Origin of the sequence: Microbacterium sp. gxy059 (assembly GCF_050958665.1) — a bacterium.
Classification (GTDB): domain Bacteria; phylum Actinomycetota; class Actinomycetes; order Actinomycetales; family Microbacteriaceae; genus Microbacterium.
Window position 1 is genome coordinate 1 of record NZ_JAMXWT010000021.1, and the last position, 55581, is coordinate 55581.

A 55581-nucleotide genomic window follows, 5' to 3' on the forward strand; every position below is an offset into this window, starting at 1 on the left:
CTACGCAGGTCCGCGCCGCGCACCAACTCCTCGCCCCCGCCGGGCGTGTCGGCCCTCCGGCGCCGCAGTGTGGATTCTGGGGTTAGGTGTGGCTAACCTTCTCTCGTGACCTCTCGCACCTCCTCCCCCGGCTGGGCTCTGCGCGCCACCGAGCTCTCCGTGTCCTTCGGACGCACCGCCGTCGTGCGCGACGCCTCCCTCGCCCTCGAGCCGGGTCGCGTGACCGCGCTCGTCGGTCCCAACGGCTCCGGCAAGTCCACGACGCTCCGCGCCCTGTGCCGTCTCGTCCGCGCCAGCGGGGGATCCGTCTCGCTCCCGGACGTGGAGGACACCCGTGCCCTCTCCCCTCGGGAGTTCGCCCAGCGGATCACCCTGCTCGCGCAGCAGCGCCCCACCCCCGTGGGGATCACCGTCTCGGACATCGTGGGCTTCGGCCGGCACGCCCACCGCAGCGGGTGGAGGGGCCGCGATCCCGAGGGCGCCGCCGCCATCGCGCGGGCTCTGACGCTCACCGGCCTCGACGACCTGCGCGATGCGCCCCTCGAGACCCTGTCCGGCGGGCAGCTCCAGCGAGCCTGGTTCGCGAGCGCCCTCGCCCAGGACACCGCCGTGCTCCTCCTGGACGAGCCCACGAACCACCTCGACCTGCGCTACCAGGTCGAGATCCTCGACCTCATGCGCGAGCTCTCCGACGAGCACGACGTCGCGGTCGGCGTCGTGCTGCACGACCTGGGGCACGCGGCGGACGTCGCCGACCGCATCCTCGTCCTCAGCGAGGGCCGCATCGTCGCCGACGGGGCTCCGCTCGAAGCTCTCGATCCCGCGCTCCTCAGCGACGTGTACGGCATCCCCGTGCAGGTGGCAGAGGACCCTCGGACCGGTGCGATCGACGTCCGCGTGCGTCGCGCCCGCCGAGGACGCCCCTCGGCCGCCGCCTGACCGACCTCCGCCCCACCCCTCCGCGGCGCAGCCGCGCACCGAAAGGATCTTCCATGTCCCCCACCCGCACCGCCGCGCTCTCGCTCGGCTCCCTCGCGATCGTCGCGCTCCTCGCCGGCTGCGGCACGACCAGCGACGCCGCCGACGCCCCCGCGGACGACGCGGCGCCCGCCGACGCCATCACGCTGCAGGACGCGGAGGGCGAGGACGTCGTCCTCGAGAACGGACCCGCCGAGAAGGTCGTCGCCCTCGAATGGGCGCAGGCCGAGATCGTGCAGTCGCTCGGCATCGAGCTCACCGGCATCGCCGACGCGAGCGGCTACGAGAGCTGGGTCGGCGACGCCGTGCCGACGCTCGGCGACCCCGCCGATGTGGGCGTGCGCAACGAGCCGAGCGTCGAGGCCATCGCCGAGCTCGAGCCCGACCTCATCGTCGGCGTCCCCGGATCCGTGCCCGACGAGGTGCGGGAGCAGCTGGAGCGCGTCGCCCCGATCCTGCTGCTCGAGCCCGCGAACGCCGCCGATCCGCTGGGCGCCGTGCAGGAGGCCGTGACCACCCTCGCCTCCGCCACCGGACGCGAGGACGAGGGAGAGGCCCTGAACGCCGAGCTCGACGCGAAGCTCGAGGAGAACGCGGAGCGCATCGCCGACGTCGGCCTCGACGGCACCCCCGTCGTATTCACCTCGCCCTACGCCGACGGCGGCAACGTGACGATCCGCATGCACGGACCGGGCTCCGCACCGCAGGCCGTGCTCACCGCCATGGGCCTCGAGCCCGCCTGGACCGACGAAGGCGACGCGGCGTACGCGCTCTCGTCCTCCGACATCGAGGGCCTCACGGCGCTGCCCGACGACGCCTGGTTCCTCTACTGGGCCAACGCCGACAGCGAGGATCCCGTCGAGACGTACCTCGGAGACAACGCCGTGTGGAAGAGCCTCCCCCTCGTCGAGGCCGGCCGGGTGGCCGGAGCCGCCGACGGCATCTGGGTCTACGGCGGACCCGACTCGCTCATGGCGTTCAGCGACGACGTCGCCGGCATCCTCGGCGCCGAATGACCGCACCCTCCGCCCCGCGGTCCTCGTCCCCCGCGCGTCCGGCGCGGCGGACGGGGGCCGCTCTCGTGGCGATCGCGACCGTCCTCTGGCTCGTCGTCGCCGCAGCCGTGCATCTCACGCAGGGCACCGCCGACATCGGCCTCGCCACGCTGTGGTCCGCGCTCTCCGGCGGCGACGTGCCGCAGGCGAGCGCCGTGCTCATCGAGTCGCGCCTGCCCCGCCTCGCCGCCGCCCTCGTCGTCGGAGCCGCTCTCGGCATCTCCGGCGCCATCATGCAGTCGGTCTCGCGCAACCCCCTCGCGTCCCCGGAGACCACCGGAGTCGGAGCGGGCGCGCACTTCGCCGTGACCCTCGCGGCGGCGCTCGGCGTCGGGCTCCCTCCCCTCCCAGCGCTCGTCGTCGCCTTCGCCGGCGGCATCGGAGCGGCCGCGGCCGTCATCGGCCTGTCCTCGGGAGCCGGGCTGTCGCCCATCCGGCTCGTGCTGGCGGGGTCCGTGCTGACCCTCGGCCTGTCCGCGGTGACGAGCGTGCTGCTCCTGCTGTTCCCGTGGGAGACCCAGGGGCTGTTCGCCTGGGGGGCGGGCTCCCTCTCCCAGAACGGATCAGACGCGATCCTCGCCGTGGCGCCCGTGCTCCTCGTCGCCGTCGTCGCGGCCCTCCTCCTCGGCAGACGCCTCGACCTGCTGCAGCTCGGCGATGACGCCGCGACCGCCTTCGGCGTGCCCGTCGCTTCGACCCGCATCTGGGCCATCCTCTGCGCGGTCGCCCTCGCCGCGGGAGCGGTGACGATCGCCGGGCCCATCGGATTCGTGGGCCTCTGCGCCCCCGCTCTCATGCGTCTCGCGGCGCGGCGGATCCCGGCCCTGCGCCGGCAGCGCGCCTTCCTCGCCCTGAGCGGCGTCGCGGGCATCGCGCTCGTGCTCACCGCCGACGTCGCGCTGAGGATGCTCTTCGGTCCCGTCTCCGGGGTGACGATCCCGACCGGCGTCGTCACGAGCCTCCTCGGCGCGCTGTTCCTCATCGCGCTCGCCCAGCGCCTGCCGTCCGGCTCCGGCGACGGGGAGTCGCTCGTGACTCTGCGCGCCGGCACGCGCATCGGCCGCCGCCGCCCCTGGCTCGTCATCGGCGGCGCGGGCGCGCTGCTCGCCGCCGCCCTCGTCGCCGCCGTGCTGCTCGGAGACAGCCTCGTGCTGCTCGGAGACGTGTGGAACTGGATCCGCCAGGCCGCCGTCGTGCGCATCGAGATCATCCTCGACTCCCGCACCCCGCGCGTCGCCGGGGCCCTGCTCGCCGGCGCGTGCCTGGGCATCGCGGGCCTCATGGTGCAGGGCGTCACCCGCAACCCGCTCGCCGACCCCGGCATCCTCGGCATCTCCGCGAGCGCCGGGCTCGGGGCGATCATCGTCATCACCACCGTCCCCGCGCCGTCGGACGGCCTCGTGCTCATCGCCGCGCTCCTCGCGGCCGCTGTCGCGGCCGTGCTGCTCACCTGGCTCGGGCGCGCCGACCAGCTGCGGCTCGTGCTCGTCGGCATCGGCGTGGGCGCCGGCGCGAGCGCCCTGACCACGCTGCTCATCGTCGGCACGGATCCCTGGAACCAGTCGAAGGCGATCACCTGGATGGGCGGATCCACGTACGGAGCGTCTCTCCCTCAGCTCGCGCCCATGGCTCTGCTGCTCGCGGCGACGGCCGTGCTGCTCACCCGCACGCACCGCGACCTCGACGTGCTGCAGTTCGACGAGACGTCGCCTCGGGTCTGGGGCGCCGACGTCGGACGATCGCGCCTCCTGCACATCGGCCTCGCCGTAGCGCTCACGGCCGCCGCGACCGCGTCGATCGGGGTGATCTCGTTCGTCGGCCTCGTCGCTCCCCACGCCGCCCGCATGATCGTCGGGAAACGCCACGCGGCCCTGTGGCCGCTCACGGGGCTGCTCGGGGCGCTGCTCGTCGTCGTGAGCGATGTCGTGGGGCGCGCGGCGATCGCCCCCGCCCAGCTGCCCGCGGGCCTCGTCGTCGCGCTCGTCGGCACGCCCTACTTCCTCTGGCTGCTGCAGCGCATGCGCCAGGCCTGAATCAGGGGCGCGGGCGGCCTCAGCGGACGGGGCGGTTGAGCGCCGCGTTGGCGAGGCCCGCCGCGCACACGACGCCCGCCGCGACGAGAGGCAGCCACAGCGCGACCGCCGTGCCGGCGCCCTCGGCGACCTCGCCCGCGACCGCCGCGCCGAGCGACTGCCCGACGATGAGGCTCGATCCGAGCATCGTCATCACCGTCGTCGACCGACCCGCGGGGCTGTGCGCGGCTCCGAAGCTGTACTGCGTGACGAGCGTCGGGCCCACCCCGATGCCCACGAGACCCAGGGCGATCGCCATCGACGCGAGATCGTGGGCGAGGCCGACGAGCACGCTGCCCCCGACCATCACGGCGCCGAACGCGATCCACCGCGCACGCGGCGTGAAGCGAGCGGGGAGCGCAGACACCGCCAGCGCGAGGATGGCGGATCCGATGCCCATGATCCCGTACATCACACCCGCGCTCTCGCCGTCGCCGAGGTCGGTCATGAACGAGGTGAGCGACGTGAGCGACGTGCCGAAGAACGCTCCGACGCCCGCCATGCCGACCACGATGACGAGGATCCGCGCCCGGAACAGGTCGCGGACGGGAGAGGCCGGGCGGCCGTCGTGCGTGCGCCCCGCATCGACGCGGCGCCCCGACGGGTGCAGCGCGAACGCGCCGACGAAGCCCACCGTCAGCACAGCGGCGCCGACGAGCGGCGCCCACGGCGCGATCGCGGAGGCGAGGATGCCGACGACGAACGGCCCGAGGACGAACACGGTCTCGTCGGCGGCCGACTCGTAGGCCATCGTCGACGACACCGTGCGCGACCGACGATCCGGCGCGATCCGGTCGGCGATGACGCCGACGAGCCGCGCCCGCGACATCGGGGCGACCTGGGGGGCCGTCGACCCGATGCCGAACGCGACGGCCAGCACGACCCCGATCGGCAGATCGCTGTAGACGACGGCCGCGAACACGACCATGAGGGCGGCGTTCGCCCCCGCGATGAGCAGCAGGACGAGCCGCTGCCCGAATCGATCGGCCGCGGCGCCGAGGAGCGCCCCGAAGCACGCCGTGCCGATGCCGACGGCGGCCGACGCGAGGCCGCCGTACGAGATGGATCCGCGGCCGGACGACACGAGCGTCAGCACGCCGACGACCATCATGGCGTAGGGCACGCGCGCGACGAACGCGATGATGAAGTACCAGGGACCGACGGTCCCCAGGAGCGAGACGGGGCGCTGCTCGGCGACAGCGCGCGCATCGGACGGGGTCATGGACGCCTCCACGGCGAGCGGTGGGTGCCGCCGCTGTCCGCCGGGTTCGGCGGCCGGTAGATGCACAGCCTTCTTCGTCGGCGGCTCACGCCGCCGAGCCCGAGTGTAGCGAGCCGCCCTGGACGGCGGATCCCCGATCCGGGTCGTCCGCGCACGCCGCTCTCCGCAGATTTCCCGCATGCGGCAGAGCTTCTCCGCAGAACAGGGGGCACGTGAACCGGCGGACGCATTCGCGAGCGGACGCTGTCAGGGCGCAACCGCGCCACAGGCGAAAGGATCCCCATGCCCCCTCACGCGCTGTCCCTCGACCCCGACTCGCTGGACGTGCTCGCCGCCGCGAACTCCCCCGCCATCTGGGTGTCCGCCATCGGGGTGTTCCTCATCATCGGCGTCCAGACCCTCATCTACTACCGCGCCGTGCGCCGCACCGCCCCGGCGGTCGGGATGTCCGCCGACGACGTGAAGCGGTCGTACCGCACCGGCATCACCGCGTCCCTCGACCCCTCCCTCGCCATCTGCCTCATCGCCATCACCCTCATCAGCGTCTTCGGCACCCCCGGCGTGCTGATCCGCATCGGCCTCGTCGGATCCGCGCCGTACGAGGTCGCCGCCTCGGGCGCCGTCGCCGGCACCCTCGGCACCTCCCTGGGCGGCGCCGGATTCACCCAGGAGGTGTTCGCGACCGTCCTGCTGTCCATCGGCAACGCGGGCGCGATGTGGATGGTCGTGACCCTCATCGCCACCCCGCTGCTCAAGCGCGGAGGGGCGAGGCTCGAGGGCGGCAGGGGCGCCGCGACGATGGCGATCATCTCGACCGCCGCCCTCCTCGGCGCCTTCATCACCTTCGGCCCGCAGGAGATCTCCCACGGCCTCCTCCCGACCCTCGCCATCCTCAGCGGCGCGCTCGTGATGGGCGCGCGCCTGCTCATCAGCCGCCTCACGGGCCGCGTCTGGCTCAAGCAGTGGGGCCTCGGCATCGCGATCGTCGTCGGCATCGCGTTCATCCACGTCCTCACGACCCTCGGCCTCGCCTGAGCCCGCACACCCGGAGAGCATCACGACCGCATCGCACCCTTCCGTCGAGACCCCCGCCGCCGCGGCCGCGTGGAGCTCCTTCGACCGGACGACCTCCCGCTGGGGCCGTCTCACCATGCTCGGCGCGCTCCTCGTCATGCTCGGCGGCCCCACGGTGCTGGCCGTCCAGCTCGGCGTCGACCCGGGCGCCGTGCTCGTCGGCGTGCTCGCCGTCGGCGCGATCTTCGGCGTCGTGTGGTTCGTCGAGCCGCTCGCCTACTTCCCGATCCTGGGAGCCGCGAGCATGTACCAGGCGTTCCTCATCGGCAACAACTCGAACAAGCTCATCCCCTCGGCGATCGCCGCGCAGTCGACCATCGGCGCGAAGGGCACCACCCGCCGCGGCCAGCTCGCCGCGGTGCTCGCGATCTGCGGCGCCGCCACGACCCACCTCGTCTGCCTGCTCGTCATCGTGGGCGTGTTCGGCGGGGCGCTCGTGCGGCTGCTCCCGCCCGAGCTCATCACGACCGTGCAGACGTACATCCTGCCGGTGATCCTCGGCGCGGCCATCGTGCAGATGATCTCCGACGACCCCAACTACCGGATCCTCGCCATCGCGGGCGTCGTCGGCGCGCTCATCGTCTTCGTGCTCACTCCCCTCGTGCCGGGGGCGGCGTTCTTCACCGTCGCGATCGCGGTGATCGCCACGATCCTCGGCGCCCTGTTCCTCCCGGGGCGCCCGGACCGCGCCGATGCGGCCTGAGACCCACTCAGGCCGAGGGCCGGACCCGGCCGTCCTCGTCGAGCGGGCGCCCCATGAGCGACGCGATCCGCAGCACCACGGACCGATCCGCGATCCGCGCCCCGGGCAGGGCGCGCTCGAGGGCGATCTCGAAGCGGTTGACGTCGGACAGGCGCCTCAACCACACCGCGAGCACGAGGTTGTAGCGGCTCGAGGTCGTGACGGCGAGCCGCACCTCCGGCACCCCCGCGATGGTCGTGCGCGCCGCCTCGACGGTGCGGGCGGGCGCCTCGACGAAGTACCAGGTGTAGACGGGCCACCCCGTCGCCCCGCGCGCGAGGTCGGTGCGCATCATCAGCTCGCCGCGCTGGCGCATCGTCGCGATCGCGTCGGACACCCGCTGCGGGGCGACGTCATGGCGGCGCGCGATCTCCGCGACGGTCGCGCGGCCGTCGCGCCAGAGCTCGGTCTCCACCGCACGGCGGACCTCGTCGGGGATCCGACGCGCCGCCCGCGGACGGGGAGCCGCGGGCGCGGGAACCCGAGCCGCCTCGTCCTTCGCGAGGGCGCGCAGCCGCCAGCTCGACCCCTCGACGAGCACCTCGCCCACGATGTGCGTGCGCGCGGAGCGCACGCCGGGGAGGTCGCCGATGCGCGGGATCACGTAGGCCGAGAGCGACGGGAGGTCGCGCGCGAAGACCGTGACGAGCAGATCCCTCGATCCCGACGTGAGATCGAGCACCCACACCTGCGGGTCGTGCTCGAGCGAGGCCATGACCGCCGACAGCCTCGACGGCTCGCACTCCAGCTCGACGAGCGCGAGCTGACCGTGCCGCGGATGGCCCGTGATCCACGCGTCGCCTCGGCGCCGGAGCGCCTCCCAGTGGCGCGCCAGGGTGCCGGCGTCCGCGCCGACGACCGGAGCGAGGTCGATCCAGCTCGCCCGCGGCTCGATCTGCAAGGCGTGCAGAAGGCGCGCATCCAGCTCCGACAGCCGGTTTTCCTGCACTTCTCATTCCCTCCGCGCAGATCAGCGGCGCGGATCCCGGACCGCGCGTCTCGTTCGCGCAGACTATCGCTCGCGGTCCGCCACAAGCACCACCGCCCAGAAGAAAGGCACGCACCATGACGACCTCCCCTTCCCCTGAAGCCCTCAAGGAGCGCGTCGGCGCGCGGACCCGCGCCGAGCGCGACGGGCTCGTCGCCCTGAGCCACCGCATCCACGCCGATCCCGAGCTCTCCTGGGAGGAGCACCGCGCCGCCGCGGCCGTCGCGGAGACGCTCCGCGACGCGGGGTTCGACCCCGAGGTCGGCGCGTACGGCGTCGACACGGCGGTGGAGGCGGTGCGCGGCGACGGCGACATGACCGTGACGATCTGCGCCGAGTACGACGCGCTGCCCCGCGTCGGGCACGCCTGCGGGCACAACGTGATCGCCGCGATCGGCGTCGGCGCCGCGATCGCCCTCGCAGACGTCGCGGAAGAGGCGGGGCTGCGCGTGAAGCTCCTCGGCACCCCCGCCGAGGAGCACGGCGGGGGCAAGGTGTCGCTCCTCGCGGCCGGCGCGTTCGAGGACGCCACCTGCTCGCTCATGGTGCACGGCGGAACCGGCGACGACGTGCAGGCCGCGAAGGTCGCGCTCACGGCCGTCGAGCGCTTCGAGGTGGTCTTCACCGGGCGCGCGGCCCACGCGGCGGCCGCACCCGACAGGGCGATCAACGCCGGAGCCGCCGCCACCCTCGCCCTCACGGCGATCGGGCTCCTCCGCCAGCAGCTCCCCGGAGGGACCAACGTCAACGCGTTCGTCTCCGACGGCGGCCAGGCGACCAACGTCATCGCCGAGCGCGCCGTGGTGCAGGTGGAGGTGCGCGCCGACGACCTCGACACGTGGCGCGACCTCAAGCGCCGCATCCTCGCCTGCTTCGAGGGGGCCGCCCTCGCGATGGGATGCGCGTGGAGCCACGAGCGCACGGAGCACCCCTACGCGCCGCTCGTGCAGGATCCCGACTTCTCCGCCTTCTGGGACGCGAACCTCGAGCGCCTCGGCCGCACCCCCGTGCCGCCCGCGGGCGGGGGCGGCGGCTCGAGCGACATGGGCAACGTCACGCAGGTCGTGCCCGGCCTGCACCCGATGATCTCGGTGCTCGGGGCGACCGCGGTGCCCCACCACCCCGACTTCGCCGCCGGCGCCGCGACGCCCGCGGCGCACGACGCGATCGTCGACGGCGCGACCGCCCTCGCGTGGACGGTGCTCGACGCCGCCCTGACTCCGAAGGTGCGCGCCGACCTCCTCGCACGCCAGGCCGCGCGGCCGGACGGCGCCACCCGCGTGACGCTGGAGAGCTGATCGCATGAGCGGCGTGTACGTCTCCGCCCTGGAGCTGTTCTCCATCGGCATCGGGCCGTCGAGCTCTCACACGGTCGGCCCCATGCGCGCGGCCGCCGCCTTCCGCGAGGCGGTCGCCGCCCTGCCGAGGCGCGCGGAGGTGCGGCGGGTGCGCGTGCGCCTGCACGGATCCCTCGGCGCCACCGGCATCGGCCACGGCACACCCGGAGCCGTCATCGCCGGGCTGGGCGGGGCGGATCCGACCACCTGCGACCCCGCGGAGGCGCCGCGGCTCTGGGAGAAGCTGGGCGACGAGGGCGCGCTCGACATCGACGGCGTGCGCCTCGACCGGGCGGACGTGGTCTTCGAGCCGTTCGCCCGCGACTACGCCCACCCCAACGCGCTGACCCTCGAAGCGCACGGCGACGACGGCGAGGAGCTGCTCGCGCAGACGTACCTCTCGGTGGGCGGCGGGTTCATCCGCCGCGCCGACGAGGAGCCCGGCACCGCCGTGCCCCGCGCGACGAGGGCCTACGGCACCATGGCCGAGCTGCTGGAGCTCTGCGGCGAGCGCGGGATCGCGGAGATCGCCTGGGAGGACGAGATCGCGATCCACGGGAGCGAGGACGCCGTACAGCGCGGCCTCGACGCGATCTGGGCGGCGATGAGCGCGTGCATCGACCGGGGGATCGCGACCGACGGCACCCTGCCGGGCGGCCTCGGGGTGTCCCGTCGCGCCGCGGCCGCCTGGCGCCACCTCTCCGCGCGGCCGCGCGAGCAGGTGACGAGCGGCGAGCGGGTCGCCGTCTACGCGATGGCCGTCAACGAGGAGAACGCCGCGGGAGGGCGCGTCGTCACCGCGCCGACGAACGGCGCGGCCGGCGTGATCCCCGCCGTGCTGCGCTACGCGGTGGACGAGGGGGCCGACGCCGACGCCGTGCGCCGCTTCCTGCTCACCGCCAGCGCCATCGGATCCCTCATCAAGGCGAACGCGTCGATCTCCGGAGCCGAGGCCGGGTGCCAGGGCGAGGTCGGCAGCGCATGCGCGATGGCGGCCGCCGCCGTGTGCGCGACGTGGGGCGGCACGCCCGCCCAGATCGAGAACGCCGCCGAGATCGCGATGGAGCACCACCTCGGGCTCACGTGCGACCCCGTCGGCGGGCTCGTGCAGGTGCCCTGCATCGAGCGCAACGCGGTCGCCGCATCGACGGCGCTCACCGCCGCGCGGATCGCGCTGCTCGGCGACGGCACCCACGTCGTGAGCCTCGACGTCGCGATCGAGACGATGCGGCAGACGGGCGAGGACATGTCGTCGCGCTACAAGGAGACCGCGACGGGCGGGCTCGCGGTCAACGTGCCGTACTGCTGAGCGGCGCGGCTCAGCCGAGCTCGGCGCAGGCGCCGCGGGAGGAGCCCCCGACGGAGCTGCCGCCGCCGTCGGCGCGCGGCGCATCGCACGAGAGGTCGCCGTCGATCGTCGTCTCGGCGACGACCACGGCCCGCCCCGCGTCGACGCGGGCGTCCCCCGCGACCGACGTGAGCTTCACGACGGCCCGGCGGCCGGCGGCTCTCCCTCTCGCCTCGTGCACGACGACGCCGATCCGCGCCGAGACCCCCACCTGACACGCACCCACCCCACGCCCGGCCCCGAAATGGCGTCGTCATGCACCGGGAGGGGCGGTGGCAGGAAGGGAGCAGATCCCGGACGAACGAACGACCGAGAACGACGCTGCCGCACGGCCGACGGCTCTCGCTCGGGCAGGACGACGCCAATCCGCGCCGAGACCGCCCCCCTGACACGCGCCAGCCCCGGGCCCGACCCCGAAATGGCGTCGTCATGCACCGGGAGATCTGACCGGAGGAGCGCAGCGACGGAAGCGCCGATGCAGCAGCACCCGATCCACGCGGGGCGATGACGACACCAGACGGCCACGGGCCCGACGCTGCCGACCCAACGGTCGAACACAGCGCCCGCCGATGCAGGACGACGCCGCACCTCGCTGAAACCCCCACCTGACACGCGCCAGCCCCGACCACAGCCGAAGAACGGCGTCGTCGTGCAGGCGAGCGGGATCGGAGACAGCACACAGCAGAACTCGAGCGCCGCTGGCGAGGCGCCAGGCGAGGCGGGTCGCCGGGCGCGTCAGATGGCGGCGCGGCCGAGGCGCCAGTATCCCGAGAAGGTCACCTGGCCCTTGGGCAGTCCGGCCTCGCGCACGAGGTGGCGGCGGGCGCCCGTCGCGAGCGCCTGCTCCCCGACGCAGAACGCGACCGTCGCGGGGTCGACCTCCCCCAGCTCGCGCAGGGCCGGAAGAGCGAGGGATCCGGGCGCCTCCCCTTCGCCGCGCACGAGCCAGGTCACCTCGACGCCGTCCGGCGCCCCGGTCGGCTGCTCGTCGCGGGCGTCGAAGAGCTCGATGAGCGCGCGGCCCCGCGCGGTGCGGGGCAGGTCCCGGAGGATGCCCGCGACGGCGGGCAGGCCGCTCTCGTCGGCGACGAGGAGCACGCGGCCGGCCACCGGATCGGTCCAGCCGCACCCCTGGTCGATGAGCGCGACGCGATCGCCGGGCTGCGCGCGCGCCGCCCAGGGACCCGCCACGCCGGCGTCGCCGTGCACGACGAAGTCGACGTCGATCTCCGGCGGATCCGACCGCGCGTCGCGCACCGTGTAGTTGCGGATCACGGGGCGGGCGCCCTTCGGCATCATGAGCCAGCGCAGGCTGCCTCCGAGGCCGAACTTCTGCGGCAGGCGGCGCAGCTCGCCGCCGCCCGCGACGGGGAGCGCGAGGCGGAACCACTGGTCGAAGCCCTGGAACGCGAACCGGCCGACGTCGGGTCCGCCCAGGGTGATGCGCATCATGTGCGGCGTGACGCGCTCGGCGCGGATCACCTCGGCCTCGATCAGCCCGCTCTCGGCATGCGTGACGGCGATGTTGCTCATGAGCACTCAGCTTAGGTGAGCCTCACCTCAAGAGGAATGGCCTCGGGGGATCCGTCGAGCGCGTCTCGCGCCGCCCTACACTGACCGCATGCCCCCGCTCTCCCCCTCCCCGGTCGTCGGGGCGGCGAGGGACGTGCGCGTCGCCGGCATCCCCCTCTCCCCCGGGTCGGCGCGCGCGTACTTCGCGCTGCAGGCCGCGGCGGGTGCCGCCTGGTGGATCCTCGTGTTCACGACGCCGCCCGTGCGCGAGGCGACGCTCGGCCCGCTGGATCCCGTCATCGTCGCCGCGCTCGACCTCCCGCTGTTCGTCGCCGCGTCGGCCGTCGCGGCCTGCGGCGTGCGGGCCGCCGTCTGGGCCGCGACCGTGTGGACGGCGATCGTCGCCGCGGGCATGGCGCTCCTCGCCACCGCGACGGGCGAGGCGGGCTGGGGCGCGCTCGCGATGGCGCTCGCGGCGGTCGGCTCCGCGCCGTGCGCGGCGATCATCCTGCGCGGCCGCGCGCCGATCGAGTGGATGTTCGTCGGTCCGTTCGCCTTCCGGGTCGCCCCTCCGGCGGAGCGGACCGCGCACGTGCGGCGGACGGGGATCCAGCTCGCCGTGTTCTGGGGCCTGTTCCTCGGGGTCATCCCCGTCGCGATGTCGCTCGTCGAGCGCCGCTGGGGCCTCGCCGTCGAGGCGCCGCTGACGGTGCGGATCGCCGGCGGCGCGGTCTTCGCCGCGGCGAGCGCGCTCGGCCTGTGGTCGGCCGCGGCGATGTCGACGCGCGGCGAGGGCACGCCGCTGCCGTCCGCGACGGCCAGGAGGCTCGTGATCGCCGGCCCCTACCGCATCGTGCGCAATCCCATGGCCGTGGCCGGGATCACCCAGGGCGTCGCGGTCGGGCTGATGCTCGGATCGTGGCTCGTGGTCGCCTGGGCGCTGTGCGGATCCCTCGTCTGGAACGCGCTGATCCGCCCCTCGGAGGAGCACGACCTCGAGGAGCGCTTCGGCGACCCCTATCGCGCGTATCGCGACCGCGTGAGCTGCTGGATCCCCCGCCGCATCTGGCGGGACTGACGCCGCGGACGGCGAGAGCGCCGGCCCGCCGGATGACGGGACGGCGCTCTCGGGGATGGCGTCAGCGCAGCGCGCGCCGGCGCAGGATCAGCAGGGTCGCGCCGCCCGCGAGCAGCAGCGCCACGATGCCGGCGATCGGGAGGACCACGTCGCCGCCCGTCGCCTGGAGGGATCCGTCGCGTCCGGCGTCGGTGCCCGTCTGGTCGGCGCTGTCGGCGCCGCCTTCGGAACCGGCGTCACCCGCGTCGGCGTCCGTCGCGTCCTCCGAGCCCGACTCGCCCGCGTCGACGCCGGCGTCCTCGGATCCGGCCTCGGCGGCCGCGTCCTCAGCGCCCTGGTCATCCGCATCGGCGCCAGCCTCGGCATCGTCGGCGTTCTCGGCGCCCGCCTCGCCGGCGTCGTCGGAACCCGACTCGACCGCGTCGGCGTCCGCGTCCTCAGCCCCGGCCTCGGCGCCCTGGTCGCCCGCGTCCTCCGTGCCGGACTCGACCGCGTCGGCGTCGGCCTCCGCGTCCTCGGCGCCCGCCTCGCCGGCGCTCTCGGCGTCGTCACCCGGCTCCGCGGCCGGCTCGACGACCGTCACGGTGCGGTCGGCCGTCGCGACGTTGCCGCGGGCGTCCGCGACCGTGTACGTCAGCGTGTAGGCGCCCAGGGCGGTCGTGTCGACCTCGCCCGCGACCTCGATCGCGTCGGTCAGGTCGCCGTCGACGTCGTCGATCGCCGTGACGCCCTCGAGGGGATCGAAGGCGGCGTCCTGCTCGACCTCGACGTCGCCCGGCGTCGTCAGCTCGGGGGCCGCGCTGCGGCTGAGGACGACCTCGTCGACGACGCTGTTCACGGGATCTTCGTCGCCGTTCGCCTCGCTGCGCAGGGTGCGCAGCGTGAACGCGTCGTCGGTCACCTCGACCGCCGAGTAGTTGCGCACCCGCTCCTGGTTGATGACCGACGCGAACCACGCGTCGGGCGCCTTCGTGTCGTAGTACTTGGACCCGCTCGCCGAGTTGGCGGTGAGGTAGAGCACCTCTCCGTCCTTCTTCTCGACCCGCTCCTGGCCCGCGAGCTCCGTCGGGTCGGCGAGCTCGCCGTCCTGCACGAGGTAGCTGCGCGTGTAGTTGTGGTCGTGGCCCATGAGCACGACGTCGATGCCGAGCTCCGAGATCTTCTCGGGCATCGTGCTGCGGCGGTCGAGGATGTCGCCGTCGTCGGTGTGCGAGGCGACGGAGTAGATCGAGTGGTGGAACGCGAGCACGGTCCACTTCGCCTCGTCGCCGTGCTCGGCGACGACCTTCTCCATGAACGCGTTGTGCGAGTCGTAATCGCGGCTGTTCGAGTTGATGTTGAGGAACAGCACGTCCTTGTAGAGGAACCAGTAGTCGCCGCCCGACGACGTCGCCGTGCCGGCGCCCGCCGAGAGATCCTCGTTCGGGAGGTTGAAGTGCTGCTCGTACGCCTTGGATCCCACGTCGTGGTTGCCGTTCGTCGCGACGAGCGGCACGCTGCGCAGCTGCTCGGGGGCGAGGAACGCGTCGTACTGGTCCTCGTTGTTCGCGTGCTCGACCTGGTCGCCGGCGGAGAACAGCAGCTCGGCGTCGGGGTAGGTCTCCGTTGCGACGTCCACGGTGTCGACCCAGCCGGCCTCGTCGTGCGCGAGGTCGCCGGAGGCGCCCACCTGCGGGTCGCCGAAGAAGAGGAACGAGAAGTCGCCCGAGAAGTCCTGCGTGCGGAAGGTGTGCACGTCGGACCAGCCGGTGCTCTCGCTGCCCACGCGGTAGGCGTACTCGGTGTTCTCCTCGAGACCCGAGAACGTCGCGTCGCGGAAGAACTCGCCGCTCGTCGTCGCGCCGGTCGCGGTCGTCTCGGCCGTGACGGCCGAGGCGGGGAACGTCTCGCCGTCGACCTCGTCGGCCGGCGCGATCTGCGCGACCTGCGGCACGTCCATGTCCGAGTACCAGGCGACGTTGCGGTCGGCCTCCGTGGCGCCGACGCCGAGCACGATGTCGGAGATCGTCGGCTCGGTCGGGTAGTCGAACGGCACGAGGGAGGCGAGGTCGAAGAAGATGTCGCTGCTCGTCTCGCGATCCTGGTAGAGGGCGACGGCGATCGTGTTCTCGCCCTCGACGAGCGCCTCCGCCGGCACCGTGAAGGTGCTCGTCTGCGGGTTGCCCTTGCTGCTGCCCGCGTAGGTGAGGTTGGGGTTCTCGGCCTCGTCGACGCGCTCGTCCTCGAAGCCGGCGACCTGCTCGCCGTTGACGTAGATGCGCACGGCGTCGTCGTACACGACCGTGCCCTCCAGCGCGTCGAACTCCGCGAGCTGCTCGGCGGTGAGGTCGAGGTCGGTGCGGAGGTGGTAGGTCGGCACCGTGTTCTCGGATCCGGGCAGCGTGTACGCGAGGAGCGTCTCGGCGACGAATCCCCCGCCGAGATCGGCCTCGCCGCGCTTGGAGCCGAACGGGCCGACGCCCTCCGCCCAGCCCGCGTCGTCGAAGTCGGCCGTCGTCCACGACAGCGAGCCGTCGCCGGACGGGTCGGTGCCGTCGTCGGAGAAGCGCCAGACGTCGCCGGTGCCGAGGAGCGGCTCGTCCGCCGCCGCGGGGAGGGCCGCCGCGCCGACGGCGCCGGCGGTCAGGGCGACGAGGATCGCTCCGGCCAGGCCGCGCCGCATGCGCGGGTGCCGCGTCAGTGTCTCTTCGTTTGGGAGCACGTGTCACACGCCAATCTCGAGAGGTTCGGGGGATGCGGGCGCGGTGGGGCGCCCGACGAGCCACCCTCCTCCCCCGGAGTGACCGGCTCCCGCCGTCCCGGTGAACGACAGGTGACGCGAAGATGTCGGATCGGATCCCCCGCGTCAGTCGTCGAGGTCCAGGACGATCCCCGTCTCGCCCGCGCGGATGCTCGCGATGCCCGCCGCGAGGGCGTCCGCTCCGCGCGCGGGCGTCGCCGACGCCGGATCGAGGTCGCCGTCCGCGGAGGCGGCGGATCCGCGCGAGGTCGCGCCCTCCCAGATCACGGCCGTGACGTTCGCGGTGGGCTCGGCGAGCTGCGCGCCGAGGAGGAGGAAGTCCCGGTCGAGGCGCTGCGCGGTCTCGAACGAGAAGGCGTCGACGACGCCCTCGCCCACCCCCACCACGAGGTCGGGATCCGCGCCGATCGCGGCGGCGAGCGCCCCGTCGGGGTCGTCTCCCGCCGGGATCTCCGACAGCTCCGCTCCCGCGCCCTCCGCGACGCCCCGTGCGCCGTCGACCAGGTCGGCGGCGTCGCCGACCACGACGATCCGCCAGCCCGCGAGGTCGAGGGGCTCCCCGGGCGGCGTCACGGGGATCGTGCGGCCGGGCTCCGGGGCGACTTCGCGCGCCGGAGACGCCGCCGGCGCGTCCGCGGGGCCGCAAGCGGCGAGGCATGCCGCGACGAGCGCGAGGAGGCCGAGCGCGGGGATCCGGAGGTGCGTCACGGCGTCAGCGAAGCCGACGAGGGTGATCGGACGGTGACGTGTCGGTGTCCGGGAGGTGTCTCGGCAGGCAGGCAGGCGGCGCTCTTCGCGCGTCTCGGGGCGGATCCCCGTCTCCGCGCCGACCGGGGATTCCCGCTACCATCACAGGATCGTCCCTGCTCCCCACGTGTCACGAGGAACTCGCATGTCCCACCCCCGCTCGCGCGGCCTCGCGGTCGCCGGCCTCGGCGCCGCCGCCCTGCTCGCCCTCTCCGCCTGCTCCTCCTCGGGCGACGACGCCCCCGCCGACGGCGACGGAGGCGGCACGGAGGCGAAGATCGGCGTGCTGCAGTTCGTGCAGCACCCCGCCCTCGACGCCGCGACGGAGGGCTTCAAGGAGGCCATCGCCGACGCCGGCATCGAGGCGACCTACGACGACCAGAACGCGCAGGGCGAGGTGCCCAACACGAACACCATCGCGACGACCTTCGCCTCCGGCGGGCTCGACCTCGTCTTCACGGTCGCCACCCCCGCCGCGCAGGCCGCCGCCCAGGCGATCGTCGACGTGCCCGTGCTGTTCACGGCCGTCACCGACGCCGAGGAGGCCGGGCTCGTCGCCTCCGACGACGCCCCCGGCGCGAACGTGACCGGCACGAGCGACCTCAACCCGGTCGCCGACCAGCTCGCGCTGCTCGCCGAGATCGCCCCCGACGCCGAGTCGGTCGGCGTCGTCTACAGCTCGGGCGAGGTCAACTCGGCCGTTCAGGTGGAGCTGGCGAAGGAGGCCGCCGCCGAGCTCGGCCTCACGATCGAGGAGGCGACCGTCTCCAACTCCGCCGAGGTGCAGCAGGCCGCCCAGTCGCTCGGCGACGTCGACGCGATCTACGTGCCCACCGACAACACCGTCGTCTCGGGCATCGCGGCGCTCATCCAGGTCGCCGAGCAGAACGAGATCCCCGTCGTGAGCGGCGACAGCGGCCCGGTCGAGAGCGGCGCCATCGCGACGATCGGCATCGACTACACGAAGCTCGGCTACCAGACGGGCGAGATGGCCGCGAAGATCCTGCTCGAGAGCGCGGATCCGGCCGAGATGGCGGTCGAGACGTCGAACGACGTCGAGCTGATCATCAACCCGAGCGCGGCCGAGCGCATGGGCGTGGAGCTGCCGGGGTCGGTCGTCGACCGCGCCGACCGCGTGATCGAGTAGCGCCCCGTGTTCGGAGCGATCGAGCTCGGCCTCATCTACGGGGTCATGGCGCTCGGCGTCTACCTGACGTTCCGGGTGCTGAACTTCCCCGACCTCACCGTCGACGGCAGCTTCACGATGGGCGCCGCCGTCGCCGCCGCGATGATCACGAGCGGGCAGAACCCCGTGCTCGCGACGCTCGCGGGCGGCGCGGCCGGGCTCGTCGCGGGGCTCGTCACGGGCCTGCTCCACACGAAGGGCCGCATCGACGGGCTGCTCGCGGGGATCCTCACGATGATCGCGCTGTGGTCGGTGAACCTGCGGATCATGGGCGGCGCCAACGTGCCCCTGCTGCGGGAGGAGACGGTCATGACGCCGCTGCGCGACGCGGGGCTCCTGGGCCGCACGTGGATCGGCGTGCTCGTGCTCCTCGCCGCCGTGCTCGTGCTCAAGCTCGCCGTCGACTGGTTCCTGTCGACCGACCTGGGGCTCGCGATCCAGGCGACCGGCGACAACAGGCAGATGATCGGCAGCCTCGGCGCGAACACCGACGGCACGACGATCCTCACCCTGTCGCTCTCGAACGGGCTCGTCGGCCTCTGCGGGGCCCTCGTCGCCCAGTACCAGGGGTTCGCCGACATCAGCATGGGCATCGGCCTCATCCTCGTCGGGCTCGCCTCGGTGATCCTCGGCCAGGCGGTGCTCGGCCAGCGGGTCATCTTCCTCGCGAGCCTCGCCGTGGTCGTCGGCGCCGTGATCTACCGGATCATCATCTTCGCGGCGCTGCAGGTCGGCCTGAACCCCAACGACATGAAGGCCATCACGGCGGCGCTCGTCGTGGTCGCGCTGCTGCTGCCGCGCTGGGGCGTCCTGAAGCGCCTGCCGTCGTGGCGGGACCTGCGCGGCGGACGACGCCCCGCGCCGGCCTCGGCCGAGAAGGAGGCGGTGTGAGCATGCTCGCCATCGACGGCATCAGCAAGACGTTCTTCCCGGGCTCCGTGAACGAGCGCCGCGCTCTCCGCGATCTCAGCCTGCGGCTCGAGGAGCGCGACTTCGTCACCGTCATCGGCTCCAACGGCGCGGGGAAGTCGACGCTGCTGAACGCGATCGCCGGGCGGATGCCCGTCGACGCCGGCCGCATCGAGATCGACGGCACGACCGTGAACCGCCTCACGGAGCACCGGCGGGCGAAGTACGTCGGTCGCGTGTTCCAGGATCCGATGGCCGGCACGGCGCCCGACCTCACGATCGAGCAGAACCTCTCGCTCGCCCTGCTGCGCGGGAAGGGCCGCGGCCTGCACCGCGGCGTGACGAGGAAGCGGCGCGAGCGCTTCGTCGAGGAGCTGCGCTCGCTCGAGCTCGGCCTCGAGGATCGCCTGAAGGCGAAGGTCGGGCTGCTCTCCGGCGGTCAGCGCCAGGCGCTCTCGCTGCTCATGGCCGGCTTCACGCACCCGCGGATCCTGCTGCTCGACGAGCACACGGCGGCGCTGGATCCGCAGCGCGCGGCGCTCGTCACCCGGCTCACGGCGCGCATCGTGGAGCAGGGCGGGCTCACGACGCTCATGGTCACCCACAACATGCAGCAGGCGCTCGAGCTCGGCAACCGGCTCATCATGATGCACGAGGGCCGCATCGTCTTCGAGGCCGACGAGGAGACGAAGCGCGGCCTCACGGTCGACGCGCTCCTCGAGGAGTTCGGGAAGATCAAGGGCGCCGCCTTCGACGATCGGGCGATGCTCGACTGACGACCGCGCCGCGCGCCTCGGGGGCCGGCCAGACTCCTCGCCCGGCTCCGAGGATCCGCGGATCCTCGCGATCCCGAGGCGCGCGCCGCGCGTCAGGAGCGGACGAGGCGGGCGATCGCGGCGCTGGCCTCCTCGATCTTCGCGGCGGCCTCCTCGTCGTCGCGCTTCGCGGCGTCGAGGACGCAGTGCCGGAGGTGATCGTCGAGCAGCCCCGTCGCCACCCCCTGCAGGGCGCGGGTCAGGGCGCTGATCTGCGTGAGGATGTCGATGCAGTACTTGTCGTCGTCGATCATCTTCGAGATGCCGCGCGCCTGTCCCTCGATGCGGCGCATGCGCTTGAGGTAGGCGTCCTTGTCGCTGATGTACCCGTGGGGGGCGTGCTCGTCGGTCATCGTCGTTCTCTCTCGATCCGGGAGGGGCGCGGAGCCTCGCGCCCGCACCCCTCCATCATGGTCGTCTTCCGGCCCGCTCACTCCGCCGAGACGCTGCGGAAGCCGCGCAGGCGGAGGCTGTTGCCCACGACGAAGACGCTGGAGAGCGCCATCGCCGCGCCGGCGAGCATCGGGTTGAGCATGCCCAGCGCCGCGACGGGGATCGCGGCCGTGTTGTAGGCGAAGGCCCAGAACAGGTTGGTCTTGATCGTCGACAGCGTCTTCCGCGAGAGGCGGATCGCGTCGACCGCGCTGCGGAGGTCGCCGCGCACCAGGGTGATGTCGGCCGCCTCGATCGCGACGTCGGTGCCGGTGCCCATCGCGAGGCCCAGGTCGGCCTGCGCGAGCGCGGGCGCGTCGTTGACGCCGTCGCCGACCATCGCGACGACCCTGCCCTCGCCCTGGAGACGCGCGACGACGTCGACCTTGTCCTGCGGCAGGACCTCGGCGATGACCTCGTCGATGCCGACCTCCGCCGCGATCCGCGTCGCGACCGCCTCGTTGTCGCCGGTCAGGAGGATCGGCATGAGCCCGAGCTCCCTGAGCCCGCGGATCGCCTCGGCGCTCGTGGGCTTGACGGCGTCGGCGACCACGAGGATCCCGCGCGCCCGGCCGTCCCAGCCGACCGCGACAACGGTCCTGCCCTCCCCCTCGGCGCGCGCCTTCGCCTCCGCGACCTCGGCGGAGAGGCGCTGCGACCAGTCGGCGAGCAGCGACTCGCGGCCCACGACCACCGCGACGCCCTCGACGACGCCCTGCACGCCCCTGCCCTCGACGTTGGCGAAGTCCTCCGGGCTCGGCAGCGGGCCGACCTCCTCGGTCGCGCCCCGTGCGATCGCCTGGGCGATCGGGTGCTCCGAGGAGTCCTCCAGCGCGCCGGCGAGGCGCAGCAGCTGCGCGCGGTCGACGCCGGGCTCGGCGATCACGTCGGTCAGCGTCATCCTGCCGCTCGTGACCGTTCCGGTCTTGTCGAGCACGACGGTGTCGACCGTGCGCGTGGATTCGAGCACCTCGGGGCCCTTGATGAGGATGCCCATCTGCGCGCCGCGGCCGGTGCCGACGAGCAGCGCCGTGGGCGTCGCGAGGCCGAGGGCGCACGGGCAGGCGATCACGAGCACCGCGACGGCGGCGGTGAAGGCGGCCGCCGCGGGGAAGCCCGCGCCGAGCCAGGCGCCGAGCGTCGCGACCGCGACGGCGATGACGATCGGCACGAACACGCCGGAGATCCGGTCGGCGAGGCGCTGCACCTCGGCCTTGCCCGTCTGCGCGTCCTCGACGAGCTGGGCCATCTGCGCGAGCTGGGTGTCGGAGCCGACGCGGGTCGCCCGCACAGTCAGGCGCCCGCCGGCGTTGACCGTGGCGCCCGTGACGGCGTCGCCCTCCCCGACCTCGACCGGCACGGACTCTCCGGTGAGCATGGAGGCGTCCACCGCGGAGGTGCCGGAGACGACGACGCCGTCGGTGGCGATCTTCTCGCCCGGGCGGACGACGAACTCGTCGCCCACCCGCAGGTCGGCCGTGGGGATCCTCACCTCGACGCCGTCGCGGAGCACGGCGACCTCTTTCGCGCCGAGCTCGAGGAGCGCGCGCAGCGCAGCCCCCGCCTGGCGCTTGGAGCGCTTCTCGAAGTAGCGCCCGGCGAGGATGAACATCGTCACGCCCGCTCCGACCTCGAGGTAGATGTTCGCGGCGCCGTCGGAGGGGGCGATCGTGAACTCGAACGGGTGCGTCATCCCCGGCTCGCCGGCCGTGCCGAGGAACAGGGCGTACAGCGACCAGAGCAGCGCGACGGAGGTGCCCATCGAGATGAGCGTGTCCATCGTCGCCGTGCCGTGCTTCAGGTTGGTCCACGCCGCCCGGTGGAACGGCCACGCGCCCCAGACGATGACGGGCGCGGCGAGCGCGAGCGATCCCCACTGCCAGTGCGTGAACTGGAGGGCGGGGATCATCGCCATCGCGATCACGGGGACCGTCAGCACGATGGATCCGATCAGCCGCTGCCGCAGCGATGCGAGCTCGGGGTCAGCCTCGTCGTCGGAGTCTGTGCTCGTCTCCTCGGGCGGGGCCGGGAGCTGCGCGGTGTAGCCGGTCTTCTCCACCTCGGCGACGAGGAGCGCGGGATCGTAGCCGTCCGGCACCGTGACCCTCGCCTTCTCGGTGGCGTAGTTGACCGTCGCCTCGACGCCCTCCAGCCTGTTCAGCTTCCGCTCGATGCGGTTCGCGCAGGAGGCGCAGGTCATGCCGCCGATCTCCAGCTCGATGCCGCCGCCCGAGGCGGGTGCGGATGCGCTCATCGTGATCCTTCTCTGCTCTGTGCGTGTCGGGGCGCGGGCTCAGCCCGCGGGCCGGATCTCGCTCTCGACGACCCACTTGTGGCGGGTCATCGTCATGTCGTGGGCGTCGATGTCGACCATGTAGACGGTCTCCTGCGTGGACGAGTCGATCGTCGCCGCGGCTCCGCGCATGCCGGTCATGTGGTCGGCCGCGAGCACGACCGCCTCGCCGTCTGCGAGGGGCGCGGGGCTCGGATCCTCGAGCTCCTCGTGGACCACCCAGCGGTGGTCGGAGACGGGATCCCCGCCCGTGGTGGGCGTGTAGCTCACCGCGTACGCGGTCGTCGCGAATGCCCCGGAGATCGTGGCCTCCGCGCCGTCCATGCCCGGCATGTGGTCGGCGGAGAGGATCACCGTGCTGCCGATCGGGTGGGTCGGGTCGGCCAGGGCGGCGATGCCCTCGGGCGCCGGCCCACCGTCGGCGGGGTGGTCGTGGGCGCCGTGGCCCTCGTGCGCGCTCATGTCGTCCGCTCCCTCGTGGGGCGCGCTCTCCGCGCTCCGCTCCTGCCAGCTCGTCACGACGCCGTCGGGGACGACGACGCCGGCCAGCCCGTAGGCCGCGCCGAACGCCGCCACGAGGCCCGCCCCGTAGAGCGCGAGCCGCCCCGCGGCGTTCATCAGACGCGCTCCGCCCGGTAGCCGGCCTCCTCGACCGCCGCCAGGATCGCCGCGTCGTCGATGTCGCCGTCGGCCGTGACGACGAGCCTGCCTGTCTGCGCGCTCACGTCGGTGCCGGTCACGCCGGCGATCTCGCCGACCTCCTCGCGCACCGACATCTCGCAGTGCCCGCAGGTCATCCCGGTCACGCTGTACTCGTTCGCCGCCATGGTGGATCCTTCCGTCGCCTCATACCCCCTTGGGGTATCCGTCTCGACAACCGTATACCCCCCTCGGGTATTCCCGCAAGCGATCGGGGTCGCGCGGCGGGGCGCACGGGGGTCGCGTGACCGCACCCGGTGCATGACGACGCCGATCTGCACCGCTCCGACCCGCAGACACGGCACATCGCCCACCTGACCGGAGGATCGGCGTCGTCATGCACGGACAGGCGCGCAGTCATCCGGCCGGGCGCGCGGGACCTCGCGGGCCCTACTCCCCCGGAGCGAGGAGGCCGCTCTCGTAGGCGAGGATCACGAGCTGCGCGCGATCGTGCGCGTGGACCTTGCTCATGATCCGGTTCACGTGGGTCTTCGCCGTGTGCGGCGAGATGAACAGCCGCTCGGCGATCTCCTGATTGGACAGGCCGCGCCCCACGAGCAGCAGCACCTCGGCCTCCCGCTCCGTGAGCGCCCCGAGCGCGGCGGCGGCCCGCGGGTCGGCGGGCGCCGCGTGACGCTCGCCCTGCACGCAGCGGCGGATCAGCCCGCGCGTCGCGGCGGGCGACAGCAGCGCCTCGCCGCGGTGCACGGCGACGACGGCCCGCGCGATGTCGTCGGGCTCGGCGCCCTTGCCGATGAAGCCGCTCGCGCCCGCCCGCAGCGCGGAGACCACGTAGTCGTCCTCCTCGAACGTCGTGAGGATGAGCACCCGCGTCGCGCCGAGCGCGGGATCCGCGCAGATGCGGGCGGTGGCCTCGATGCCGTCGACCTCCGGCATGCGGATGTCCATGAGCACGACGTCGGGCCGCAGCTCGCGGGCGCGCCGGACGGCGGCCGCGCCGTCGTCCGCCTCCCCGACGACCGAGATCTCGGGATGGATGTCGAGGATGCCGACGACGGCCTGCCGGATGAGCGCCTGATCGTCGACGACGAGCACGGAGATCATGCCCTCTCCCCCTCTCGCGAGGCGAGCGGGATCTCCACGCGCAGCGCGTGGCGGCCGCCCTCCCTCGCGGTCTCGACGGACCCCTGCAGCACCGCGACGCGCTCGCGCAGCCCGATGAGGCCGAGGCCGGTGCCCGCGGTGGTCTCGGCGCCAGAGCCCGCGACCGGGTTGTCGATCTCGATGCGCAGACGGGAGGGGCCCACGTCGACGAGGAGGCGCGCGGACGCCCCCGTGCCGTGCTTGTGCGCGTTCGTGAGGCCCTCCTGGATCACCCGGTACGCGACCGCCCCTGCGGCGCCCGTCACACGGGCGAGGTCGCCGCGGATCTCCGTCTCCACGTCGAGCCCCGCGCCCCGCAGACGCTCCACCAGGGCTCCCGCGGCCTCGAGCCCCTGCTGCGGGGGCGGGGCCTCGGATCCGTCGTCGTCGCGGAGGTAGCGGAGAAGATCGCCGATCTCGCTCAGCGCGCCGCGGGCGGCCTCGCGGATCGTGCCGAGGGCCCTCTGCGCGCGCTCGGGATGCGCGGGGAGGGCGCCAGACGCCGCGCCCGCGTGCAGGTTGATGACCGAGATGCGGTGCGCGACCGTGTCGTGCAGGTCGCGCGCGATGCGCAGGCGCTCCTCCGAGACGCGGCGCCTGGCCTCCGCCTCGCGGGTGCGCTCCGCGCGCTCGGCGCGATCCTCGGCCTGGAGGAGGTACTCGTGGCGCGACCGCGCGCTGTCGCCGAGGGCGGCGGCGATCGCGATCGCCGCGCCGATCTGGAAGACCCGCGCGTCGATCGACTCCCCGCCCGTCGCGGCGAAGGCCAGCACGACGACGAGCGCCGCGGCCGCGCTCATCACGATGAGCACCGGCCGGCGGGGCACGCGGAAGGCGAAGGCGTACGCGGCGATCGTCGCGGCGATCCCGGGCCCGAAGGAGGGGAGCCCCGCCAGCACCGACCCGACGAACGCGGCGAGCGCGAGCGCGAACACCGGGATCGGCCAGCGCCGGCGCACCAGCATGAGCGCCGCCGGACCGACCAGGAGGACGATCGTCGCGATCTGCCCGCCGGTCGAGGGACCGTGCGGCTCGGCCGGGCCCGGCGCGGGGCCGAGGATCGGCGGGCCGCCCGACGGAGCGAGGAGCTCGACGCCCGGCAGGAGCGCGCCCCCGAGCAGGCCGCCCCCGAGGAGGACGATGCCTGCGCAGACGAGGTCGCCGGCTCTCGGGGCGCCGGTGCTCGCCGGTCGCGGTGCGTCGCTCATGCGCTCCAGTCTGCCGGGCCGGCCGCGGAACGACAGCGCCCTCACGCGGTATCCGCGGATACCGCGATCGCGGTACGCGGTGACCGCGTCCGGGGGATCCGCCGCCCGCGCCCCCTCGGAAGACTCGATGCAGCGAGGCCGAACCGGCCCCGCGGCCACCGCGAGACGCGAGGAGACCCTCATGGCCACCGGAATCCCCGACCCCACCCCGACCCCCGACGGCCCCGCCTACGAGGGCCGGCTGCTCGACCGCCCCGACGAGGAGGTCGTCGACCAGGGCGCGAGCTTCGACATGCGCACCCTCCTGAGCCGCCGCGTGCTCCTCGGCGCGGGCGTCGTCGGCGCCGGCGTCGTCGCCCTGGCCGCCTGCACGACCCAGGGCGCCGACGGCTCGTCCTCGACGACGTCCGGGTCCTCCGGATCCTCCGGGAGCGCCGGCTCCGACCTGCCCGCCGGGGAGATCCCCGACGAGACCGCCGGCCCCTACCCCGCCGACGGATCCAACGGTCCCGACGTGCTGGAGGAGACGGGGATCGAGCGCAGCGACATCCGCTCGAGCATCGGATCCGACGAACCCGTCGACGGCGTGCCGCTCGAGTTCTCGCTCGCGATCACCGACATGGCGAACGACGACGCGCCCTTCGCGGGCGTCGCCGTCTACGCCTGGCACTGCGACGCCCAGGGCCGGTACTCGATGTACTCCGAGGGCGTCGAGGACGAGACCTGGCTGCGCGGCGTGCAGGTCGCCGACGCCGACGGACGCGTCTCGTTCACCTCGGTCATGCCGGGCTGCTACGCGGGGCGCTGGACCCACATCCACTTCGAGGTGTATCCCGACATCGACGCGATCAGCGATGCGGAGAACGCCATCGCGACCTCCCAGCTGGCGTTCCCGGAGGACGTCCTCGGCGACGTCTACGCGCTGCCCGCCTACGACGGGTCGTCGGAGAACCTCTCGCAGATCACCCTCGACTCGGACAACGTTTTCGGCGAGGACGGGGGCGAGCTGCAGATGGCGACCGTCTCGGGCGACGCCGACGCGGGGTACGTCGCCTCCCTCGTCGTCCGGGTCGACACGACGACCGAGCCGTCGGGCGGCGGCGCTCCCGACGGCGGCGGGGGCCCCGGCGGCGAAGGAGCACCCGGTGGCGAGCCGCCCTCGGGCGAGCCTCCGGCCGGCGACCGGCCCTCCGATCCCGCGTCCTGATCCCCTCTCCACACCCTCAAGGAGTTCGTCATGCTGCAGAACCTCACCGGGATGCACGCCCTCGTCATCCTCGCCGTCGTGGTGCTCCTCTTCGGAGCCGCGAAGCTGCCCGCCCTCGCGAAGAGCGTGGGCCAGTCGGTCCGGATCCTCCGCAGGGAGTCCGCGGACGGCACCGCCGACGCGGCACCCGCGACGGATCCCGGACCGGGTCCGTCTCCCGCACCCGCCTCGTCGGGCGCGGCCTCCGGCTCGGCCCCGGCACCCGATCCGAGCGGTGCCCCCGCCGCGGGAGCCGGCGCGGACGTCCTCGCCGCGGATCCCGCGGCGCGACCCGCCCCGGCCGGCGCGACCGCCCCGGCGCCCGGCGCGGGACCGGAGCCCGTCACGGTCGCCGTTCCCCTCTCCGGCGAGCCGATCGGCCGATCCGCATGACCGCCGCGACCGCGGGGGCGTCCCGCATGCCGCTCTCCGCGCATCTCCGCGAGGCGCGCAGGAGGCTCGTCCGCGCGGCGGCGGCCCTCGCGGTCGCGGCGGTCATCGCCTTCCTGCTCTCCGACCAGGTGCTCGACACACTGCGCGCCCCGGTGCTGGCGCTCGCGGAGTCGCGCAGCGCCTCGATCGCCTACTCCAGCGTCACGGGGGCCTTCGACCTCAAGCTGCGGATCGCGCTGTTCGGCGGGATCGCCCTGTCGAGCCCCGTGTGGCTGCACCAGCTCTTCGCCTACGTCGCCCCGGCGCTCACCGGCAGGGAGAAGCGCTGGACATTCGGGTTCGTCGCCGCCGTGATCCCCCTGTTCGCGGCCGGCGCCGCGACCGGCGCGTTCGTCTTCCCCCGCATGGTGGAGCTGCTCGCCGGCTTCGCGTCGCCCGAGGACAGCACCCTGCTGGAGGCCTCCGGGTACGTCGACTTCGTGATGAAGCTCCTGCTCGCCACGGGCGTCGCGTTCACGCTGCCCGTCTTCCTCGTCCTGCTGAACCTCATGGGCGCGCTCCCCGCGGCGGCCATCGCCCGCGGCTGGCGCGTGAGCGTCGTCGCCATCCTCGTGTTCAGCGCGCTCGTGACCCCCGCGGCCGATCTGCTGTCGATGTTCCTCATCGCGATCCCCATGACCGCGCTGTTCGCCGCGTCGTGGCTGATCGCCTGGCTGCACGATCGCCGCGTCGCCCGCGCTCTCGCCGCCCTCGATCTCGAATCCGCGGATCCCGAGCCCGTCGGATCCCGCGCCCCGGAAGGAGCCTGACATGTTCGGTCTGAGCATCGAGAAGCTCATCATCGTCGCGATCGTCGCCGGTCTCATCCTCGGCCCGCACCGCCTGCCGCTCTACGCCGAGAAGCTGGCCGGACTCGTGCGCACGGTGCGCGACGTCCTCGACGTCACGCGGGCGCGCGCCGAGAGCGAGATCGGCGCGCCCCTCGACGCCGAGGCATGGGTCTCCCGCGCGCGGGAGCTCGATCCCCGCCGCATCGTGCGGAACGCGTTCGCGGCGGACGGGGGCGGGGCGGGCGGCTTGGCCGGCGGGGCGGGCGGGAGCGCGCGCGGTTCCGGTTCCCCGGGGACCGGGGGCGCGTCCGGTGCCGCAGGAGGCGGGGCCGGCGGAGAGTCGTCCGAGGCTGTCGCGGCCGGGCCGGCGGGCGCGGCCGGGCCTATGGGCGCCGCCGCGGGCGCGGATCCGTCTGAGACGGCGATCGTCGAGGGGGCGCCGGGGCTCGGGGATCCGGCACCCTCCGCGGGGAGGGCGGAGGGTGCGGATCCTCGGCCTTCCGCGGAGGACGGGTTGGGAGACGCCGAGGCCGCTCCGCCGGCGCGCCGGGAGCGCTGGGTGGTCGTGGGCGGATCCTCGGGCCACCCGCGCCGGGTGCGGGTCGTGGACGGGGCGCCGCGCCCCGGGGCGCCGGATCCCGACCCGGCCCGCGAGGCGGTGCACACGGGGGTCGCGTGACCGCACCCGGTGCAGGACGACGCCGATCCGCACCGCTCCGACCCGCAGACACGGCGCACCGCCCGCCCTGGCCGGAGGATCGGCGTCGTCCTGCACGGACAGGTGCGCGGGCCTCCGGTCGGGCGCGGCCCCGCGGGATCCCCCCACCCGAGCCCGACCTCCCCCGCCGCCGGATAGCCTGAAGCGGATCATCCGCGGGGCTCCGGCGCACGCCGGCCGCCCCTCCGCGCGACGGGAGACCCATGACCCCTGCAGGTGCCGACGCCCCCGCTCCTCGCCACCCGCGGCGGCCGCAGATCGTGCTCGAGGTGCTCGAACGCGTGCAGCTGACACCGCACATGGTGCGCATCGTGGCGGGCGGACCCGGCATCGACGCGGTCGAGGACAACGGCTGCACCGACGCGTACAGCAAGATCCTGTTCGCGCATCCCGACACCGACCTCACGCCGCCGTACGACATGGAGGCGCTGCGCGCCGAGCTGCCCACGGAGCTGATGCCCTCGACGCGCACCTACACGGTGCGCCGTTTCGATCTCGACGCCGGACGCATCTGGATCGACTTCGTCACGCACGGCGACGAGGGCGTCGCCGGCCCGTGGGCGGACCGAGCACGGCCGGGGGATCCGATCGTGCTGCTGGGCATCGGCGGCGGATACGCGCCCGACTCGGACGCCGACTGGCACCTGCTCGCGGGCGACGAGTCGGCGCTGCCGGCGATCTCGTCGGCGCTCGAGGCGCTGCCCCGCGACGCCCGCGGCACCGCCCTCATCGAGGTCGGCGGCGCGGACGACGAGATCGGGATCGACGCCCCCGCGGGGGTCGACGTCGTCTGGCTGCACCGCGGCGACCGCGAGGCCGGCACGACCGAGCTCCTCGTCGACGCGGTCCGCGAGACGCCGTGGCGCGACGGCCGCGTGCAGGTCTTCGTGCACGGCGAGCGCGGCGCGATGAAGGCGCTGCGCCCCTACTTCACCGACGAGCGCGGCGTCGAGCGCGCGCATATGTCGCTCTCGGCATACTGGGCTCACGGCCGCCGAGAGGACGCCTTCCAAGCCGAGAAGCGCGAGCCCATCGGGAAGATCTGAGGGCCCCGAGCGTCTCGGAATCGCGCGACGGTCGCCCGGATCCTCGCGGATCTCGAGACGCTCAGCCGATTTCGAGACGCTCAGGACCGAGCACGAGGATCCGCCCGCCCCACCCGAGCATCTCGAAACCACCCGGCCATCGCCCAGCTCCCCCAAGAACCCGAGACCCTCGGCGCATTCCGAGACGCTCAGGACCGAGCACGAGAATCCGCCCGCCCACCCGAGCCGCGGGCGCCCTGCGCGCCCTCACCCCGGCAGCGCGAACGCCTCCGGGCCGGGGCGAGCGCCGAGGGAGAGGTCGGCGAGCACGTCGCCGACGGCGGGCGCGAACTTGAAGCCCTCGCCGGCGAATCCGGCGCCGATCGCGATGCGCCCTCGACGGTCGAGGACGAACCTGCCGTGCACGGCCGTCGTGTAGGTGCAGCTGATCTCGACCGCCGACGCCGCATCGAGGCCCGGGAACCACTCGGACACGTGCCGACGGAGGGCGTCGCGCGCCTCCGCGCTCGCTCGGAACGCGCGCCGATCCGGATCCACCTCGGGTCCCGTGCGGTGGAACCCCACCTTGACGCCCTCCCCCGGCGCGAACATGCCGTACACGTCGCCGGCCCCGCGCGCGCCGGCGGGCGCGATCAGCTGATTGAACGACGGCCACTCCGCTCCGGCGAACGCGGGCAGCGGCGAGAAGTGCGCCGGGTGCTCCTCGGTGACGACGAGCCGCGGCAGATCGACGAGCTCCCCGACCAGCGACGCGGTCCACGCGCCCGAGGCCACGACCGCGCCGTCTGCGACCACAGTCCGCTCGCGCCCCTCCCCGTCGACGACCGTCACGGTCACGCCGTCGGGCTCCTCGAGGATCCGCGTGACCCGCGCGTTCGCGCGCAGCTCCGCGCCGTGCGCCCGCGCCTGGGCGGCGAGCACCTCGAAGACGCCCTCGGCATCGATTCGCCCGGCGTCGCGGCTGAGCATCGCGTCGCCGCCGAACCGCATGCCCGGCCAGCGAGCCTCCGCGTCCGACGCGGAGAGCATCTCGACGGCCGCGCCCCGCTCGCGGAGGGCGGCATAGCGCTCGCCCACGCGCGTCGGGTCGCCGTGCGTGACGAGCCCCTGCCGCGCGATCAGCGACCGCCCGGCCCGCTCCTCGAGTTCCCGATAGAGCGCGACCGAGCGAGCGTAGAGGTCGAGGTGGACGTCGTCGGCGTAGGCGTCGTTGAGGTTGCGGGTGGCGCCGTGCGACGCTCCCCGCGCGTGGCCGAAGGCGAAGCGCTCGAGCAGCAGCACCGAGGCGCCCCGGCTCGCCAGGCGCCACGCGGCCGCGAGCCCCATCGCCCCTCCCCCGATGACGATGCGGTCGAAGCGGTGCGGCACGGCGAAGCCCTCTCCTCGGGATGGATCTCTCCACTATGCCCTCCCGGAGCGGCTGCGCCGCGCGTATCGTCGGCCGCGGATCCCGTTCCCGTACAGCCCGTGGAGAAGATCATGACGAACCCGACCGCCCCGGAGCCCGTCGGCTCCTTCATCGACGCCGTCAACCGACACGACGAATCCGCGTTCCTCGACGCCTTCGGGCCCGAGGGATCCGTCGACGACTGGGGCCGGATCTTCACGGGACGCGAGCAGATCAAGGCGTGGAGCGACGTCGAGTTCATCGGCGCGCACGGCACGCTCTCCGTCGAGGAGGTCTCCTCGGAGGGCGGCGAGGTGGTCGTGGTCGGCGACTGGCGAAGCGGCCACGCCAATGGGCGCAGCCGCTTCGCCTTCCGCACCGACGGGGATCGGATCGAGCGGATGACCATCCGAGAAGGGTGACCCTGCGGGGTCGCCCGGCCGAGGAGAGCGAGCCCCTCGACGGAATCCGACGACGCCTCCCCGAGCATCTCGAGATCTCGCCGCAGTCGCCCGGATCCCCCAGGACCCCCAGACGCTCAACCGATTTCGAGACGCTCAGCGGCGGGCGCGGGGATCCACTGCACCCCACCCGAGCCCCTCGACATCACGCCACAGCCACCCAGATCGCCCGGGATCCCCAGATGCTCGGCGCCTCTCGAGACGCTCAGCGCTGAGCTCGGCGCGCGAGGATCCGACCTGACCAGCTGACGAGGGTCTCGAGGGGGCCGCGCCGGTCGAGCGCCAGGAGGATCGCGCCGATGAGCACCGCGCCGGCGACGTGGAGCGCCCAGAGCGGGCCGCTCGAGACGTACCAGGGCAGGGATCCGCTCTCGAGGTCGGCGGTCGCGAACGCGATGAGGGCGCCGACGCCCGCCGCGATCACGTGCACCGCGTAGACCGTGAGCGGCGCGGCACCCGCGCGGCGGATCGGCTCGAGAAGACGGCGCGCGGATCCGCCGAGGAGGGTCGCGAGCGCGAGGCAGGCTCCGACGACGGCGAGCGCCGTGCCCGTCGTGATGGCGAGGTCGACGGTCGTGCCCGTGTGCGGGCCGGGCGAGGCCAGCCACCAGAGGCTGCCCGCCGGGGCCGCGCCCATGCCGCTGCCGAAGAAGAGCGTGCGCACGAGCTCCGGATCCCCCATGCCGAGATCGCGGTCGATCTCCGCCAGGCCACCGAACGGCCCCGCGAGAAGCGCGCTCGCGCCCCAGCCGGCGGCCGCGAGCACGACGCCGACGCCGACGAGCCGCGCGCCCAGGCGCCGGAGCGCCGTCGCGTCGGCCGCGGCGATCACGAGCCGGCCGACGACCATGCCGACGAGGGCATATACGATCCACGTCGGCACCGGGTAGACGCCGGTGAGGAACAGGCCGCGGGCGAACGAGACGGGCTCCGCGAAGCTGAGCCAGTTCGCGCTGCCGAGCTCGAACGGCTGCTCCAGGCCCGCCCGCAGCCACGACGACGCGAACGGCCAGGCGACGGCGAGCGCGCCCGCCGTAACGAGCAGGGCGGTGCTCGACCAGCGCAGGAGGGGGATCGCGACCCAGAACATCACGCCGTAGTAGACGAGGATGACGACGATGCCGCTGGGGCTCAGCCCGAGCGTCAGGCCGAGGAGGATCAGCGCGGCGCCGCGGCCGAAGACGTTCCACCGTGCCGCTCCCACCCGGCTCGCCGCGAGGTCCGCCCGGGTCGTGAGCACGATCCCGACGCCCGCCAGCAGCGCGAACAGCGCCGACGCCTTCCCCGCGACGAGGGGTTCGAGGGGCCCCGGCGAGCCGTCGGGGCCGGTGGCCCAGACGTGGGCGGCCATCATGCCGGTCAGCGCGAGGAAGCGGGCGAAGTCGAGGCCCGCGATGCGCGGGCGCGGAGGTGCCGGGTGCGTCGAGCGCTCGTGCGCGAGCGGGCTCTGCCGGGTCGTCGTCTCATCCATCGCCCTTCACGCTACGGACGCGCGGCGGCGGGCGGATCCGCCCGGAGGATGACCGGGGTCGGCCTGCGGGTGTATTCGGGGGATCGGGCGCCGTCCGGGATCGGAGCACAGCGCCTCAGAAGTACTCGGTGCTCATGACGTTCACCCTCACCGTGCGGTCGCCGTCGTCGGAGCTCACGCTATCCGATCGCCGCTCCCGGCCACGGGGAGCGGGCGTCAGTGGCGACCGCGCAGAGCGAGCCGCCACACGAGCCCCGCGGCGGCGAGCCACAGGATCCAGCCGATCGCCTCGCTCAGCCAGTCGACGCCGTCGGTGGACGCGACCGACTGCGTGAGGAAGACGCGGACGCTGTTGAGCGCGCCGTGCACGACCACGGCCGGCCAGACCGATCCCGACCACAGCCGCAGCGCCACGAGGAAGGGCGCCCACGACCCGATCGCGAGGAGGTAGGCGACGCCGACCTCGGCTCCTCCGTCGCCGACGATGAGCGGGATCGCCGGCAGATGCCAGATCATCCACGCGCCCGCCGAGAAGGCCGAGATGCCCCAGAAGCCGAAGCCGCGCATCCGCGAGACCAGCCAGCCTCGCCAGCCGAGCTCCTCCCCGATCGCGAAGACGCACTGCAGGGCCCACAGGACGGGAACGGCGAGCGCCGCCGCGCGCACCGCCCCTCCCGCGGCGGCCACGGCGCCGTTCGCCAGCCCCACGCCGAGCTGCGCGAGCCCGATCACCACGACCGCGGCGACGCCGACGCCGATCGCTCGCCACGAGCGGCCCCAGCGCAGCGCGAACTGTTCCGAGAATCCTCCGGGGCGGACGATCGCGAAGAGCAGGGCCGCCGCGACGAACGGCGTCAGCTGCGCCGCGGGCACCAGCAGGCCGACCATCTCATCCGCCCCGGTCAGGATCGCGGGTGACGCGACGCCGAGGCACAGGAGCGTCGCGAGGAGCAGGTGGATCAGGCTCTCGCCGACGCGTCGGGGCGAAGTGCCGCCTGTCCGGGCCCGCCCGTCGGATGCCGTCGGCTCCGTCTCGGTCATCCGCGTGTGGTTCATGTCTCCCGCCCCGTCGTCTCGTCGCGCGGCTCGCTGCCGCGCCCCGTCTATTTATACAATGTACAAATAGACGGGGCGTTCGTAAACTGGGGGCGTGAACTCTCCCGCGCACTCCGCCCCTGCCGAGCAGGAGGGCCCGCCCGCGCGCCGGGGGCCGCGCGGCGACATCAGCCGCGAGCGCATCCTGCGCGCCGCCGACGCGCTCCTCCGCGAACGCGGATCCCTCGACGGGATCGCGCTGCGGGCCGTCGCGGCGCAGGTGGGCGTCGCGGCGAACGCGATCTACACCTACTTCCCGTCGCTGCGGGCGATCTGGCACGACCTCGGCGACGAGCGCCTCGGCGCCCTGCACCCCGCCGACCTCGTCGACCTCCCGTGTCGGCACTGCGCGCTGACGCTCCTCTCCGAGCGCGCCCGCGAGATGGCGGAGATCCCCGGCACGCTGTCGCTCCTGCGGGCGCAGCCGATCCTCGGCCCGCACTCGTTCCGCCTCAGCGAGACGATCATGACGCTGACCGCCGACGCCGTCGTCGATCCCCGCGACGCCCACGACCTCATCGTCGGCTGGTTCTACGGCAGCTCCGTGCTCTCGGCGGAGGGGTGGACGAGGGGAACCGACCGGATCAGGGCCGACGCCGATCTCGCCGACTTCCCCCGCATCGCCGCGCGCGCGGAGCCTCGCCCCGCGGCGCAGTGGGAGGCGATCCTGCGCGGCCTGGGGATCGCGTGCGCCCGCGGGGCGTGAGCGGATCCGCTCTCCCACGACCCGACGCACCGGCGCACCGCGGCCGCGGATGCTCGCGGGGCTCTCGATGACGAACGGCGGCGCACAGGGAGGGCGATCTCGAGGCGCTCGGCGCGATGCCGGTGGCGCTCAGTGCGCGAGGTTCACCTGCGCGCGGTGGTGGTCGCCCGATTCGATGAGGTCAACGAACCCCTGCGCGTAGTCGGGTGCCGAGATCGCGCCGCCGGTCTCCGGATCCACGGCGACGTCGCCGCCGAGCCGATACGTGCCGAGCGTCTCGCCGGGGGCGAAGGATCCGAACCCCTGCGCGGGGCTGACGAACACCCAGTCGAGGGACTCGGGCGTCGCGGGGAGATCCTCGATGATCAGGGCGGCGCCGGCCTGCACCTCGTCGCGGATCGCGTCGGGAACGCCGCTCGGATCCTCGATGAACCGCGGCTCGCCGGGGGCGGGGCGCAGCGACGAGAAGCCGCCGACGACGAACAGCCGCGCGTGCTCGGCGTCCGCGAGGCGGGCGATGGCGCGCGTCACCGCGCGGAAGCGCCCGGTCAGCGGCCCGCGCGGGGCGAGGGCGGACACCACGATGTCCGCGCCGGCGATGACGGAGGCCAGCGTCGCGTCATCGGTCACGTCGCCCTGCACGTAGCTCACGCCGACGCGGGGCTCCTCGGGCGCCGATCGGCTCACTGCCGTGACCTCGTGGCCGCGCTGGGCGGCTTCCGCGGCGATCGCGGATCCCGCGTATCCGGTTCCTCCGATGACGACGACGTGAGACATGAGGGCCTTTCTCGAGAAGGGCGTCCGGCCGACCGGCCGGAGCTGGTGTCAGCGTAAGCACAATCTCGACGTGCGGGGGCGGAAAGCGACGAGGCGCACATGCTGGTCGCAGGGAGGGCACGCGGACAGGGATCCGGCCCATCGATCCCCGCGCCACGTCAGCCCACGACGCGGCGGTACCGGATGTGGGCCGCCAGCGGCGAGTGCAGCGCCTCGACGGGCTCGAATCCGAAGCTCCCGACCCCGTCGAAGAGGCGCTCGCCGGCGCCGAGGAGCACCGGGGCGACATCGAGCACCAGCTCGTCGATCACGTCGGCGGCGAGCGCCTGACGCACGGTGGATGCCCCGCCGGCGATGTCGACGCCACGGCCGTCCGCAGCGGCGACGGCCTGCGCATACGCCGCGTCGAACCCGTCGGTCACGAAGTGGAACGTCGAGCCGCCGCGCATCTCGATCGGCTCCTGCGGGTAGTGCGTGAGCACGAAGACGGGCGCGCGGTACGGGGGCTCCTCGCCCCACCAGCCGCGCCAGTCCTCCTCCCACTCTCCGCGGATCGGACCGAACATGTTGCGCCCCATCACGTAGGCGCCGCGGGGTCGCATGAGCCACGATTCGGCGAGGCGATCGGCGTCGTTCGCGCACGGGTCGCCCATGTGCCAGGGGTGCAGCTCCCGACCGCGGATGCCGAGCCCGTCGGCGAGGCTCTGTTCGGGGCCCGCGACGTAGCCGTCGAGCGAGATGGACATGTGGCAGGTGGTGTCGGTCATCGTCTCTTCCTGATCTCGACCGGACGGCCGCGGGTGACGCGCGTCGATCCGTCGAGCTCAACATATTCCCCGAGAGGAAGATGAGCGAGAGGGCGGGCGGGATCTCCCCGCACGACTCGATTCGGAGGCGTCCCGTTCAGGCCCCGCCCGCGACGAGGATCGTGGTTCCCGAGACGTAGCTCGCGCCCTCCGACAGAGCGAACGCGACGGCCGCCGCGACCTCCTCCGGCTGCCCGATGCGCCCGGACGGGTGGCTCTTGGCCGCGCGCCGCGGGCGCTCGGGGTCGCCTGCGTCGGCGTGGATGTCCGTCTCGATGACGCCGGGGGCGACGCCGACCACGCGGATCCCGCGCGGCGCGACCTCGCGCGCGAGACCCGTCGTGAGCGCGTCGACGCCCGCCTTCGCCGCCGCGTAATGCACGTACTCTCCGGGGGATCCCGTCCTCGCCGCCCGCGAGGAGATGTTCACGAGCACGCCGCCCGCGCGGAGGTCGCGAACGGCGCGACGCGCCACGAGGATCGCCGAGGTCAGGTTGAGATCGATCACGCGGCGGATCGTCTCGACCGGCGTCTCCGCCAGCGGCGCGATGTGCATCGTGGCGCCCGCGTTGTTCACGACGCCGTCGAGCGATCCCGCCCACGCGATCGCCTCGTCGAAGAGCCGATCGATGCCGGCGTCGTCCGTGAGGTCGGATCGCACCGTCAGGCACCGCGCGCCGAGGTCGCGCACGCGCGAGGCCGTCTCCGCGGCGGCGTCCTCATCCGACGCGTAGCCGAGCACGAGGTCGCATCCCGCGGCCGCGAGATCCCGGGCGCAGGCGCGCCCGATCCCCCGCGTGCCGCCGGTGATGAGGACTGTCCGGGCCGCCATGCCGCCCAGGTTAGCGAGCATCGGCGATCGCCGCGGTGGTGACGACCGCGGCGAACTCGCCGTGCAGGTTTGCCGCGGTGACCGCGGAGAGGAGCGCGGCGGGGATCATCGTGCCGTCGAGGCCGGGACGGTCGAAGGTGTGCGTGGCGTCGATGACGAAGGTGGTGTCGTATCCGAGGTTCCCGGCGACGCGAGCGGTCGTCTCGCAGCAGTGGTTCGTGGTGATCCCGCAGATCACGACCTCTCCGATGCGCTCGCGCTGAAGCCAGGCGTGCAGGTCGGGGGTGCCGTGGAAGCTCGAGTTCACGGTCTTGCGGACCAGCAGGTCGGGCTCGCCGGTGAGGACGTGCGCGAAGGCGTTCCCGGGGGATCCGGCCGCGAGCGGCGACGCCGGATCGTCCGAGTCGTGCCTCACGAACACGATCGGCCAGGCCCGCTCGCGCCAGAGCGCGATGAGGGCGGCGATGTTCTCCTCGCACGCCGGGTTGTCGCGCGCGCCCCAGAAGCCGGCGTCGTCGAAGCCGCGCTGGACGTCGACCACGATCAGGGCGGGGCGGTCGAAGCCGCGCATGGGCGCGGCGGCGGGCGCCGTCATCGCTCGGTCCACGACGCGATCGGGAAGTCGATCTCCCGATCCCGCCAGAAGAAGGCGCGGTCGCGGTCGCCGATCTCCCGCACCACCCGGCAGGGCGCGCCCATCGCGACGACGTCGGCGGGCACGTCGCGGGTCACGACGCTGCCCGCGCCGATGACCGAGCGCGCCCCGATCGTGACGCCCGGCATGATCTGCACGCCGGAGCCGATCCACACGCCGTCCTCGATCGTCACGGGGCGGTTGAACTGCGCGCCGCCGACCCGCAGCTCGGGGAGGACCGGGTGCCCGGCGGTCGTGACGACCACCCCGGGGCCGAACATGACATCGTCGCCGATGCGGATCGGGCCGTCGTCGACGAGCGTCAGGTTGAAGTTGGCGTAGACGCGGCTGCCCAGGCGGACGTTGCGCCCGCCCCAGTTCGCGTGGAACGGCGGCTCGAGATGGCATCCGTCGCCCACCGCAGCGAACATGCGGCGCATCAGCTCCTGCCGCTCCGCGGACTGCGACGGACGGGTCGCGTTGTACTCCCAGAGCAGTTCGAGCGCCTCGTTCTGCGCCTCCGCGAGGTCGGGGTGACCCGGGTCGTAGATCAGCCCGGCCTCCATGCGCGCGCTGTTCACCTCGCCGTCGCGGAAGTCGACGGGATCGGTCGCACCGGCATCCGCGTGAGGGTCCATGGGGCCATCCTCTCCATCGCGGGAGGGGCCGGGCGCGCGCGGCGGGGCCTCCTGCGGATTCGGTCCGGCCCGCGCAGGCGCTCGCATCACACACGCGGCCCCGCGGGGAAGCCCGTCCAGCGGAGGTCGGGGCGGAGGTGGCTCATGTCGTTGTACATGCGGATGCTCGGCGGGATCCCGGGACGATACTCGATGACGGTGAGCGCCGCGTTGGCGCTGCTGAGGCCGAGCCACCGCGCGGGTGGCGCGCCGAGGGCGTCGCGGATGAGCCAGGCGATGGGAGAGGTGTGCGTGATGAGCACCTCGTGGAGGTCCTCCTCCCCGTCGGGGGCCATGGCGAGCGAGCGGTCAGGCGCCGGGCGGTCTCGTGACCGGCGAGGGCCTCCTCGCGGTCGTATCCGTCGAAGAACGGCCTCCACGCCTCCGGGGTCTCGTCGGGGGCGGGGACCCGGGGCACGTGGTCGATGAGCTCGGGCGCCTCGGCGAGGATCGCGCCCGGCAAATAATGCGCATTATCACCTTGCCAGCCCACGACACGGCGTCGCAGACTCGGTGAGCAGCGGGCGCCCCGGACCCGCCTGGCGAACCGGTCGAGGAGGATCGATGCCACGCCACCGCTTCACCCAAGCCGACGTCGCGGCCATGGCCGGCGTGAGCCAGTCCACCGTCAGCTTCGTGCTCAACGGCAGCGCCCCCTCCGGCGTCCGCATCTCGGAGGAGACCCGCAATCGCGTCCTCGAAGCGATCCGGATCACCGGCTACTCCGCGAATCCGGTCGCCCAGCGCCTCGCCGGGGGCCGCAACCAGATCCTCGGCGTCTTCACCTACGAGAAGACCTTCCCCCGCGGCGACCGCGACTTCTACGGCGGATTCCTGAACGGCATCGAGCACGCCGCCGAACGACTCGGCGTCGACATGCTGCTGTTCACCTCCGCGCGGGTCGTCGATGGCCGCCGCCGCCTCACCCGCGACGGCTGGAAGCGGCTCGGCATCGCTGACGGGTGCCTGCTGCTCGGCCAGCAGGAGGATCAGGGCGAGCTGCAGCACCTGCTCGACACCAACTACCCCTTCGTCTTCATCGGCAAGCGCACCAGCAAGGGACACCGCCTCCCCTACGTGGGCGCCGACTACGTCGAGGCGACCGCCCGCCAGGTCGTGCGTCTCATCGGCCTCGGTCACACGCGCATCGGCTACGTCGGCCCGCGGAGCGCCGACCAGCCGACCCTCGACCGCATCGAGGGCTTCACCCGGGCGATGCGCGAGCACGGTGTGCCGCCGCGTTTCGTCGACATGCACGATGTGGAGACCACCGCCGCCGAGATCGTCGAGCGACGCCTGACCGGCGTTCTGGTCGCGCCCGAGCACTCCCCCGAGGAGCTCGCCGACGCGCTCGAGGAGCGCGGGCTGCGGATACCGGAAGACGTGTCTCTGCTGCTGCTCGGGCAGCCGCACCATTCCCGGCGCGGCGGACGCCCCTGGTCGGGCTTCGTGGTGCCCCGCGAGGAGATGGGGGCGCGAGCGCTCGTCCTGCTCTCCCGCATCGTCGACGAGGAGGCCGGCCCGCAGAAGCCGCCGCGCGAGAGTCTCGACGAGGCCGACCTGCGCCAGGTGCTCCCCTGTCCCGACATCGAGGGCGCCTCCCTGTCCGCCGTCCCAGCCATCACTCCCGGAAGGACCCATCCGTGACCACGCAGCATCTGACGACCGACGTCCTCATCGTCGGGGCGGGTCTCGGCGGCGTCGCCGCCGCCCTCGCCGCCGCCGACCGGGGAGCACGAGTCGTGCTCACCGAGGAGTTCCCCTGGATCGGCGGGCAGCTGACCTCTCAGGCCGTTCCCCCGGACGAGCATCCGTGGGTCGAGGAGTTCGGAGTCACCGCGCGCTACCGCACGCTCCGCGATGGCATCCGCGACGTCTACCGGCGCCGCTACCCGCTGATCGACGCCGCCCGAGACCGCGCCGACCTGAATCCGGGTGCCGGCTGGGTCTCGAAGCTGTGCCATGAGCCGCGCATCGCCGTCGGCGTGCTCGAAGAGATGCTCAACCCGCACCGCTCGACCGGCCGCATCCGCCTGCTCGAGCGCGTCCGCCCCGTCGCGGCGTCCGTCGACGGCGACCGGGTCTCCTCGGTCACTCTGGAGTCCGTGATCGACGGCGTCCGAACCGCCGTCACCGCCGCCTACACGATCGACGCCACCGAGACCGGCGAGCTTCTGCCGCTCACCGGCACGGAGTACGTGACAGGCTTCGAGTCCCGCGGCGAGACCGGGGAGCCCAGCGCCCCGCCGGTCGCGCAGCCGCAGAACGTGCAGGCCTTCAGCATCTGCTTCGCGATCGAGCACGTCGAAGGAGACCACACCATCGAGCGTCCCGCCGACTACGGCTTCTGGCGCGACTACGCTCCCGTCGCGTGGCAGGGCGAGCGGATGCTGTCCTGGCGCGCGCCGAACCCGCGCACTCTCGAGATGAGCGAGCGAGCCTTCTCGCCGAATCCCGGCGACGACGTGCTCGCGGTGGACGCCGACCAGTCCCGCAACGCGGGCGACTCGAACCTCTGGATCTTCCGCCGCATCGCCGCCCGCGACCACTTCGAGCCCGGCTTCTACGACAGCGACATCTGCCTGGTGAACTGGCCCAGCATCGACTACTTCCTCGCCCCCGTGCTCGACGCCGCTCGCGAAGACGAGCTCGCCCACTATGAGCGCGCCCGGCAGCTGAGCCTCTCGATGCTGTACTGGATGCAGACCGAGGCGCCGCGCCCCGACGGCGGCACCGGCTTCCCCGGTCTCCGCCTGCGGCCCGACGTGATGGGCTCCGCAGACGGGCTCGCTCAGGCCCCCTATCACCGCGAGTCGCGCCGCATCCGCGCCCTGACCACGATCACCGAGAACGACGTCTCCTACGCCGTCCGCGGCGACGCGGGAGCGACGCGCTACCGCGACTCGGTGGGCGTGGGCATGTACCGCATCGATCTCCACCCCTCCACCGGCGACGACACCTACATCGACGTCTCCTCGACCCCCTTCGAGATCCCGCTCGGCGCGCTGATCCCGCAGCGGACCGGCAACCTCCTGGCCGCCTGCAAGAACATCGGCACGACGCACATCACGAACGGCTGCTACCGCCTGCACCCCGTGGAGTGGAACATCGGCGAGGCCGCGGGCCACCTGGCCGCGTACTGCCTCGAGACCGGGGAGAGACCGCACTCCGTGCACGCCGACGACCGGCTCCTCGCCGACTACCAGCGCGAACTCGATGCGGCTGGCGTGCAGAGGCGCTGGCCGGAAGGACGGGTGCATGCGTACTGATCCGATCCCGCACGACCCGAGCATCGCCACAAAGGAGTGAGCATGACCACCTCTCAGCCGCGCCGCGCGCGCAAGCCGATCGCCGTCGGCGCCGGAATCGCCGCCGTCGGTCTCGTCCTCGCCGGCTGCTCCGGTTCCCCTGAAGGGACTGACAAGCCCGACGGGCCCGTCTCGCTGCGGATGACCGTCTGGACCGCAGACGAGACCCAGCTGGCGCTGTTCGACGAGATCGCCGACGCGTACATCGCCGAGAACCCGGATCTCGTCAAGGATGTCGCCTTCGAGCCGGTGCCTTTCGAGGACTACACCACCACCCTCACCACCCAGATCGCCGGCGGCAACCCCCCTGATCTGGGCTGGATCCTGGAGAGCTACGCCCCGGAGTTCGTCTCCTCCGGCGCGCTCGTCGACCTCTCCGACGCTCTGGAGGGGGCCGAGGGGTACGAGTACGACGATCTGCTGGAGTCGTCGCTCGCCCTGTGGCAGAAGGACGACGGGCTGTACGCCTACCCGTTCTCGAACAGCCCCTTCGCGATGTTCGTCAACACCGACCAGATCGCCGCGGCCGATCAGCCGAACCCGGCCGATCTCGTGGCATCTGACGAGTGGACCTTCGACGCGGCCCGAGACATCTCTGCGGCGGCCGCCGAGGCCTCCGGCAAGGAGGGCCTGGTCGTGCGCGACTTCGACTACCAGGTCTGGGAGAACCTCGCCAGCGTGTGGGGCGGCTGGGGCGCCTCGCCGTGGAGCGAGGACGGCGCCACGTGCACCCTGTCAGACCCGGAGATGGTCGACGCGATGACCTGGATGCACGATGCTGTGTTCGACGATGGCGCCATGCCCGGCCCGGGCGTGACCGCCGACTTCTTCGCCGGCGACGCCGCGATGACCATCACCCAGATCAGTCGCGCCTCTTCCCTCGACGACTCCTTCGGCTGGGACATCGTGCCGCTGCCCGCCGGTCCGGAGGGCCGGCAGAACGTGATCGGGCAGGCCGGAATCGGCGTGTTCGCGAACTCGGACAACCCCGAGGTCGCCGCCGACTTCCTGGCCCACTTCACCAGCCCCGAGAACGCCGAGAAGCTCGCGACCTACTTCCCGCCACCCCGCGAGTCGCTGCTGAACGCCGAGGTCCTCGCCGAAGGCAACCCGCGCCTGAGCGAGGAGCAGCTGGAGGCCACGGTGATCGAGGGCATCCAGGACGCCGTCACCAAACCGACCCACGTCAGCTTCGCCAAGCTGCAGGAGACGGTGCGCGCCGAGCTGGACGCGCTGTGGACAGCGGACGCCGACGTCGAAGGCGTGCTGACGTCGACCTGCGAGGCGATCACGCCGCTGCTGGAGGGCTGAGCGGATGACCGTCTCCGCCCTTCCGACGGCCGACGCGGCGGAGCGACGGGGCTCGCGTCCCCGCCGCTCCGCCGCCACCAGAAGCGACTGGATCGTGGGGTACACGATGGTCGCGCCGGTCGTCCTCGGTTCGATCGCCTTCGTCATCGCCCCGCTGATCGCGGTGTTCTGGTTCTCGCTGCACGACTGGAACGTGCTGGCGAACACCTTCGTGTTCTCGGGCGCTGACAACTACGAGCGGATGCTGAGCGATCCCGGCCTGCGCAACTCCCTGCTGGTGAGCCTGTGGTTCTCGATCGGTCTGGTCGTGCTGAACGTCACGCTCGCGCTGTTCCTGGCCGTGCTGCTGAACCAGCGCCTGCCCGGCACCACGACCTTCCGCACGTTCTTCTTCTCGCCGGTGATCGTGTCTCTGGTCGCCTGGACGATCGTCTGGAGCTTCCTGCTGCAGGCCGACGGCGGCATCAACGGCTTCCTGAGCCTGCTGAGCATCGAGGGCCCGAACTGGCTGCGCGGGGAGTTCACCGCGATGCTCTCGGTGATCGTCGTGCAGGTGTTCAAGAACGTCGGCCTCAACATGATCCTGTTCCTCGCCGCCCTCCAGGGCGTGCCGGAGGAGATCGGCGAGGCCGCCCGCATCGACGGCGCCGGAGTCTGGCGCCGATTCCGCTCGATCACGCTGCCGATGATCAGCCCGACGATCCTTCTGGTGATGATCCTCACGATCGTCGGCTCGCTGGAGGTGTTCGCGCAGATCGCCGTACTGACCGGAGGCGGGCCGGGCAGCTCCACGACCGTGCTGGTCTACTACCTGTACCAGCAGGCGTTCCGCTTCAATGATTTCGGCTACGCCAGCGCGATCGCGGTGCTGCTGTTCTTCATCGTGCTCGTGCTCACGCTCATCCAGTGGCAGACCCGGAAGAGGTGGGTGTTCCATGAGAACTGACGCTCCCGATCGAGCCGCGACCACGACGCACGCGATCGTCACCGCCGGGTCCGCCCGCGGCCCGCGGCCGACCCGCGAGAAGATCAGGCGCCGCTGGGTGAAGACCGGCCTGATCGTGCTCATGGCCGTGCTCAGCGTCCCCTTCGTCTTCCCGACGCTGTGGATGTTCGCCAGCAGCTTCAAGCCGATGAGCGAGATCCTGCAGAAGGTGCCGACGATCTGGCCGCAGAGCCCCAGCGTCGACGCCTACGGCGAGGTGTTCCGTCTGCAGCCGTTCGCCCAGCAGTACGCGAACAGCGTGTACATCGCCGCCCTCGTGACCGTCGGGACGATGCTCGTCGCGGCGATGGCGGGCTACGCGTTCGCGCGCGTGCGCTTCCCCGGAGCCAACACGCTGTTCCTGGTCGTGCTGGTCGGCCTGCTCGTGCCGAGCGAGGTCACGATCGTGCCGCTGTTCCGCTTCGTGAACAGCCTGGGCCTGATCGACACGCACTGGCCGCTGATCGTCATCCCGATCTTCGGGGCGCCCGCCGTGCTGGCCGTGTTCATCATGCGCCAGTTCTTCCTCGGCCTGCCGACGGAGCTCGAAGAGGCTGGCCGCATGGACGGGCTCGGACGCTGGGGCATCTTCTGGCGGATCGCCTTCCCGCTCTCGCGTCCGGCGCTGGCGGCGGTCGCGATCTTCACCTTCCTGAAGTCCTGGAACCTGTACCTGGAGCCGATCGTCTACCTGTCCAGCAAGGACATGTTCACCCTGCCTCAGGCGCTCACGCAGTACGTCGACGCGTATGGGGGCCCGATGTGGAACGTTCAGCTGGCGGCGACGACGCTCACCGTGGTGCCGGTGCTCGCCGTGTTCCTGATGGCGCAGAGGCAGTTCGTGCAGGGGCTGGCACACACCGGCCTGAAGGGCTGATCCGGGCGGGGCTCGGCCCCGCCTCGCCATCGGGACGATGAGAGGATGCCGCCATGCCCCGATTCGATCTGAGCCCCGCCGAGCTGCGCGCATACCGCCCGGAGGTCGCGGAGCCAGCGGACTTCGACGCCTTCTGGGAGCGCACGCTGCGCGAGTCGCGCGCGCTCGCCGAGCCCGTCCGAGTGCGGCGGGTCGACGGCCCGCTGCGGGTGATCGAGGCCTACGACGTCACGTTCTCCGGCTTCGGCGGAGACCCCGTCGCCGCCTGGCTGACCCTGCCGGCGAACGCAGAGGGGCCGCTGCCCGCGGTCGTGGAGTACATCGGCTACGGCGGCGGCCGCGGCCTGCCGCACGAGCAGCTCGCCTGGGCGGCGTCCGGCTACGCCCACCTGCTGATGGACACCCGCGGCCAGGGGGCGATGTGGGGCACGGGCGGGTCCACGCCCGACCCGCACGGCTCGGCGCCGGCCGTGCCGGGATTCATGACGCGGGGCATCCACTCCCCCGACGACTACTACTACCGCCGCGTGATCGCCGACGCGGTGCTGGCGGTGGACGCCGTCCGCTCGCTCGACCAGGTCGATCCCGCCCGGATCGCCGTCGCCGGCACGAGCCAGGGCGGGGGCCTGGCCATCGCGGCGGCCGGGCTGTGCGAGGGACTCGTCGCCGCGATGCCGAACGTGCCGTTCCTCTGCCATTTCGAGCGCGCCGTCGGCCTGACCGACCGCGAGCCGTACCAGGAGATCGTCCGCTACCTCGCCGTGCACCGCGGTGCCGTCGAGCAGACGCTCTCGACGCTGTCGTACATCGACGGCGTCAACTTCGCCAAGCGGGCGTCCGCACCGGCGCTGTTCTCCGCGGCGATGATGGACCAGACCTGCCCGCCCTCCACCGTCTACGCCGCCCGCAACCACTGGGCCGGCCCCGCCGAGATCGTCGACTACCCCTTCAACGGACACGAGGGCGGGATCGGCGTGCAGTGGCAGCGCCAGGCGGCGTTCCTGGCCGGCGTCCTGGCCTGACCGCCGGGGCGTCGTCGCAGGTCAGCCCAGCCCGCCGATGACGATTGTCGGGGACGGACGGAACGAACGAATCGAACTGTCATTCCAATCTTCGAGCAAGGAGAGAACTCCACGACGAGGATGAACTCGCCAGAGTGCGTGAGTGGGCATTGCGGATACTCACCGAGACGGGCTATCGCACCGATGATGCTGTCCAGGGGCCTCGTATGTGACTTGGCTGCTGCGGGTGAGACCGGCGACGCCGCGCCGCCACGACATCGTTTCAGACACGACGGTGGAGGTGAAGCGACTGCCGAGGGAAAACGTCTGACTGCGCGAGGCCGATGGGATCCTCAAGGCCCCAGTTTATCTCTTCGCGAGGGAAATCGACCGCCTCGATCGATATGAGCCGGGGCATGAATGAGATACCGGGGTCGTTTCAGGGTCGGACTCATTTGTCGCGTCCTGATACAGGCAGTTCACGGGTTGCTCACTTCACGCGGCTATCGCGCTACCCCCAAGTCCGCCGCCTTTCAGTCTGCATTCGCAGGATCCCGCCGCTGGTACCGAAAGTCGCGTTGCTGCCTGCAGAGAACGATGACGTCTACGGTCACCGTAGGACGCACACCCTGGTGCGCCGGAGAGAGTGGCGCACCCGCAGCGACCGGACCAAGCGGCTGGCGAGTGGAGTTATAACGTTAGCGTGGAACGTAAGTTCCTCCCGGTTCGTGAAGGTGCTGCGCTCGACAGCTCCACTTCACAACCCGAGGCCCTCGCTTCTCATAGTCTCCCTGGACATCACATCACGCTGCGTTCTCGGTACCCGCCTTCTCGGCGGTCGAGACGATGCGGCTCACCATGCCGCTGAAGATCAGGCCGTGGAAGGGCAGCATGGCCAGCCAGTAGAGCCGGCCCGCGAGACCGCGCGGGAAGAACACCGCCCGCTGCCAGTACGAGACGCCGTCCGGCGCGTCCTCGATGCCGAGCTCGAGCCAGGCGCTCCCCGGCGTCCACATCTCCGCCCGCAGGCGCAGCAGCCGCCCCGGGTCGACAGCCTCGACGCGCCAGACGTCGATCGCGTCGCCCGCGACCACACGCGAGCGGGTCCGGCGCCCGCGCTGCAGGCCGACGCCTCCGACGATGCGGTCGAGCCAGCCGCGCAGCGCCCAGAGCGCCGATGCCGAGTACCACCCGTTGGCGCCGCCGATCTGCGTGATGACCGACCAGACCGCGTCGCGGTCGGCCGTCGTCCTGCGGGTCCGACGGTCCGTGAAGACGGTGCGGCCGGCCCACTCGGGGTCGCTCGGCAGCGGGTCGCTGGGCGCGCGGGACACCGTCGCGTCGACCCAGCTCGTCTCCACCTGGTCGATCTCGATGCGCCCGAGCGCGAGGCGCACCGACTCGCGGTATCCGGTCAGCCCGTCCGGCGGCGGCGGGATGATCTCGTCGATCGCGTGGTCGGCCATCACGCAGGGGTGCTGCAGTGACTCGACGAGGGGCTGCGCGATCTGCCGCGGCACGGGCGTGACGAGACCCACCCAGTGCGAGGCGAGGCGCGGGGTCAGCACCGGCAGGGCGGCGATCCCGCGCTGGCGGAGCCCGGCCTCGACCGCGTAGCCGTTCATCATCTGCCCGTAGCGCAGCACGTCGGGCCCGCCGATGTCCACCGCGCGGCTCAGCTCGGGGTCGACCCGCGCCGCGGCCAGCAGGTAGTACAGCACGTCGCGCACGGCGATTGGCTGGATGCGGTTGCGCACCCACCTCGGGGCCGGCATGTACGGCAGGACGTCGGTCAGGTGGCGCACCATCTCGAATGATGCGGAGCCCGATCCGATCACCACGCCCGCCTGCAGCACGAGGGCCGGCACTCCCGACGCGAGCAGGATGTCGCCGACCTCGGTGCGCGACGCGAGGTGAGGAGACAGCTCCACACCCTCGGGATGCAGGCCGCCGAGGTACACGATCCTCGAGACGCCGTGCTCGGCCGCGCGCCGGGCGACGTTCTCGGCGATCGTGCGGTCGGTGTCGGCGAAGCCGCGTCCGCTCGTCATGGAGTGCACCAGGTGGTACAGCACGTCGACGTCGGAGGCCGCGCGCCCCATCGCCTCGGCGTCGGCCGCGTCGCCCTCGACGACCTCGACGTCCTCGACCCACGGCAGCGCCGCGATCCGCTGAGACGAGCGGGACAGGACGCGCACCCGGTATCCGCCGTTCAGCAGACGCGGCACGAGCCTGCCGCCGAGGTACCCGGTGGCGCCGAGGACGAGCACGCGCGGCGGCTCGCCGTCGGGTCGTCGCACGGCGCTCAACGCGTCCTCGGCGCCAGTGGGGGCGCTCAGCGCGTCCGCAGGGAAGGACCGCTCGTCGTGGGCCATGTCGCCCACCTCCTCGTCTTGTCACCGTGCTCGCTGGTCTGTCTTGGTCTTCTGCCGCGCCGGAGGCGTCCTGCGGTCCTGTCGTGCCGACCGCCGCCGTCGGTGCGAGGTTACGGCGCGATGCCCGCCGCCGCAGGGCGGAAGCCCGAGCGGACGTTCTCGCAGCACGCGGGCCGGCACACGTCGAACCACGGGCCGTACTCGGTCGCGTGGACGCGCTCCTCGCGCGGAACGGCCGCCATCCGCTCCTCGACCAGATCCACGATGCCGGTGACGAACGTCGGGTCCACGCCCGGGGTGGGGGTGCGGATCGCGCGCATCCCCGCCTCCTCCGCCGCCTCGAGGGCCTCGTTGTCGAGGTCCCACATGACCTCCATGTGGTCGCTGACGAAGCCGATCGGCACGATGGCGACGGTCTTGACCCCCTCGGCCGGCAGCTCGGCGATCCGGTCGCAGATGTCGGGCTCGAGCCACGGCTGCGAGGCGGGGCCCGAGCGCGACTGGTAGACGAGCTCCCACTCGACGTCGGCCATCCGTGCGTCGCGCTGCACGACCCGCTGCATCACCGCCTCCGCGACGGCGCGGTGCTGGGCCTCGTAGGCTCCGCCGTCGCCGAGCCCGAGCTCGCTCGGCCCGGAGCGGCGAGCGTCGTCGATCGGGATGCTGTGCGTGGTGAACAGCACGCGGGGAGCCGCTCCCCCGGCGCCGCGCAGCTCGGCGAGGGCGTCGACCACGCCGGGCACGAACGAGTCGACGAAGCCCGGGTGATCGAAGAACTGGCGGATCTTGTCAATCGTCACCGTTCCGGAGAGGCCGGTGTCGGTGAGCACGCGCGCGAAGTCCTCGCGGTACTGCCGGCAGCTCGAGAACGAGCTGTACGCGCTGGTGGCGAACGCGAGCAGGCGCGGCCGCCCGTCGTCCGCCGCCTCGCGCACCGCGTCGTCGAGGTAGGGCGCCCAGTTGCGGTTGCCCCAGTAGACCGGCAGGTCGATCCCGCGGCGCGCGAGCTCCGCCTCGAGAGCGGCCTTGAGCGCACGGTTCTGCGCGTTGATCGGGCTCACTCCGCCGAAGTGGCGGTAGTGGTGCGCCACCTCCTCCAGGCGCTCGTCGGGGATCCCGCGGCCGCGGGTGACGTTGCGCAGGAAGGGGATGACGTCGTCCTGCCCCTCCGGTCCGCCGAAGCCCGCCAGCAACAGCCCGTCGTAGCGCTGCGGGGCTGTGGCGTAGGGCTCTCCCGCCCGCGTGGCGGGCGAGGCGAACGGGACGACGGTTTCGATGGTGTCCACGGGAGGATCTCCAGGGTCGAGGGCGGTCATGAGGCTGTCTGCATCGCGAAGACGATCAGGAGGATCGTGACGACGAAGCCGCAGACGTAGTTGATCCAGAGGAACCGGCGCCAGCCGGGGTTTGCGCGCCCCGACTCGTCGTCGGCGACGCTCCAGAAGGGGGCGGCGATCCACACGTACGGCAGCGCGAGCAGCGCCGCCCAGGCTCCCGGCGGGCCGGCCGTCAGCATCAGCAGGGCGGCGGCGGTCCACGACGCGATCGCGAGCCGCACGGTCGGTGCGGCGCCGAACGCGGTCGCGATCGACGAGATGCCCGCCGCGCGATCGGGGACGACGTCCTGCACCGCGCCGAACGCGTGGCTCGCGACGCCCCAGAGGAAGAACGCGGCGAGCACGACGAGCAGCCGCGCGTCGAAGTCCCCGCCGGCGAGGGCCACGCCGTAGACGGCGGGGCTCACGAAGTGCACGCTCGACGTGGCCGAGTCGAGCACCGGGATCTCCTTGAAGCGGAACGGAGGCGCCGAGTACGCGACCACCGCGAAGAGGCTGACCGCGAGCACGGCCCACGACAGCGGCGATCCCCAGACGACGAGCAGCGCGACGAACGGCAGGCACGCCACCGCGGCGGCGATCAGAACGGCCCGATGGCGGCTCGGGGGCAGCAGCGCCCCCTCCACCCCACCCTTCCGCGGGTTCGCGAGGTCGGACGCGTGGTCGAACACGTCGTTCACGCCGTACATCGCCAGGTTGTACGGGACGAGGAAGAACAGCGTCCCGACGACGAGCGCGGCGTCGACCTCTCTCGCCGCCAGCAGGTAGGCGGCGGCGAACGGGTAGGCGGTGTTGATCCAGCTCAGCGGACGCGAGGCCATCAGGAGGTCGCGGATCATCGCTCGCCCTCCGCTCGGCGCCCGACGGGCTGCTCGCCGACCGACGGCGCCGGATGCGCGGAGCGCCCCGCGTCCCGCGGTCGTTCCCGTCCCCCGGGACGGATGCGCCGCCAGAGCTCCGGCAGCAGGACGGCGGCCGCCAGCGGGTAGGCGAAGTCCTCGATCGGCGCCGCGCCGACGCGGAGCCCGGAGATGCGGGCGTCGTCGTAGGCGAACAGGCCGGCCGCGATCATCGCGTTGTCGAACACCGCGGTGAGCACGATCAGCGCGCCCGCGGCGAGCGCCTGCGGGGCGAACGGCCGCGAGGGACGGGCCGACGCGGGCGCCGTGAGCCGCAGCAGCACGGCGATCACGAGCGCGGCGGCGAGGAAGGCGGCGCACAGCAGGGCGTAGGTCACGAGCGCTCACCTCGTCCCCGCGACGCGCGCCGGTCGAGCAGGCGGTCGGCGGCGCACGCGAGCACCATCGTCAGCTCGCACAGGAACAGCAGGAAGACCGGCTCTTCGAGCGGCAGCTCGGGAGCGAGCAGGACGCCGGTCATGAAGGACGTCTCCGCGCGGAAGAAGATGCCGAGGCCGATGCCCGCGAGATCCCATGCCAGGAAGAACGCCGTCCCCGCCAGGAGCATCGCGATCGCGCGGAGCGGTGACCTGCCGAGGAAGAGACGGTGGCGCAGGTCGAGCGCGACCACCCCGGCGAGCGACACGAGCAGGCAGCCGAGGTACACGAGGCTCATCGGGGCTCCTCGAGCGGGCCGGCCGAGAGGTCGCCGCGCAGCCTCTTGACGACGAGCTCGGCGCTGATGAGGCACATGGGCAGGCCGATCCCGGGGATGGTCGTCGCCCCCGCGTAGAGCAGGCCGCCGACGCGAGACGACGCGTTGCTGCCGCGCAGCACCGCGCTCTGACGCAGCGTGTGCGCCGGTCCGAGCGCCCCGCCGCGCCACGCGCCGTACTCGCGCTCGAAGTCGGCCGGTCCGATGCTGCGGCGCACGACGATCCGCTCGCGCAGGTCGGGCACGCCCGCCCACGAGGAGATCTGGTCGACCGCCGCGTCCACGGCCCGCTCGACGGCGGGGCTGCCGCCGCTGTCCAGGCCGCCCTCGCCGATGCCGGGATCGGCGGGCACGGGGATGAGCACGAACAGGTTCTCGTGGCCCTCGGGCGCGACGTCGTCGGTGGCGCTCGGCCGGCAGACGTAGATGGACGCCGGGTCGGGGATGTGCGGCCGGGAGCCGTAGATCGCGTCGAAGCCGCGCTCCCAGTCCCGCGTGAAGAAGAGCGTGTGGTGCGCGAGCTCGGGCAGCTCTCCCCGCACTCCGAGGAGCGCGAGCACCGCGCCCGGCCCCGGGTCGCGCGACTCCCACCACGACTCGCGACGACTGCGATGCTCGGGGGCGAGCAGGCGCTGCTCGGTCACGTGCAGGTCGGCGCTCGATACGACGACGTCCGCCGACAGGTGCTCGACGGCGCCGTCGGCGCGCTCCACGTCCACCCCGGTCGCGACTCCCCCGCGGACCGTGATGCGGCGAGCGCGGGTTCCCGTGCGCAGCTCGGCGCCGCGACTCTCGGCGAGCCGCGCGATCGCGTCGATGACCGCGCCGAAGCCGCCGCGCGGATACAGCACGCCCTGCCCGACGTCGAGGTGGCTCATGAGGTGGTACATGCTGGGGGCCGCGGCGGGCGACGTCCCGAGGAAGACCGCGGGGTATCCCAGCACCTGCTGCACGCGGACGTCGTCGGTGTGCCGCCGGATGAAGCGGTCGAGGGGCTCGCCGAGGAGCCGGGCGAGGCGCGGCAGCTTGGCCAGCGTGTCGCGTCCGAGCAGCGGTCGCAGCGACTCGTAGGTGCTGTACAGGAACTTCGACGTCGCGAGGTCGTAGGTCTCGGCGGCCGACGCGAGGTAGGCGTCCAGGCGGTCGGCGGCGGCCGGGTCGAGCGACACGAGCGCGTCGCGGGCGTCGGAGCCGGGCAGGTCGAACGGCTCCGGCTCGGCCTCGAAGTAGACGCGGTACGCGGGGTCGAGGCGCACGAGGTCGAGCTGCTCCGCGGACGAGGTGCCGAGGAGGCGGAAGAAGTGGTCGAACACCTCGGGCATGAGGTACCAGGACGGGCCGGTGTCGAACACGAAGCCGTCGGACGACCAGCGGCCCGCGCGCCCTCCGAGCTCGTCGCGCGCCTCGACGAGGGTGACGTCGTCGCCCTCGCGCGCGAGCAGCGCCGCGGTCGCGAGGCCTGAGATGCCGCCGCCGATGACGACGACGCGCCGCCGCGCGGTCATGCGGGCACCCGCCCGAGCGCGGCGCGGGCGACGAGGCGCAGCTTGACCGCCGTCGGCACCGACACCCGTCGCCGCAGCAGCTCTGCCGCGGGCGTGGCACGCAGCCGCTCGTTCAGCTCGCCGAACAGCGCCGCGGCCGCGGCGGTCGCGCGCCGCGATGCCGGCGGCAGCCGCACGACGGCGCGGGCGGCGACGTCCAGATCCTCGGCGATCTCGTCCACGACACGGTCCTTGTCGGCGTCGGTGAAGCGCCCGGGGTCGACCCCGGGCAGGTACACGCGGCCGAGGCGCTCCACGTCGTCGGCGAGGTCGCGCAGGAAGTTCACCTTCTGGAAGGCGGCGCCGAGACGGCGAGCGCCCTCCTCGAGCTCGTCGTCGAGGCGCAGCCGCGGGTCCTCCGTCGCGAAGGCGCGCAGGCACATCGAGCCGACGACCTCGGCCGAGCCGTGGATGTACCGCCGGTACGCCTGTTCGTCGAGCGCGGGAATCTCGCGCGTGTCCATCCGCATGGACCGGAAGAACGGCCGGAGCAGCTCGGGACCGATGCCGGTCTCCCGCGCGGTGACGGCGAAGGCGTGCACGACCAGGTTCGCGCTGAAGCCATGCTCGATCGCCGAGAGCGTCTCCGCCTCGAGCGCGTCGAGGACCGCGCGCTTGTCGGCGCCACCCATCCCCGCCTCGGTCGCAGGGCCGTCGACGATCTCGTCCGCGACGCGGACGAGGGCGTAGACGTCGGCGACCCGTCCGCGCACCGGTCGCGGGAGCAGGCGGCTCGCGAGGCCGAAGGACGTCGAGTAGGCGCCGATGACGCGCGCCGACGATGCCCGCGCCGTGCGGGTGTAGAGGGCGAGGCCGGTGGGACCGGTCATGCGTCGCGCTCCGCGCACATGCGGCCGATGGCGTGCAGCTCCACTCGCAGCTCCTCGGGCAGGCCAGACGACAGCAGCTCCTGGTCCACCTGGGCCAGCTGCTCGGCGATGAGCTCCTCCACCGCGGCCCGCGCGCCGGATGCGACGATCGCCTGCCGCAGCCGGTCGGCGTCCTCGGCCTCGAGAGACCTGTGGCCCAGCAGGTGCGCCACCTCCTGCCACGCCGGCTCGCGAGAGGCGAAGGCGATGAGCAGCGTGCGCTTGCCCTCGCGCAGGTCGCCCGTCGCGCTCTTGCCCGTGAGCTCCTCCTGCCCGAACACGCCCAGCACGTCGTCTCTCAGCTGATAGATGAGACCGAGCCCCGTGCCGATCCGCGCCAGCGTCTGCGCGGTGGACGCGTCGGCTCCGGCGAGCGCGGCGCCGGCCTGAAGCGGCGCGGCGAACGAGTATGCGGCCGTCTTGCGCTCCATCATCCGCCAGATGTCGCGTGCCTCGGCCGGCACCGTGCCGAGCGCGAAGCCGATGTCGTCGTGCTCACCGGCGGCGGTGAGGAACACCGCGTCGTCGACGATCTCGTGGATCTCCGGACGGGCGGGGCTGTCGATGCGGGCGATCATCGCGTGGACGCCGCTGAGCAGGAGGTCGCCCGCCAGCAGGCCGGACGCGGCTCCCCAGGCGGTCGCCGCCTCGGATCCGATTCCGCTCTCGAGCGCGGTGTCGGCGAACTCGCCGGAGAGGTTGGCGCGCCCGCGGCGGACGAGGTCGCCGTCGAGGACGTCGTCGTGCAGCAGCAGCGCGCTGTGCAGCACCTCGAAGGCCGCCGCGACCGTCACGGCGGACCGGCGGGCGCGCCCGCCCAGCGCGTCGTGCGCGAGCAGCACGAGGCGGGGGCGGAGCCGCTTGCCGCCGCGAGCGGCCTCGGCCGCGCGCCGCCACAGCTGGGCGGTGTGCGAGCCGATCGTCTCCGCGCGCGCGATGCGGGCGGCGAAGTAGCCCTCGATCGCGTCCTCCAGCGCCGGCTCGGTCGTCGTCACGGTCACCGCTCCCCCTCCCGCCGCCATGCGGCCGCCGTGATGTGGCCGTCGGCCGCCGAGAGCTCGCGCGCCTGCAGGACGAGCCACGGGCTGAACGCCCAGGGCGCCGCCTGCAGCGCGGCCGCGAGCTCGTGCGGCTCGACCCAGCGGGCGTCCATGGCCTCCTCGGGGTCGAGCACCTGCGCTCCCACCGCCCGCGCGGTGTAGACGGGGCACACCTCGTTCTCGACGACGCCCGAAGCGTCGACGGCGCGGTAGCGGAAGTCCGGCAGCACGAGGCGCAGATCGGCGATGACGAGTCCCAGCTCGTCCTCCGCTCGCCGGGCCACGGCGTCCGGCACGGGCTCGAACGGCTGCGGGTGACCGCAGAACGCGTTGGTCCAGGTGCCGGGCCACGCCTTCTTGGCGAGCGAGCGGCGCGTCATCAGGACCCTTCCGCTTTCGTCGGTGACGTGGCACGAGAAGGCCAGGTGCAGCGGAGTGTCCGCGTGATGCACGGTGTGCTTGGGGGCAGCGCCGCAGGGTTGCCCCTGCTCGTCCAGCAGGATCACGCGCTCGAGGGTGTCGTCCACTTTGCTCCAGATCTTGATTGCTAGCCAGGCTAGCTACATGATGAGCATAATGTCTAGCCGCTGTCGAGTAATCTCGTACGCATGGCCGAGCGGACACCACGGGGATCGTCGCGCGTTGTGATGCACGACCCGCGCACGATGGACCCGGACGAGGAGCTCGTGCGCCGATCGCATC

At 73.0% G+C, this 55581-nt stretch carries 55 protein-coding genes (1 of these 55 only partly in view); 25 read left to right on the plus strand and 30 right to left on the minus strand.

Features of this window, described 5'->3' with window-relative positions:
- Positions 1 to 105 precede the first annotated feature (105 nt).
- The 3 genes from NHL53_RS11720 to NHL53_RS11730 are packed head-to-tail and all read left to right on the plus strand — an operon-like array spanning position 106 to position 4066.
- A complete protein-coding gene (locus NHL53_RS11720; protein WP_433777049.1) occupies positions 106 to 939 on the plus strand; it encodes an ABC transporter ATP-binding protein in 834 nt (277 codons plus the stop codon).
- Between the two features lie 53 nt (positions 940 to 992).
- Positions 993 to 1994 (plus strand): ABC transporter substrate-binding protein, encoded by a 1002-nt coding sequence (locus tag NHL53_RS11725; RefSeq protein ID WP_433777050.1) that lies wholly within the window; start codon positions 993 to 995, stop codon positions 1992 to 1994.
- Positions 1991 to 4066, plus strand: coding sequence for an iron ABC transporter permease (locus NHL53_RS11730; RefSeq protein ID WP_433777051.1), 2076 nt, complete (start codon positions 1991 to 1993; stop codon positions 4064 to 4066). Before NHL53_RS11725 ends, NHL53_RS11730 begins: the two co-directional genes overlap by 4 nt.
- Positions 4067 to 4085: 19 nt before the next feature.
- On the opposite strand, the gene NHL53_RS11735 is transcribed toward NHL53_RS11730, so the two are convergent.
- Positions 4086 to 5327, minus strand: a complete 1242-nt coding sequence (locus NHL53_RS11735; protein WP_433777052.1) for an MFS transporter — start codon at positions 5325 to 5327, stop codon at positions 4086 to 4088.
- Positions 5328 to 5609: 282 nt separating this feature from the next.
- Between NHL53_RS11735 and NHL53_RS11740 the strand changes: the two genes are divergently transcribed.
- Together NHL53_RS11740 and NHL53_RS11745 are read left to right on the plus strand one after the other, a co-directional pair.
- Positions 5610 to 6362 carry a DUF5058 family protein gene (locus NHL53_RS11740; protein WP_433777053.1) on the plus strand — a complete coding sequence of 251 codons (753 nt, stop codon included), beginning with the start codon at positions 5610 to 5612 and terminating at the stop codon, positions 6360 to 6362.
- A 115-nt stretch (positions 6363 to 6477) separates the two neighbouring features.
- Positions 6478 to 7104 carry a hypothetical protein gene (locus NHL53_RS11745; RefSeq protein WP_433777054.1) on the plus strand — a complete coding sequence of 209 codons (627 nt, stop codon included), beginning with the start codon at positions 6478 to 6480 and terminating at the stop codon, positions 7102 to 7104.
- 7 nt (positions 7105 to 7111) lie between these two features.
- Here the strand turns inward: NHL53_RS11745 and NHL53_RS11750 are convergent, their stop codons facing one another.
- On the minus strand, positions 7112 to 8044 hold the full coding sequence (locus NHL53_RS11750) for an Lrp/AsnC family transcriptional regulator (RefSeq protein ID WP_433777055.1): 933 nt from the start codon (positions 8042 to 8044) through the stop codon (positions 7112 to 7114).
- Positions 8045 to 8208: 164 nt separating this feature from the next.
- On the opposite strand from NHL53_RS11750, the gene NHL53_RS11755 reads away from it, so the two are divergent.
- Both NHL53_RS11755 and NHL53_RS11760 read left to right on the plus strand, forming a co-directional pair.
- Positions 8209 to 9429 (plus strand): amidohydrolase, encoded by a 1221-nt coding sequence (locus tag NHL53_RS11755; protein ID WP_433777056.1) that lies wholly within the window; start codon positions 8209 to 8211, stop codon positions 9427 to 9429.
- Between the two features lie 4 nt (positions 9430 to 9433).
- Positions 9434 to 10777 (plus strand): L-serine ammonia-lyase, encoded by a 1344-nt coding sequence (locus tag NHL53_RS11760; protein WP_433777057.1) that lies wholly within the window; start codon positions 9434 to 9436, stop codon positions 10775 to 10777.
- A 10-nt stretch (positions 10778 to 10787) separates the two neighbouring features.
- Here the strand turns inward: NHL53_RS11760 and NHL53_RS11765 are convergent, their stop codons facing one another.
- Together NHL53_RS11765 and NHL53_RS11770 are read right to left on the minus strand one after the other, a co-directional pair.
- Positions 10788 to 10955: a hypothetical protein gene (locus tag NHL53_RS11765; protein ID WP_433777058.1), complete on the minus strand. Its 168-nt coding sequence runs from the start codon at positions 10953 to 10955 to the stop codon at positions 10788 to 10790.
- Positions 10956 to 11551: 596 nt separating this feature from the next.
- Complete coding sequence (locus NHL53_RS11770) at positions 11552 to 12349, minus strand: siderophore-interacting protein (protein WP_433777059.1); 798 nt, start codon at positions 12347 to 12349, stop codon at positions 11552 to 11554.
- Positions 12350 to 12437: 88 nt separating this feature from the next.
- On the opposite strand from NHL53_RS11770, the gene NHL53_RS11775 reads away from it, so the two are divergent.
- Positions 12438 to 13406, plus strand: a complete 969-nt coding sequence (locus NHL53_RS11775) for a methyltransferase family protein (protein WP_433777060.1) — start codon at positions 12438 to 12440, stop codon at positions 13404 to 13406.
- Positions 13407 to 13467: 61 nt separating this feature from the next.
- Here the strand turns inward: NHL53_RS11775 and NHL53_RS11780 are convergent, their stop codons facing one another.
- Both NHL53_RS11780 and NHL53_RS11785 read right to left on the minus strand, forming a co-directional pair.
- Positions 13468 to 16068 carry an immunoglobulin-like domain-containing protein gene (locus tag NHL53_RS11780; protein ID WP_433777061.1) on the minus strand — a complete coding sequence of 867 codons (2601 nt, stop codon included), beginning with the start codon at positions 16066 to 16068 and terminating at the stop codon, positions 13468 to 13470.
- A 183-nt stretch (positions 16069 to 16251) separates the two neighbouring features.
- Positions 16252 to 16854 (minus strand): BMP family ABC transporter substrate-binding protein, encoded by a 603-nt coding sequence (locus tag NHL53_RS11785; protein ID WP_433777062.1) that lies wholly within the window; start codon positions 16852 to 16854, stop codon positions 16252 to 16254.
- Between the two features lie 184 nt (positions 16855 to 17038).
- Between NHL53_RS11785 and NHL53_RS11790 the strand changes: the two genes are divergently transcribed.
- From NHL53_RS11790 to NHL53_RS11800, 3 genes are read left to right on the plus strand one after another with little or no spacing between them, the layout of a single operon-like run.
- On the plus strand, positions 17039 to 18040 hold the full coding sequence (locus NHL53_RS11790; RefSeq protein ID WP_433777063.1) for an ABC transporter substrate-binding protein: 1002 nt from the start codon (positions 17039 to 17041) through the stop codon (positions 18038 to 18040).
- A 6-nt stretch (positions 18041 to 18046) separates the two neighbouring features.
- Entirely contained in the window at positions 18047 to 18970 is a 924-nt protein-coding gene (locus NHL53_RS11795; protein WP_433777064.1) for an ABC transporter permease, read from the plus strand.
- Positions 18971 to 18972: 2 nt separating this feature from the next.
- Positions 18973 to 19764: an ABC transporter ATP-binding protein gene (locus NHL53_RS11800; RefSeq protein ID WP_433777103.1), complete on the plus strand. Its 792-nt coding sequence runs from the start codon at positions 18973 to 18975 to the stop codon at positions 19762 to 19764.
- Positions 19765 to 19856: 92 nt separating this feature from the next.
- Here the strand turns inward: NHL53_RS11800 and NHL53_RS11805 are convergent, their stop codons facing one another.
- The 6 genes from NHL53_RS11805 to NHL53_RS11830 form a co-directional block, all read right to left on the minus strand.
- Positions 19857 to 20156, minus strand: a complete 300-nt coding sequence (locus tag NHL53_RS11805) for a metal-sensitive transcriptional regulator (RefSeq protein WP_433777065.1) — start codon at positions 20154 to 20156, stop codon at positions 19857 to 19859.
- Positions 20157 to 20233: 77 nt separating this feature from the next.
- Entirely contained in the window at positions 20234 to 22489 is a 2256-nt protein-coding gene (locus tag NHL53_RS11810; protein ID WP_433777066.1) for a heavy metal translocating P-type ATPase, read from the minus strand.
- 39 nt (positions 22490 to 22528) lie between these two features.
- Positions 22529 to 23146, minus strand: coding sequence for a DUF1541 domain-containing protein (locus tag NHL53_RS11815; RefSeq protein WP_433777067.1), 618 nt, complete (start codon positions 23144 to 23146; stop codon positions 22529 to 22531).
- On the minus strand, positions 23146 to 23355 hold the full coding sequence (locus NHL53_RS11820) for a heavy-metal-associated domain-containing protein (RefSeq protein WP_433777068.1): 210 nt from the start codon (positions 23353 to 23355) through the stop codon (positions 23146 to 23148). Before NHL53_RS11820 ends, NHL53_RS11815 begins: the two co-directional genes overlap by 1 nt.
- A 262-nt stretch (positions 23356 to 23617) precedes the next feature.
- Positions 23618 to 24292: a response regulator transcription factor gene (locus NHL53_RS11825; RefSeq protein WP_433777069.1), complete on the minus strand. Its 675-nt coding sequence runs from the start codon at positions 24290 to 24292 to the stop codon at positions 23618 to 23620.
- Complete coding sequence (locus NHL53_RS11830; protein WP_433777070.1) at positions 24289 to 25539, minus strand: sensor histidine kinase; 1251 nt, start codon at positions 25537 to 25539, stop codon at positions 24289 to 24291. Before NHL53_RS11830 ends, NHL53_RS11825 begins: the two co-directional genes overlap by 4 nt.
- 181 nt (positions 25540 to 25720) lie before the next feature.
- Here NHL53_RS11830 and NHL53_RS11835 point away from each other — a divergent pair, with 181 nt between their 5' ends.
- The 5 genes from NHL53_RS11835 (at position 25721) to NHL53_RS11855 (ending at position 29772) form a co-directional block, all read left to right on the plus strand.
- Positions 25721 to 26746, plus strand: coding sequence for an intradiol ring-cleavage dioxygenase (locus NHL53_RS11835; protein ID WP_433777071.1), 1026 nt, complete (start codon positions 25721 to 25723; stop codon positions 26744 to 26746).
- Positions 26747 to 26776: 30 nt separating this feature from the next.
- Positions 26777 to 27178, plus strand: a complete 402-nt coding sequence (locus NHL53_RS11840) for a twin-arginine translocase TatA/TatE family subunit (RefSeq protein WP_433777072.1) — start codon at positions 26777 to 26779, stop codon at positions 27176 to 27178.
- Entirely contained in the window at positions 27175 to 27987 is an 813-nt protein-coding gene (gene tatC, locus NHL53_RS11845; protein WP_433777073.1) for a twin-arginine translocase subunit TatC, read from the plus strand. Before NHL53_RS11840 ends, tatC begins: the two co-directional genes overlap by 4 nt.
- A gap of 1 nt (position 27988) precedes the next feature.
- Positions 27989 to 28687 carry a hypothetical protein gene (locus tag NHL53_RS11850; RefSeq protein WP_433777074.1) on the plus strand — a complete coding sequence of 233 codons (699 nt, stop codon included), beginning with the start codon at positions 27989 to 27991 and terminating at the stop codon, positions 28685 to 28687.
- A gap of 242 nt (positions 28688 to 28929) precedes the next feature.
- The gene (locus NHL53_RS11855; RefSeq protein ID WP_433777075.1) at positions 28930 to 29772 is read left to right on the plus strand and encodes a siderophore-interacting protein; all 843 of its coding nucleotides are present in this window, start codon (positions 28930 to 28932) and stop codon (positions 29770 to 29772) included.
- Positions 29773 to 30018: 246 nt separating this feature from the next.
- On the opposite strand, the gene NHL53_RS11860 is transcribed toward NHL53_RS11855, so the two are convergent.
- Positions 30019 to 31140 (minus strand): FAD-dependent oxidoreductase, encoded by a 1122-nt coding sequence (locus NHL53_RS11860; protein WP_433777076.1) that lies wholly within the window; start codon positions 31138 to 31140, stop codon positions 30019 to 30021.
- A gap of 111 nt (positions 31141 to 31251) precedes the next feature.
- Here NHL53_RS11860 and NHL53_RS11865 point away from each other — a divergent pair, with 111 nt between their 5' ends.
- Positions 31252 to 31581, plus strand: a complete 330-nt coding sequence (locus tag NHL53_RS11865) for a nuclear transport factor 2 family protein (RefSeq protein ID WP_433777077.1) — start codon at positions 31252 to 31254, stop codon at positions 31579 to 31581.
- A gap of 244 nt (positions 31582 to 31825) precedes the next feature.
- On the opposite strand, the gene NHL53_RS11870 is transcribed toward NHL53_RS11865, so the two are convergent.
- Both NHL53_RS11870 and NHL53_RS11875 read right to left on the minus strand, forming a co-directional pair.
- Complete coding sequence (locus NHL53_RS11870) at positions 31826 to 33091, minus strand: heparan-alpha-glucosaminide N-acetyltransferase domain-containing protein (protein ID WP_433777078.1); 1266 nt, start codon at positions 33089 to 33091, stop codon at positions 31826 to 31828.
- 216 nt (positions 33092 to 33307) lie between these two features.
- Positions 33308 to 34147, minus strand: coding sequence for a lysostaphin resistance A-like protein (locus tag NHL53_RS11875; protein WP_433777079.1), 840 nt, complete (start codon positions 34145 to 34147; stop codon positions 33308 to 33310).
- A 94-nt stretch (positions 34148 to 34241) separates the two neighbouring features.
- On the opposite strand from NHL53_RS11875, the gene NHL53_RS11880 reads away from it, so the two are divergent.
- A complete protein-coding gene (locus NHL53_RS11880; RefSeq protein WP_433777080.1) occupies positions 34242 to 34892 on the plus strand; it encodes a TetR family transcriptional regulator in 651 nt (216 codons plus the stop codon).
- Between the two features lie 129 nt (positions 34893 to 35021).
- Here the strand turns inward: NHL53_RS11880 and NHL53_RS11885 are convergent, their stop codons facing one another.
- The 6 genes from NHL53_RS11885 to NHL53_RS11910 form a co-directional block, all read right to left on the minus strand.
- Positions 35022 to 35669, minus strand: a complete 648-nt coding sequence (locus NHL53_RS11885) for an NAD(P)-dependent oxidoreductase (protein WP_433777081.1) — start codon at positions 35667 to 35669, stop codon at positions 35022 to 35024.
- Positions 35670 to 35827: 158 nt separating this feature from the next.
- Positions 35828 to 36436: a dihydrofolate reductase family protein gene (locus tag NHL53_RS11890; RefSeq protein ID WP_433777082.1), complete on the minus strand. Its 609-nt coding sequence runs from the start codon at positions 36434 to 36436 to the stop codon at positions 35828 to 35830.
- Positions 36437 to 36572: 136 nt separating this feature from the next.
- Positions 36573 to 37307: an SDR family NAD(P)-dependent oxidoreductase gene (locus NHL53_RS11895; RefSeq protein ID WP_433777083.1), complete on the minus strand. Its 735-nt coding sequence runs from the start codon at positions 37305 to 37307 to the stop codon at positions 36573 to 36575.
- 10 nt (positions 37308 to 37317) lie between these two features.
- Complete coding sequence (locus NHL53_RS11900) at positions 37318 to 37902, minus strand: cysteine hydrolase family protein (RefSeq protein ID WP_433777084.1); 585 nt, start codon at positions 37900 to 37902, stop codon at positions 37318 to 37320.
- Positions 37899 to 38579: a sugar O-acetyltransferase gene (locus NHL53_RS11905; RefSeq protein ID WP_433777085.1), complete on the minus strand. Its 681-nt coding sequence runs from the start codon at positions 38577 to 38579 to the stop codon at positions 37899 to 37901. Before NHL53_RS11905 ends, NHL53_RS11900 begins: the two co-directional genes overlap by 4 nt.
- An 86-nt stretch (positions 38580 to 38665) precedes the next feature.
- Positions 38666 to 38914 carry a histidine phosphatase family protein gene (locus NHL53_RS11910; RefSeq protein WP_433777086.1) on the minus strand — a complete coding sequence of 83 codons (249 nt, stop codon included), beginning with the start codon at positions 38912 to 38914 and terminating at the stop codon, positions 38666 to 38668.
- Positions 38915 to 39182: 268 nt separating this feature from the next.
- Between NHL53_RS11910 and NHL53_RS11915 the strand changes: the two genes are divergently transcribed.
- Genes NHL53_RS11915 through NHL53_RS11940 form a run of 6 tightly spaced genes read left to right on the plus strand, consistent with a single transcriptional unit; the run spans position 39183 to position 46121 of the window.
- Positions 39183 to 40265, plus strand: a complete 1083-nt coding sequence (locus NHL53_RS11915; protein ID WP_433777087.1) for a LacI family DNA-binding transcriptional regulator — start codon at positions 39183 to 39185, stop codon at positions 40263 to 40265.
- Positions 40262 to 41887 (plus strand): FAD-dependent oxidoreductase, encoded by a 1626-nt coding sequence (locus tag NHL53_RS11920; RefSeq protein WP_433777088.1) that lies wholly within the window; start codon positions 40262 to 40264, stop codon positions 41885 to 41887. The genes NHL53_RS11915 and NHL53_RS11920 overlap by 4 nt, the downstream gene beginning before the upstream one ends.
- A gap of 42 nt (positions 41888 to 41929) precedes the next feature.
- Positions 41930 to 43237, plus strand: a complete 1308-nt coding sequence (locus NHL53_RS11925) for an ABC transporter substrate-binding protein (protein ID WP_433777089.1) — start codon at positions 41930 to 41932, stop codon at positions 43235 to 43237.
- 4 nt (positions 43238 to 43241) lie between these two features.
- Positions 43242 to 44183: a carbohydrate ABC transporter permease gene (locus NHL53_RS11930; protein ID WP_433777090.1), complete on the plus strand. Its 942-nt coding sequence runs from the start codon at positions 43242 to 43244 to the stop codon at positions 44181 to 44183.
- Positions 44173 to 45099, plus strand: coding sequence for a carbohydrate ABC transporter permease (locus tag NHL53_RS11935; RefSeq protein WP_433777091.1), 927 nt, complete (start codon positions 44173 to 44175; stop codon positions 45097 to 45099). Before NHL53_RS11930 ends, NHL53_RS11935 begins: the two co-directional genes overlap by 11 nt.
- A 53-nt stretch (positions 45100 to 45152) precedes the next feature.
- Positions 45153 to 46121 (plus strand): acetylxylan esterase, encoded by a 969-nt coding sequence (locus NHL53_RS11940; RefSeq protein WP_433777092.1) that lies wholly within the window; start codon positions 45153 to 45155, stop codon positions 46119 to 46121.
- A 782-nt stretch (positions 46122 to 46903) separates the two neighbouring features.
- Here NHL53_RS11940 and NHL53_RS11945 read toward each other — a convergent pair.
- The 9 genes from NHL53_RS11945 to idi form a co-directional block, all read right to left on the minus strand.
- A complete protein-coding gene (locus NHL53_RS11945; protein ID WP_433777093.1) occupies positions 46904 to 48475 on the minus strand; it encodes an SDR family oxidoreductase in 1572 nt (523 codons plus the stop codon).
- 110 nt (positions 48476 to 48585) lie between these two features.
- On the minus strand, positions 48586 to 49791 hold the full coding sequence (locus NHL53_RS11950) for a ferrochelatase (protein WP_433777094.1): 1206 nt from the start codon (positions 49789 to 49791) through the stop codon (positions 48586 to 48588).
- Positions 49788 to 50651, minus strand: a complete 864-nt coding sequence (locus NHL53_RS11955) for a prenyltransferase (protein ID WP_433777095.1) — start codon at positions 50649 to 50651, stop codon at positions 49788 to 49790. Before NHL53_RS11955 ends, NHL53_RS11950 begins: the two co-directional genes overlap by 4 nt.
- Positions 50648 to 51049 (minus strand): lycopene cyclase domain-containing protein, encoded by a 402-nt coding sequence (locus tag NHL53_RS11960; protein ID WP_433777096.1) that lies wholly within the window; start codon positions 51047 to 51049, stop codon positions 50648 to 50650. Before NHL53_RS11960 ends, NHL53_RS11955 begins: the two co-directional genes overlap by 4 nt.
- Positions 51046 to 51387 (minus strand): lycopene cyclase domain-containing protein, encoded by a 342-nt coding sequence (locus tag NHL53_RS11965; RefSeq protein WP_433777097.1) that lies wholly within the window; start codon positions 51385 to 51387, stop codon positions 51046 to 51048. Before NHL53_RS11965 ends, NHL53_RS11960 begins: the two co-directional genes overlap by 4 nt.
- On the minus strand, positions 51384 to 52931 hold the full coding sequence (gene crtI, locus NHL53_RS11970; protein WP_433777098.1) for a phytoene desaturase family protein: 1548 nt from the start codon (positions 52929 to 52931) through the stop codon (positions 51384 to 51386). The genes NHL53_RS11965 and crtI overlap by 4 nt, the downstream gene beginning before the upstream one ends.
- Positions 52928 to 53800: a phytoene/squalene synthase family protein gene (locus tag NHL53_RS11975; RefSeq protein ID WP_433777099.1), complete on the minus strand. Its 873-nt coding sequence runs from the start codon at positions 53798 to 53800 to the stop codon at positions 52928 to 52930. The genes crtI and NHL53_RS11975 overlap by 4 nt, the downstream gene beginning before the upstream one ends.
- Entirely contained in the window at positions 53797 to 54840 is a 1044-nt protein-coding gene (locus NHL53_RS11980) for a polyprenyl synthetase family protein (RefSeq protein ID WP_433777100.1), read from the minus strand. The genes NHL53_RS11975 and NHL53_RS11980 overlap by 4 nt, the downstream gene beginning before the upstream one ends.
- Positions 54837 to 55406: an isopentenyl-diphosphate Delta-isomerase gene (gene idi / locus NHL53_RS11985; RefSeq protein WP_433777101.1), complete on the minus strand. Its 570-nt coding sequence runs from the start codon at positions 55404 to 55406 to the stop codon at positions 54837 to 54839. Before idi ends, NHL53_RS11980 begins: the two co-directional genes overlap by 4 nt.
- A gap of 120 nt (positions 55407 to 55526) precedes the next feature.
- Here idi and NHL53_RS11990 point away from each other — a divergent pair, with 120 nt between their 5' ends.
- Positions 55527 to 55581: the beginning of a MarR family winged helix-turn-helix transcriptional regulator gene (locus tag NHL53_RS11990; protein ID WP_433777102.1), read on the plus strand. 485 nt of this gene lie beyond the right edge of the window; 55 of the gene's 540 nt are visible here — the first part of the coding sequence; the start codon lies at positions 55527 to 55529; its stop codon lies beyond the right edge, outside the window.

Bases quoted from the DNA above. Each gene is read 5' to 3' on its own strand.
- NHL53_RS11725 (WP_433777050.1), top strand. From the start codon at position 993: ATGTCCCCCACCCGCACCGCCGCGCTCTCGCTCGGCTCCCTCGCGATC.
- NHL53_RS11730 (WP_433777051.1), top strand. From the start codon at position 1,991: ATGACCGCACCCTCCGCCCCGCGGTCCTCGTCCCCCGCGCGTCCGGCG.
- NHL53_RS11735 (WP_433777052.1), bottom strand. From the start codon at position 5,327: ATGACCCCGTCCGATGCGCGCGCTGTCGCCGAGCAGCGCCCCGTCTCG.
- NHL53_RS11740 (WP_433777053.1), top strand. From the start codon at position 5,610: ATGCCCCCTCACGCGCTGTCCCTCGACCCCGACTCGCTGGACGTGCTC.
- NHL53_RS11745 (WP_433777054.1), top strand. From the start codon at position 6,478: ATGCTCGGCGCGCTCCTCGTCATGCTCGGCGGCCCCACGGTGCTGGCC.
- NHL53_RS11755 (WP_433777056.1), top strand. From the start codon at position 8,209: ATGACGACCTCCCCTTCCCCTGAAGCCCTCAAGGAGCGCGTCGGCGCG.
- NHL53_RS11760 (WP_433777057.1), top strand. From the start codon at position 9,434: ATGAGCGGCGTGTACGTCTCCGCCCTGGAGCTGTTCTCCATCGGCATC.
- NHL53_RS11770 (WP_433777059.1), bottom strand. From the start codon at position 12,349: ATGAGCAACATCGCCGTCACGCATGCCGAGAGCGGGCTGATCGAGGCC.
- NHL53_RS11775 (WP_433777060.1), top strand. From the start codon at position 12,438: ATGCCCCCGCTCTCCCCCTCCCCGGTCGTCGGGGCGGCGAGGGACGTG.
- NHL53_RS11780 (WP_433777061.1), bottom strand. From the start codon at position 16,068: ATGCGGCGCGGCCTGGCCGGAGCGATCCTCGTCGCCCTGACCGCCGGC.
- NHL53_RS11790 (WP_433777063.1), top strand. From the start codon at position 17,039: ATGTCCCACCCCCGCTCGCGCGGCCTCGCGGTCGCCGGCCTCGGCGCC.
- NHL53_RS11800 (WP_433777103.1), top strand. From the start codon at position 18,973: ATGCTCGCCATCGACGGCATCAGCAAGACGTTCTTCCCGGGCTCCGTG.
- NHL53_RS11805 (WP_433777065.1), bottom strand. From the start codon at position 20,156: ATGACCGACGAGCACGCCCCCCACGGGTACATCAGCGACAAGGACGCC.
- NHL53_RS11810 (WP_433777066.1), bottom strand. From the start codon at position 22,489: ATGAGCGCATCCGCACCCGCCTCGGGCGGCGGCATCGAGCTGGAGATC.
- NHL53_RS11815 (WP_433777067.1), bottom strand. From the start codon at position 23,146: ATGAACGCCGCGGGGCGGCTCGCGCTCTACGGGGCGGGCCTCGTGGCG.
- NHL53_RS11820 (WP_433777068.1), bottom strand. From the start codon at position 23,355: ATGGCGGCGAACGAGTACAGCGTGACCGGGATGACCTGCGGGCACTGC.
- NHL53_RS11825 (WP_433777069.1), bottom strand. From the start codon at position 24,292: ATGATCTCCGTGCTCGTCGTCGACGATCAGGCGCTCATCCGGCAGGCC.
- NHL53_RS11830 (WP_433777070.1), bottom strand. From the start codon at position 25,539: ATGAGCGACGCACCGCGACCGGCGAGCACCGGCGCCCCGAGAGCCGGC.
- NHL53_RS11835 (WP_433777071.1), top strand. From the start codon at position 25,721: ATGGCCACCGGAATCCCCGACCCCACCCCGACCCCCGACGGCCCCGCC.
- NHL53_RS11840 (WP_433777072.1), top strand. From the start codon at position 26,777: ATGCTGCAGAACCTCACCGGGATGCACGCCCTCGTCATCCTCGCCGTC.
- tatC (WP_433777073.1), top strand. From the start codon at position 27,175: ATGACCGCCGCGACCGCGGGGGCGTCCCGCATGCCGCTCTCCGCGCAT.
- NHL53_RS11850 (WP_433777074.1), top strand. From the start codon at position 27,989: ATGTTCGGTCTGAGCATCGAGAAGCTCATCATCGTCGCGATCGTCGCC.
- NHL53_RS11855 (WP_433777075.1), top strand. From the start codon at position 28,930: ATGACCCCTGCAGGTGCCGACGCCCCCGCTCCTCGCCACCCGCGGCGG.
- NHL53_RS11865 (WP_433777077.1), top strand. From the start codon at position 31,252: ATGACGAACCCGACCGCCCCGGAGCCCGTCGGCTCCTTCATCGACGCC.
- NHL53_RS11870 (WP_433777078.1), bottom strand. From the start codon at position 33,091: ATGGATGAGACGACGACCCGGCAGAGCCCGCTCGCGCACGAGCGCTCG.
- NHL53_RS11875 (WP_433777079.1), bottom strand. From the start codon at position 34,147: ATGAACCACACGCGGATGACCGAGACGGAGCCGACGGCATCCGACGGG.
- NHL53_RS11885 (WP_433777081.1), bottom strand. From the start codon at position 35,669: ATGTCTCACGTCGTCGTCATCGGAGGAACCGGATACGCGGGATCCGCG.
- NHL53_RS11890 (WP_433777082.1), bottom strand. From the start codon at position 36,436: ATGACCGACACCACCTGCCACATGTCCATCTCGCTCGACGGCTACGTC.
- NHL53_RS11895 (WP_433777083.1), bottom strand. From the start codon at position 37,307: ATGGCGGCCCGGACAGTCCTCATCACCGGCGGCACGCGGGGGATCGGG.
- NHL53_RS11900 (WP_433777084.1), bottom strand. From the start codon at position 37,902: ATGACGGCGCCCGCCGCCGCGCCCATGCGCGGCTTCGACCGCCCCGCC.
- NHL53_RS11905 (WP_433777085.1), bottom strand. From the start codon at position 38,579: ATGGACCCTCACGCGGATGCCGGTGCGACCGATCCCGTCGACTTCCGC.
- NHL53_RS11910 (WP_433777086.1), bottom strand. From the start codon at position 38,914: ATGGCCCCCGACGGGGAGGAGGACCTCCACGAGGTGCTCATCACGCAC.
- NHL53_RS11915 (WP_433777087.1), top strand. From the start codon at position 39,183: ATGCCACGCCACCGCTTCACCCAAGCCGACGTCGCGGCCATGGCCGGC.
- NHL53_RS11925 (WP_433777089.1), top strand. From the start codon at position 41,930: ATGACCACCTCTCAGCCGCGCCGCGCGCGCAAGCCGATCGCCGTCGGC.
- NHL53_RS11930 (WP_433777090.1), top strand. From the start codon at position 43,242: ATGACCGTCTCCGCCCTTCCGACGGCCGACGCGGCGGAGCGACGGGGC.
- NHL53_RS11935 (WP_433777091.1), top strand. From the start codon at position 44,173: ATGAGAACTGACGCTCCCGATCGAGCCGCGACCACGACGCACGCGATC.
- NHL53_RS11940 (WP_433777092.1), top strand. From the start codon at position 45,153: ATGCCCCGATTCGATCTGAGCCCCGCCGAGCTGCGCGCATACCGCCCG.
- NHL53_RS11945 (WP_433777093.1), bottom strand. From the start codon at position 48,475: ATGGCCCACGACGAGCGGTCCTTCCCTGCGGACGCGCTGAGCGCCCCC.
- NHL53_RS11950 (WP_433777094.1), bottom strand. From the start codon at position 49,791: ATGACCGCCCTCGACCCTGGAGATCCTCCCGTGGACACCATCGAAACC.
- NHL53_RS11955 (WP_433777095.1), bottom strand. From the start codon at position 50,651: ATGATCCGCGACCTCCTGATGGCCTCGCGTCCGCTGAGCTGGATCAAC.
- NHL53_RS11965 (WP_433777097.1), bottom strand. From the start codon at position 51,387: ATGAGCCTCGTGTACCTCGGCTGCCTGCTCGTGTCGCTCGCCGGGGTG.
- crtI (WP_433777098.1), bottom strand. From the start codon at position 52,931: ATGACCGCGCGGCGGCGCGTCGTCGTCATCGGCGGCGGCATCTCAGGC.
- NHL53_RS11975 (WP_433777099.1), bottom strand. From the start codon at position 53,800: ATGACCGGTCCCACCGGCCTCGCCCTCTACACCCGCACGGCGCGGGCA.